The 47,764-nt window shown below is 70.2% G+C and carries 35 protein-coding genes and 1 pseudogene; 17 read left to right on the forward strand and 19 right to left on the reverse strand.

Going from position 1 to position 47,764, the window contains the following annotated elements; genetic code table 11:
- The 3 genes and pseudogenes from QH290_RS09650 to QH290_RS09660 form a co-directional block, all read right to left on the reverse strand.
- Positions 1-441 (reverse strand): annotated as a pseudogene (locus QH290_RS09650) (hypothetical protein); the annotation flags it as partial.
- Positions 442-809: 368 nt separating this feature from the next.
- Positions 810-1,040, reverse strand: a complete 231-nt coding sequence (locus tag QH290_RS09655) for a hypothetical protein (RefSeq protein WP_280267173.1) — start codon at positions 1,038-1,040, stop codon at positions 810-812.
- A gap of 130 nt (positions 1,041-1,170) precedes the next feature.
- Positions 1,171-1,731 (reverse strand): Rv1476 family membrane protein, encoded by a 561-nt coding sequence (locus tag QH290_RS09660; protein ID WP_280267174.1) that lies wholly within the window; start codon positions 1,729-1,731, stop codon positions 1,171-1,173.
- A gap of 300 nt (positions 1,732-2,031) precedes the next feature.
- On the opposite strand from QH290_RS09660, the gene QH290_RS09665 reads away from it, so the two are divergent.
- The 5 genes from QH290_RS09665 (at position 2,032) to QH290_RS09685 (ending at position 7,959) form a co-directional block, all read left to right on the forward strand.
- Positions 2,032-4,845, forward strand: coding sequence for an aconitate hydratase (locus QH290_RS09665; protein WP_280382598.1), 2,814 nt, complete (start codon positions 2,032-2,034; stop codon positions 4,843-4,845).
- A gap of 64 nt (positions 4,846-4,909) precedes the next feature.
- Positions 4,910-5,476: a TetR/AcrR family transcriptional regulator gene (locus QH290_RS09670; RefSeq protein ID WP_068031897.1), complete on the forward strand. Its 567-nt coding sequence runs from the start codon at positions 4,910-4,912 to the stop codon at positions 5,474-5,476.
- Between the two features lie 232 nt (positions 5,477-5,708).
- Positions 5,709-6,125 carry an acyl-CoA thioesterase gene (locus QH290_RS09675; protein WP_280267176.1) on the forward strand — a complete coding sequence of 139 codons (417 nt, stop codon included), beginning with the start codon at positions 5,709-5,711 and terminating at the stop codon, positions 6,123-6,125.
- 196 nt (positions 6,126-6,321) lie between these two features.
- Complete coding sequence (locus tag QH290_RS09680) at positions 6,322-6,984, forward strand: hypothetical protein (protein ID WP_280382599.1); 663 nt, start codon at positions 6,322-6,324, stop codon at positions 6,982-6,984.
- Positions 6,985-6,993: 9 nt separating this feature from the next.
- Positions 6,994-7,959: an MvdC/MvdD family ATP grasp protein gene (locus QH290_RS09685; RefSeq protein ID WP_280267178.1), complete on the forward strand. Its 966-nt coding sequence runs from the start codon at positions 6,994-6,996 to the stop codon at positions 7,957-7,959.
- On the opposite strand, the gene QH290_RS09690 is transcribed toward QH290_RS09685, so the two are convergent.
- Both QH290_RS09690 and QH290_RS09695 read right to left on the reverse strand, forming a co-directional pair.
- Positions 7,953-8,090: a hypothetical protein gene (locus QH290_RS09690; protein ID WP_280382600.1), complete on the reverse strand. Its 138-nt coding sequence runs from the start codon at positions 8,088-8,090 to the stop codon at positions 7,953-7,955. The genes QH290_RS09685 and QH290_RS09690 overlap by 7 nt on opposite strands.
- Before the next feature lie 48 nt (positions 8,091-8,138).
- Positions 8,139-8,378 carry a helix-turn-helix domain-containing protein gene (locus QH290_RS09695; protein ID WP_280267180.1) on the reverse strand — a complete coding sequence of 80 codons (240 nt, stop codon included), beginning with the start codon at positions 8,376-8,378 and terminating at the stop codon, positions 8,139-8,141.
- Between the two features lie 182 nt (positions 8,379-8,560).
- On the opposite strand from QH290_RS09695, the gene QH290_RS09700 reads away from it, so the two are divergent.
- The gene (locus QH290_RS09700) at positions 8,561-9,169 is read left to right on the forward strand and encodes a dihydrofolate reductase family protein (RefSeq protein ID WP_280382601.1); all 609 of its coding nucleotides are present in this window, start codon (positions 8,561-8,563) and stop codon (positions 9,167-9,169) included.
- A gap of 7 nt (positions 9,170-9,176) precedes the next feature.
- Here the strand turns inward: QH290_RS09700 and QH290_RS09705 are convergent, their stop codons facing one another.
- The 3 genes from QH290_RS09705 to merA form a co-directional block, all read right to left on the reverse strand.
- Entirely contained in the window at positions 9,177-10,808 is a 1,632-nt protein-coding gene (locus QH290_RS09705) for an ABC-F family ATP-binding cassette domain-containing protein (protein ID WP_280267182.1), read from the reverse strand.
- Positions 10,809-11,070: 262 nt separating this feature from the next.
- Complete coding sequence (gene merB / locus QH290_RS09710) at positions 11,071-12,216, reverse strand: organomercurial lyase MerB (RefSeq protein WP_280382602.1); 1,146 nt, start codon at positions 12,214-12,216, stop codon at positions 11,071-11,073.
- Between the two features lie 33 nt (positions 12,217-12,249).
- Complete coding sequence (merA, locus tag QH290_RS09715) at positions 12,250-13,689, reverse strand: mercury(II) reductase (protein WP_280382603.1); 1,440 nt, start codon at positions 13,687-13,689, stop codon at positions 12,250-12,252.
- A 121-nt stretch (positions 13,690-13,810) separates the two neighbouring features.
- Between merA and QH290_RS09720 the strand changes: the two genes are divergently transcribed.
- On the forward strand, positions 13,811-14,194 hold the full coding sequence (locus QH290_RS09720; RefSeq protein WP_280382604.1) for an ArsR/SmtB family transcription factor: 384 nt from the start codon (positions 13,811-13,813) through the stop codon (positions 14,192-14,194).
- Between the two features lie 56 nt (positions 14,195-14,250).
- Here the strand turns inward: QH290_RS09720 and QH290_RS09725 are convergent, their stop codons facing one another.
- The 8 genes from QH290_RS09725 to sigJ form a co-directional block, all read right to left on the reverse strand.
- Positions 14,251-15,267 (reverse strand): alpha/beta hydrolase, encoded by a 1,017-nt coding sequence (locus QH290_RS09725; protein WP_280382605.1) that lies wholly within the window; start codon positions 15,265-15,267, stop codon positions 14,251-14,253.
- 54 nt (positions 15,268-15,321) lie between these two features.
- Positions 15,322-15,927: a PadR family transcriptional regulator gene (locus tag QH290_RS09730; protein WP_280382606.1), complete on the reverse strand. Its 606-nt coding sequence runs from the start codon at positions 15,925-15,927 to the stop codon at positions 15,322-15,324.
- 21 nt (positions 15,928-15,948) lie between these two features.
- Positions 15,949-17,778 carry a PDR/VanB family oxidoreductase gene (locus tag QH290_RS09735; protein ID WP_280382607.1) on the reverse strand — a complete coding sequence of 610 codons (1,830 nt, stop codon included), beginning with the start codon at positions 17,776-17,778 and terminating at the stop codon, positions 15,949-15,951.
- A 118-nt stretch (positions 17,779-17,896) separates the two neighbouring features.
- Positions 17,897-18,553, reverse strand: a complete 657-nt coding sequence (locus QH290_RS09740; protein ID WP_280267205.1) for a response regulator — start codon at positions 18,551-18,553, stop codon at positions 17,897-17,899.
- On the reverse strand, positions 18,553-19,707 hold the full coding sequence (locus QH290_RS09745; RefSeq protein WP_280267189.1) for a sensor histidine kinase: 1,155 nt from the start codon (positions 19,705-19,707) through the stop codon (positions 18,553-18,555). Before QH290_RS09745 ends, QH290_RS09740 begins: the two co-directional genes overlap by 1 nt.
- Before the next feature lie 37 nt (positions 19,708-19,744).
- On the reverse strand, positions 19,745-20,524 hold the full coding sequence (locus tag QH290_RS09750; RefSeq protein WP_280267190.1) for a hypothetical protein: 780 nt from the start codon (positions 20,522-20,524) through the stop codon (positions 19,745-19,747).
- On the reverse strand, positions 20,521-21,426 hold the full coding sequence (locus tag QH290_RS09755) for an ABC transporter ATP-binding protein (protein WP_280382608.1): 906 nt from the start codon (positions 21,424-21,426) through the stop codon (positions 20,521-20,523). Before QH290_RS09755 ends, QH290_RS09750 begins: the two co-directional genes overlap by 4 nt.
- Before the next feature lie 129 nt (positions 21,427-21,555).
- Positions 21,556-22,488, reverse strand: coding sequence for an RNA polymerase sigma factor SigJ (sigJ, locus tag QH290_RS09760; RefSeq protein WP_280382609.1), 933 nt, complete (start codon positions 22,486-22,488; stop codon positions 21,556-21,558).
- A gap of 141 nt (positions 22,489-22,629) precedes the next feature.
- On the opposite strand from sigJ, the gene QH290_RS09765 reads away from it, so the two are divergent.
- From QH290_RS09765 to QH290_RS09800, 8 genes are all read left to right on the forward strand, one after another.
- The gene (locus QH290_RS09765) at positions 22,630-23,379 is read left to right on the forward strand and encodes an SDR family oxidoreductase (protein WP_280382610.1); all 750 of its coding nucleotides are present in this window, start codon (positions 22,630-22,632) and stop codon (positions 23,377-23,379) included.
- Positions 23,376-23,816: a hypothetical protein gene (locus QH290_RS09770; RefSeq protein WP_280382611.1), complete on the forward strand. Its 441-nt coding sequence runs from the start codon at positions 23,376-23,378 to the stop codon at positions 23,814-23,816. Before QH290_RS09765 ends, QH290_RS09770 begins: the two co-directional genes overlap by 4 nt.
- Before the next feature lie 86 nt (positions 23,817-23,902).
- Positions 23,903-24,505: a DoxX family protein gene (locus QH290_RS09775; protein ID WP_280382612.1), complete on the forward strand. Its 603-nt coding sequence runs from the start codon at positions 23,903-23,905 to the stop codon at positions 24,503-24,505.
- Between the two features lie 32 nt (positions 24,506-24,537).
- Positions 24,538-25,029 carry an allene oxide cyclase barrel-like domain-containing protein gene (locus tag QH290_RS09780; RefSeq protein ID WP_280382613.1) on the forward strand — a complete coding sequence of 164 codons (492 nt, stop codon included), beginning with the start codon at positions 24,538-24,540 and terminating at the stop codon, positions 25,027-25,029.
- Positions 25,030-25,091: 62 nt separating this feature from the next.
- Positions 25,092-25,964: an alpha/beta hydrolase gene (locus tag QH290_RS09785; protein ID WP_280267197.1), complete on the forward strand. Its 873-nt coding sequence runs from the start codon at positions 25,092-25,094 to the stop codon at positions 25,962-25,964.
- Positions 25,965-25,998: 34 nt separating this feature from the next.
- Positions 25,999-26,814 carry an NAD(P)H-binding protein gene (locus QH290_RS09790; RefSeq protein WP_280382614.1) on the forward strand — a complete coding sequence of 272 codons (816 nt, stop codon included), beginning with the start codon at positions 25,999-26,001 and terminating at the stop codon, positions 26,812-26,814.
- A gap of 81 nt (positions 26,815-26,895) precedes the next feature.
- The gene (locus QH290_RS09795; protein ID WP_280382615.1) at positions 26,896-27,660 is read left to right on the forward strand and encodes an SDR family oxidoreductase; all 765 of its coding nucleotides are present in this window, start codon (positions 26,896-26,898) and stop codon (positions 27,658-27,660) included.
- A 58-nt stretch (positions 27,661-27,718) separates the two neighbouring features.
- The gene (locus tag QH290_RS09800; protein ID WP_280382616.1) at positions 27,719-28,810 is read left to right on the forward strand and encodes a lycopene cyclase family protein; all 1,092 of its coding nucleotides are present in this window, start codon (positions 27,719-27,721) and stop codon (positions 28,808-28,810) included.
- Positions 28,811-29,031: 221 nt separating this feature from the next.
- Here QH290_RS09800 and QH290_RS09805 read toward each other — a convergent pair whose 3' ends face one another.
- Positions 29,032-29,769 (reverse strand): PP2C family protein-serine/threonine phosphatase, encoded by a 738-nt coding sequence (locus tag QH290_RS09805; protein ID WP_280267202.1) that lies wholly within the window; start codon positions 29,767-29,769, stop codon positions 29,032-29,034.
- Positions 29,770-30,167: 398 nt separating this feature from the next.
- On the opposite strand from QH290_RS09805, the gene sigK reads away from it, so the two are divergent.
- Positions 30,168-30,773 (forward strand): ECF RNA polymerase sigma factor SigK, encoded by a 606-nt coding sequence (gene sigK / locus QH290_RS09810; RefSeq protein ID WP_280267203.1) that lies wholly within the window; start codon positions 30,168-30,170, stop codon positions 30,771-30,773.
- Entirely contained in the window at positions 30,770-31,102 is a 333-nt protein-coding gene (locus QH290_RS09815) for a zf-HC2 domain-containing protein (protein WP_280382617.1), read from the forward strand. The genes sigK and QH290_RS09815 overlap by 4 nt, the downstream gene beginning before the upstream one ends.
- A gap of 100 nt (positions 31,103-31,202) precedes the next feature.
- Here QH290_RS09815 and QH290_RS09820 read toward each other — a convergent pair whose 3' ends face one another.
- Positions 31,203-31,424, reverse strand: coding sequence for a zf-HC2 domain-containing protein (locus tag QH290_RS09820; protein ID WP_280269302.1), 222 nt, complete (start codon positions 31,422-31,424; stop codon positions 31,203-31,205).
- A complete protein-coding gene (locus tag QH290_RS09825; RefSeq protein ID WP_280382618.1) occupies positions 31,421-47,683 on the reverse strand; it encodes a non-ribosomal peptide synthetase in 16,263 nt (5,420 codons plus the stop codon). Before QH290_RS09825 ends, QH290_RS09820 begins: the two co-directional genes overlap by 4 nt.
- Positions 47,684-47,764 lie beyond the last annotated feature (81 nt).

Consider the following 47,764-nt stretch of genomic DNA (forward strand, 5'->3'; position numbering starts at 1 on the left):
CCCCCCCCCGCGGGGGGCGGGGGGGGCTTCCCCCCCCCCCCATATCCCCCCTACTGGGGGGCCCCCCCCCCCCCCGGGGCCCCGGGGGGGGCCGGGCCCCGGGCGCCGCCCCCCCCCCCCCCCCGCGGCCGCATCGGCCTCCGCCCGCGCGGCCTGCAGGTCGACCAGGGCCTTGTTCACCGCCTCGCGCTTCTGCGCGACCTCGGTGTCGAGCTGCTGCAGCTGCTGCTCGGCCGCGGCGACCTCGTTGATCAGCCCGCTTACCTCGGTGACGCCCGCGTCCACCTGCCCGTTGGCATCGGCGATATCGCCGTCGCTGGGGTTCGGGGGCGGTGGGGGCGCCGCCGCGGCCGTGGGCACCGATACCGACAGCGCGAGCGCGCACAGCAGCAACCCCAGAGCGACCTTGATCGAGCGCCCCTGCCCGTTCGATCCAGCCACTCGCCCACCTCCCTGCCTGGCATCGCCTCACGAGCCCCAGCCAACCCCTGAATCCCACCGGCCGCTGCAAGCCCTTATGACACTTCTTCCCCACGCGTGTCATTCGAAACCGTACGGCACTTCTCTCACTGAGAAAACACAGGCAACGGAATGCCACCAGTGTAATTTACGAGTAGCTGAGCGATAGCCTAGCGCTTATCCGGTTTCCTCGACCAAAACAAACCAGCTCACTGGAAGCTGCCGGATCGGTGCGCGCACGCCCACGTACGGCTGAGTGCCGTACTTCGCACAGCTGCCACAGACGACCCCTCATGCCCAACAAGAAGCACCCGACAGCCGAAGCTGCCGGGTGCCGAAGCACGAAGGCGCTACTTGTAGGGATTCTCCGGTTGTTGCGGCGCATCGAAGAACCATTGCCCACCACCAGGAGGATCCTCGAAGCAGTCACCCGAGCCCTGATACCTCATCTTCTCCAGCTTGCAAAGTTTCTCGCTGTCTTCACCCGCAAAGGGACCATACCGCTCGGCCGAGGCCACACCCGTGCACCCGAGAGCGATCCCCCCGACCATCAGCGCAACCGCAAGAGTCTTCTTTCGCATGCTTCCTCCCATTCATGCGCCCCTTGTAAGCACAACATGCGCAATGCTACCGGATCTCGACGAAACATCTTGTTACACAGCGATGTTCGCCACGATCTCTCGCGGCTCGGGCGACAGAGAAAGGGCTGTCCTACGAGCTTTGCTTTCCGGTTACCGTCGGCGCTTCAACGGTGTCACGCCCACGCCTGGCCTTGATCCAATACAGTCCACCGATGAGCAACAGCACTCCCGCCACGAATACCGAGGTCGCCACCGTAGGCGACACCTGTTGCGGGGACTCGAGACGGTCGACAAAGATTTGCGCCGCCGTGTCGGAATGCCCGACCTTCTGCCCTTTGGCCGGATCCTCGGCCCACTCCAGCCGAGCCCGCGGGATGGAATCGCTGTAGGTCCCGACCATATCGTCACTGAACACCGCCACCGTGCCGTGCTCTGTCTTGCCCACGGCGGTAGCCAGGTCACGCATGTCCGACTCACGGCCATCGTTGCCCTGCACCACCACGATGCTCAGCTCGATCCCGTGCTCACGGGCATCATCGACGATCGCCGCCAACGCCCCCTCTTTCTGCTTCTGACCCTTCGGCGTCGCTACGTGGTTGTCGGACAAGTCCTCCAGTATCGCGTTCACATCGACATTAGACGGCAGAGCCGCCGCCTTGGGCGTGAGAACCGAGGTGTAAAAGACGGTCATCTTCCATCCGGTCTGTCGAGCCGCCCCGGGGGCGACGGGCATCCAACACTCTTCAGGCGATCAGCATGCTGACGACGGCACGCCGGAACCGACTACTCCGACGGGCCCGAGAGCACAGTACGCGACAGGAGGATGATGGTTGCTGGCACGGCGCCCATGACGTGCCCCCGTGTTTCACAGGACAAGCGTACTGTTAGGGTTGGAGTTACGAGGCGCGCGGACCGGATCGCGCCCTCGACCGGGCCGCCGGCACAGCCCCGCCGGTGGCCGAGAGACTCACCGACGAGTGGAGCTGAACGTATGACGAGCATCGATACATTCGGCGCCAAAGGCACCCTCGAGGTCGGAGATCGGTCCTATGAGATCTTCCGCCTCTCCGCCGTGCCCGGCACCGAGAAGCTGCCCTACGCCCTGAAGGTCCTGGCGGAGAACCTGCTCCGCACCGAGGACGGCGCCAACATCACCGCCGATCACATTCGCGCCATCGCCGATTGGGATCCGTCGGCGGACCCGAACACCGAAATCCAGTTCACCCCCGCGCGTGTCATCATGCAGGACTTCACCGGCGTGCCCTGCATCGTCGACCTGGCCACCATGCGCGAGGCCGTCGCCGCCCTGGGTGGCGATCCGGACAAGGTGAACCCGCTCGCGCCCGCCGAGATGGTCATCGACCACTCCGTCATCATCGACGTCTTCGGCCGCGCGGACGCCTTCGAGCGCAACGTCGACATCGAGTACCAGCGCAACGGTGAGCGCTACCAGTTCCTGCGTTGGGGCCAAACGGCTTTCGACGATTTCAAGGTCGTGCCGCCGAGCACCGGCATCGTGCACCAGGTCAACATCGAACACCTGGCGCGCGTGGTCATGGAGCGCAACGGGCAGGCATATCCGGACACCCTGGTCGGCACCGACTCGCACACCACCATGGTCAACGGCCTGGGCGTGCTGGGCTGGGGCGTCGGCGGCATCGAGGCCGAGGCGGCCATGCTGGGCCAGCCCGTCTCGATGCTGATCCCGCGCGTGGTCGGCTTCAAGCTGACCGGCGAGATCAAGCCGGGCGTCACCGCCACCGACGTCGTGCTGACGGTCACCGACATGCTGCGCAAGCACGGCGTGGTCGGCAAGTTCGTCGAGTTCTACGGCAAGGGTGTCGCCGAGGTGCCGCTGGCCAACCGCGCCACGCTGGGCAATATGAGCCCCGAATTCGGTTCCACCGCAGCGATTTTCCCGATCGACTCGGTGACCGTCGAGTACCTGAAGCTGACCGGCCGCTCCGACGAGCAGGTCGCCCTGGTCGAGGCGTACGCCAAGGAACAGGGCCTGTGGCACGACGCCGACCACGAGCCCGCGTACTCGGAGTACCTGGAGCTGGACCTGAGCACGGTGGTGCCCTCCATCGCCGGTCCGAAGCGCCCGCAGGACCGAATCCTGCTGTCGGAGAGCAAGACCGCGTTCCGCAAGGACATCCACAACTACACCAGCGACGCGGAGAGCGGCCCCGCCGCCACCACCCCGCACACGCACCTGGACGAGGCCATCGAGGAGTCGTTCCCGGCCAGCGACCCGGCCCAGCTGTCGTTCGCCGAGGACGATGCCGTGCTGCCGACCGCCGCCAACGGCGCGGTGGGCCGCCCGTCCAAGCCGGTCAAGGTCCAGACCGAGGAGTACGGCGACTTCATCCTCGACCACGGTGCCGTGGTGGTCGCCTCGATCACCTCCTGCACCAACACCTCCAACCCGTCGGTCATGATCGGCGCGGCGCTGCTGGCGCGTAACGCCGTGGAGAAGGGCCTGTCCCGCAAGCCGTGGGTCAAGACCTCGATGGCGCCGGGCTCGCAGGTCGTCAACGGGTACTACGAGAAGGCCGGGCTGTGGCCGTACCTGGACAAGCTGGGCTTCAACCTGGTCGCGTTCGGCTGCGCCACCTGCATCGGCAACACGGGCCCGCTGCCGGAGGAGATCTCCAAGGCCGTCAACGACAACGACCTGACCGTGACCGCGGTGCTGTCGGGCAACCGCAACTTCGAGGGCCGCATCTCCCCCGACGTGAAGATGAACTACCTGGCCTCGCCGCCGCTGGTCATCGCCTACGCGCTCGCGGGCACGATGGACTTCGACTTCGAGAACGAGGCGCTGGGGAAGGACACCGACGGCAACGAGGTGTTCCTGAAGGACATCTGGCCGTCGCCGCAGGAGATCCAGGACACCATCGACCGCGTCATCAGCCGCGACATGTTCATCGAGGACTACGCGGACGTGTTCAAGGGCGACGAGCGGTGGCGTTCGCTGCCCACCCCGGAAGGCAAGACCTTCGAGTGGGCCCAGGACTCCACCTACGTGCGCAAGCCTCCGTACTTCGAGGGCATGCCGCAGACCCCGGAACCCGTGCAGGACATCAAGGGCGCGCGAGTGCTCGCGCTGCTGGGCGATTCGGTCACCACCGACCACATCTCCCCGGCGGGCAACATCAAGGCGGGCACCCCGGCCGCGCAGTACCTCGAGGCCAACGGCGTCGAGCGCAAGGACTACAACTCCTACGGCTCGCGGCGCGGTAACCACGAGGTGATGATCCGCGGCACCTTCGCCAACATCCGGCTGCGCAACCAGCTGCTCGACGACGTCTCGGGCGGTTACACCCGCGACTTCACCCAGGACGGCGGCCCGCAGGCGTTCATCTACGACGCCTCGCAGAACTACCAGGCCGCGGGCATCCCGCTGGTCGTGCTGGGCGGCAAGGAGTACGGCTCGGGTTCCTCGCGCGACTGGGCGGCCAAGGGCACCAGCCTGCTGGGCGTCAAGGCGGTCATCACCGAGTCGTTCGAGCGCATCCACCGCTCCAACCTCATCGGCATGGGCGTGATCCCCCTGCAGTTCCCGCAGGGTGAGTCGGCGGCGTCGCTGAAGCTCGACGGCACGGAGACCTTCGATATCGAGGGCATCACCAAGCTGAACGAGGGTGTGACTCCGAAGACCCTGAAGGTGACCGCCACCAAGGAGAACGGCGAGAAGGTGTCGTTCGACGCGGTGGTGCGCATCGACACCCCCGGTGAGGCCGACTACTACCGCAACGGTGGCATCCTGCAGTTCGTGCTGCGCAACATGATCAGCAAGTGATTCGATAGGTTGTCACGCTCGGGCCCCGATCGGTTTCGGGGCCCGGGCCCGTTTGGAGGAGCCCATGCCCAAGGTCAGTGACGACCACCTCGCCGCCCGGCGCAGCCAGATCCTCGACGGGGCTCGGCAGTGCTTCGCCGAGTTCGGTTACGAGGGCGCCACGGTGCGCCGTCTGGAGGACGCCATCGGCCTGTCGCGGGGGGCGATCTTCCATCACTTCCGCGACAAGGACGCGCTGTTCCTGGCGCTGGCCCACGAGGACGCGGCCCGCATGGCCGAGGTCGCGGCGACCCAGGGCCTGGTGCAGGTGATGCGCGATATGCTCGCGCGCCCCGAGGATTTCGACTGGCTGGGAACGCGGCTCGAGATCGCGCGGCGGCTGCGCACCGATCCGGAGTTCCGGGCGAATTGGGAGCAGCGGTCCGAGGAGCTCACCGCGGCGACGATCGCGCGCCTGGAGCGGCGCAAGGCCGCCGGCGCGCTGCGCGACGACGTGCCGACCGACGTCCTGCTGGGCTACCTGGATCTCGTCCTGGACGGCCTCATCGCCCGGATCGCCTCCGGGCACGCCAACGACAACCTGTCCGCCGTACTGGACCTGGTGGAAGCCTCGGTGCGCCGCAAGCAGTGAGCCGACATCCGGGTTGGCACCCAAGGATTTTCGTTGATCGGCGGCCTCGGGCAGCACGGCCCGGGAAGCCTCGGAATGGCAGTCGATGCACGATGGCAGTGGGTGCCGTCGTGCACCGCACGCCGATCCGCGCGGGATGCGGAATCCGCGGCGCCCCAACGACATCCATCGTCGTGACGCAGGCCACGCGTCATCCGGAAATACCGGGCATATGCCTGAGGTTTGCCGAGGTATGACGTTTTCTGTGCCTGTCACCGTCCGCGGCTACGAACTCGATGTGAACGGCCACCTGAACCAGGCCGTCTACCACCAGTACGCCGAGCACGCGCGGTGGGAGGTACTGCGGGCGGCCGGGCTGGTCCCGGACAAGATGCGGCTGGCGGGCGTGGGGCCGGTGGTGCTGGAGTCCACGGTGAAGCATCTGCGGGAGCTGCACCTCGGCGACGAGGTCACCGTCACCAGTGAATTCGAATGGGGCGAGGGTAAGGCATTCCGGATGCGGCAACAGATCATCAAGCTCGACGGCACGGTGTCCGCCGAATTCGGCGTCGTCCTCGGGCTGATGGACCTCACCGCGCGCAAACTCGTGTCGAACCCGATCGAGCGGTTCCTGGAGTTGGCCGAGTCCCGCGAGGCGCTGGGTCTGTAAGGGCGGCGGGCGCCGCGCGGCGCGTTGATCGCTCAACTGAAAATCTTTCGGCGATAGCGCATTACACATCGGGACCAGCGATTCGTCCTTGCACCTGAAATCTTCCGATGTGAACCGATCGGCGGGGTCGCGGGGATATGATCCAGGTCACGCTCGGCTTCCGTGGCAAACCGCGAGCAGATCGGAGACCAGCCCCATGCCCGAAACCATGCGCCCGTCCGCCCCTGCCGTAGGCCCGATTCCGGACATTCGGGATCTCGTGCCGCCACTGCCCGGCTATCTGGTCGCGGAGTCGGACCACACGATCAGCGTGCGCGTGGGCGAGGGCACGTGGACCTTCGATCGGGCGGACGTACTGCGCTTGGACGACCACTCCGGCGGCGCCGACCACCCCGTGCGGGTCTGGGTCCGCCCCGGCGCCACGGCCGACTTCACCCAGCGCCGCCGCATCGACCTCACCGACCGCCCGATGACGCTCCCCCACCGGCCCCCGGCCTTCGCCTGCGGCACCAACGGGCTGGGGACAGAAGGCTCCGCTACCCACGGCAACGATGTGCTGGGAACAGAAGGCTCCGCTACCCACGGCAACGATGTGCTGGGGACAGAAGGCTCCGCTGCCCGCAGCAACCATGTGCTGGGAACAGGAGACTCTACTGCCCACGGCAACCATGTGCTGGGAACAGGAGATTCCGCTGCTCGTGGCCGTGGCGATGATGGGTTGCAGCGGCTGGCCGATGAGTGGGCGCGGGCGTTGCGGCTGCCCGCCCGGCCGGGCGTCGGCGGCGCCACGGCCACCTTCTGCCAGACCATGACCTGCGCGCGCAGCGACGACGGCACCGCCTGCGACAGTCTCGACTGAGGCGCTGCGATGGCCGCCGCCCGCCCGGCAGGTTCGGTGCTGATCGTCACCGAGGCCGACGACCTGCACGCCGACGCGATGACGGCCACGCTGCGAAAGCACCACCGGCTCACCCCGATTCGCCTCGATATGCGCGAGTTCCCCCGCGCGACCGGCAGTTTCCGCCTGGACCGCGCCGGTACCGCGCGGTCGCTGTCACAGGTGGTGGGGCTCGACGATGTCACCGCGGTCTGGTGGCGGCGGCCGCACCAGTGCGTCGTGCCCGGCGGCGTCCGGCACGCCGACGACGACTACCGGCAGGCCGAATGCGACGGCTTCCTACAGGGCCTGCTCTGGTCGATTCCGGCGGTCTGGGTCAACGACCCGGGCGCCGACCGCACCGCCACCCGCAAGATCGTGCAGCTGGAGACGGCACGCCGCAGCGGATTCCCGATCCCGGAGACCCTGATCACCAACGATCCGGACGAGGCACGCAGCTTCATCGGCTCCCGCCCCGGCCCGGTGATCTACAAGCGCACCGGCACCGGCCGCGCCGAATTCTCCGAGACCAGGATCATCGCCCCCGCCGATCTGGACCGCCTGGGCACCATCCGCTCCGCACCGACCACGTTTCAGGACTACATCGACGCCGAGTGCGATCTGCGCGTGGTGTGGATCGACGGCATCGAATGGACGGTGCGCATCGACTCGCAATCCGGTGCCGGACGGGTGGATTCGCGCCTGGACACCTCCGTGGAGTTCGGCCCCGCGCGGCTTCCGGCCTCGGTGAGCAAGTCGCTGGCGACGCTGATGGGCGCGCTGGGCCTGGCGTTCGGCGTGCTCGACCTGCGGCTCGGCACGGACGGCGAGTACTACTTCCTGGAGGTGAACCCGCAGGGGCAGTTCGCCTATCTGGAGATCAAGACCGGGCTCCCGATCTTCGAGAGTCTCGCCAACTATCTCGCCGTCGGCGACGCCGCGGTCGAGCGCTACTGACTGTCGCGCGCCGACAGCATCCGGGTATCGTTCCGCGTATGCGCGGCCACGACCTCGTCGGTCGTATACGCGGTGCGCCACCGCATCTCGTGACAACCGCGCGGATCTCGTTGCAGCCGTGTGGTGGTCACGCCGTCGGGCGTAGACCACAACGTGCGCAACGGGTTCCGGACCGCCTGTTACTTGCTGCTGGCTTTACGCCGGTTCGCCCCGCCCCGGCTGCGGAGTTGCACGTGCGACTCCACCAGCACGTTGTGGATGAACCCGTACGAGCGGCCGGTCTCCCGGGCCAGCGAGCGGATACTTGCCCCCGCCTCGTACTGCTTCTTGAGCTGGGATTGCAGGCGGTCTCGCGACTTTCCGGTGACGCGCGTGCCTTTACCCAACGTGGACTTCCCTTGTGCGGGCCTGTCACTCATGGCTTCCTCCGGTCGCCCTGCAGCCTTATTCCAGGCTAAACACTCGACCGTCGGTGATCAACGCCTCGCTGTGATTTAGCTCACCGATTTTCGGGATAGTCCGGACCGGGCGACGAATTCCCGCCCCGGGCCCCGTCCCCACTTCGACAGCGATACCGCGACGAACTCTCCGGGAGCACCCCATGCGCAAGATCACCGCAGGCCTGTTCATCGCCCTCGACGGCGTGGTCGAAGACCCCCAGGACTGGCATTTCCCCTATTACAACGAGGAGATGGGCGCGGCGGTCGACGCGCAGCTCGGCACCGCCGACACGCTGCTGCTGGGCCGCGTCACCTACGACAGCTTCGCCGGTGCCTGGCCCGCGCGCGAGGCCGAGGGCGGCGAGGACGCCTACTTCGCCAAGAAGCTCGGCGATGCGCGCAAGCTGGTCGCGACGCGCCAGGACCTCGCCTTCACGTGGCGCAACTCCGAAGTGCTGAAAGGCGATCTGCTGGAAGCGGTCACGGCGCTCAAACAGGAACCCGGCGGCGATATCGCCATGAGTGGCTCGGTGTCGGTCGTCCGTCAACTCCTGGCCGCCGGATTGATCGACGAACTGCATCTGTTGGTGCATCCGATCGCGGTCCGCAAGGGCCTGCGCCTGTTCGACGAGGCCGACACCACCCTGCCGCTGACCCTGCGCAGCGCGACGCCGTTCAGCACCGGTGTCGTGCACCTGGTCTACGGTCCGGGCGAGCACCGCACGGGCGGCTACGAGGACGCCAAACGGCATCTCGCACAGGACGACTGACGGCCGCTCAGGCCAGCTGGATGAGCTCCAGGTACTCCTGCGACCAGTGGTCCTCGGTGCCGTCGGGCAGCATGATGACCCGCTCCGGGTTCAGCGCCTCGGCGGCACCGGGATCGTGGGTCACCAGCACCACCGCACCGGCGTAGCTGCGCAGCGCGTCGAGCACCTGCTCGCGCGATATCGGGTCCAGGTTGTTGGTGGGCTCGTCGAGCAGCAGCACATTCGCCGCCGAGGACACCAGCCCGGCCAGCGCCAGGCGGGTCTTCTCGCCGCCGGACAGCGTCCCGGCGGGCTGCTCGAGCTGCGGGCCGGAGAACATGAACGCGCCCAGCAGGCCGCGCAGGTCCTGTTCGCCCGCGTCGGGGGCGGCGTGGCGGATGTTCTCCCACACCGACGCGGTGTCGTCGAGGGTGTCGTGCTCCTGCGCGAAGTACCCGATCTTCAGGCCGTGGCCGGGCACCAGACCGCCCGCGGACGGTTGCTCGACCCCGGCCAGCAGCCGCAGCAGGGTCGTCTTACCGGCGCCGTTGAGGCCCAGCACGACCACCCGGCTGCCGCGATCGATGGCGAGGTCGACGCCGGTGAAGATCTCCAGCGAGCCGTACATCTTGGTCAGGTTCTCCGCCATCAGCGGCGTCTTGCCGCAGGCGGCGGGCTCCGGGAACTTGATGCGCGCCACCTTGTCGGACACGCGGATCTCGTCGGCGTCGGCCAGCATGCGCTCGGCGCGCTTGACCATGTTCTGTGCCGCAACGGCTTTGGTGGCCTTGGCGCCCAGCTTGGCGGCCTGGGCCTTGAGCGCGGACGCCTTCTTCTCGGCGTTGGCGCGCTCGCGGCGGCGGCGCTGCTCGTCGGTGGCGCGGGCGTCGAGGTACTTCTTCCAGCCCATGTTGTAGATGTCGGCCTCGCCGCGCACCGCATCCAGGAACCACACCTTGTTGACCACGGCCTCGAGCAGTTCCACGTCGTGGCTGATCACGATCAGGCCGCCCTCGTGGTTCTGCAGGAAGCCGCGCAGCCAGGTGATGGAGTCGGCGTCGAGGTGGTTGGTCGGCTCGTCCAGCAGCAGGGTGCGGTCGGATTTGCCGCCGCTGCCGTCGGAGGCGGAGAACAGGATGCGCGCCAGCTCGATGCGGCGGCGCTGACCGCCCGACAGCGTGCGCAGCGACTGCCCCAGCACCCGATCGGGCAGGCCGAGGCTGTTGCAGATGCGCGCCGCCTCGCTCTCGGCGACATAGCCGCCCAGCGCCGAGAACCGCTCCTCGAGGCGGCCGTACTTGCGCACCGCCTTCTCGCGCTCGGCGTCGTCGGCGACCTCGGCCATCAGCGCCTGCTGCTTCTCCATCTCCCGGATCAGCGCGTCCAGGCCGCGGGCCGACAGCACCCGGTCGCGGGCCAGCACATCGAGGTTGCCCTCGCGCGGGTCCTGCGGAAGGTAACCGATCTCACCCGAGCGAACCACCTTGCCCGCGTACGGCTCGCCCTCCCCGGCGAGGATGCGCAGCGTCGTGGTCTTCCCGGCACCGTTGCGCCCGACCAGCCCGATCCGGTCGCCGGACTGCACCCGCAGCGCCGCGCCCGGCGCCGTCAGCAGGGTGCGGATTCCGGCCCGGACCTCCAGGTCGGTCGCGGTGATCACAGATATCTCCTCGGCATAGGCGGTTCGGGGCGACTGTTCGAGTGTGCATTCTCACGACACACAAGAACCACCGATTTTACCCAAGCGAACTATCGCCTGGCTCTCCCGGTGGCGGGTGCTTTCGGCCATACCGGCCGAGCTGCGGGCGCAACGTCGAATCCTTGCGTGGGCGGATGGTGAATTCACGGCGACGCGGATCAGTGGCGGAGGGTGACTTGGCGATGATCCGCGCCGTCTCGATCGCTGTGGATCGACCTGTCGTTCAGCAGCAGGGCGGTGTACCGGTTCCGGTGCGCACGCGGTCGCTGAGGGCGCGGAGTTGGTTGTAGGCGGCGGCGACCGGCAGCAGGACCCCGGTGGGGTGCTGCGCCTGCCAGTCGGCGCCGGCCTGTGCGGAGGCGAAGTAGCGGCCGGGGTTGCAGGTGGTGGCCCGCACCTGCGCCATGTCCAGTTCGTCGGGGCCCGGCAGTGACACTACTGCGGTGGCCGGGTCCAGGCCGTTGACTCCGACGGCCGGGTCGACGGTCAGCCGGATGGTGGTTCCGGTTGCGGGGCAGGGTGATTCGATGCGGGCGGGGCGGCCGAGGATGGCGGGGAACAGGAGGGTGTCGGCGGCGCACCAGGTGTAGAGCAGGTGATTGTCGACGGTGAAGCGGTGCGGGGTGGGGTTGAGGGTGAGGCCCCAGCCGCGGATGCGGTGCTTGTCGTCGTATTCGATGTCGGCTGCCGCGGGCGCGGATTCGATATCGGCGACCTCGACTCCGGCGGCGGTGGCGAGCTGGTCGACGGCGATCGGTTCCCCGTGGGCGAGCAGCCGCATCGCGGTGCCCATGAGCGTGGTGCGGGTGGTTCCGGCGGGGTCGAACAGTTTGCCGATGATGGTGTCGGTGAACTTGCTGGCGGTCATGCCGGTGGCTTCCTTTCGGTGCAGGTGCTTCCGGCACCCAGCCTCGGGTCTACCCCCGGTGGGAGAGTCAAGCGCAGTCGGTGGATTCCCGCGCGGGTTCCCGGCCCAGCACACGTCATCGGCGACCAGGTGCACCCGGTGGGCGGACTCGAACTCGTCGATGCGGCCCAGAATTTGCTGGTACTCGCTGATGCGTCGGCGCAGCCGGTGCCGGGACCGCTGCAACAGTTCGGCCAGGCGGGAGCCGACCGACTGCCCGGGGTCGTCGAAGGCGGCCACCAGGTGGCGGATCTCGGCGATGGTCAGGCCCAGGCCGCGCAGCTCGCCGATGAAGCCGACGCACCACAGGGCGTCGGTGGTGTAGAGCCGGTAGCCGGACGGGCTGCGGCCGAGGGTGTAGATCAGCCCCAGATCGGTGTATTCGCGCAGCGCCTTCACCGAAACACCACTGCGGCGCGACAATTCACCGATCGTCATGCGCCCGGCGGTCGTCGTAGCCATCGAACTCTCCTTCCGTGGTTCCTCTCCCCCGTCTCAGCTCGCGCAGCAGGACAATTCGGTGACGTCGGTGGTGAAGGTCTGGGCGGTGAGCTTCAGCGCCTCGGCCATGGTCAGGTACGGCGCCCAGGCGCGGGCGAGCTGCTCGACGGTCATGCCCGCGGTGATCGCGTATCCGGCGGCGGCGATCAGATCCCCGGCGCCCTCGGCGACCGCGTGCACACCCAGCACCCGCCCCGTGTCGGCGTCGGCGACCAGCTTCACCACGCCACGGGTGTCGCGGTCGACCAGCGCGCGGGGCACGCTCTCGCCGCCGAGCACGCGGAACTCGGTCCGCAGCCCGGCCTCGACTGCCTCGGCGACGGTCGACCCGACGGCGGCGAGTGCCGGGCTGGTGAACATCACCCGCGGCACTGCCGTGTAGTCCAGCACCCGGGCTCGACGTCCGAAGGCGTTGTCGGCGACCAGCGTGCCCTGCGCGGCCGCCACGTACACGAACTGCGGGCCACCGGCCACATCCCCGGCCGCCCAGATCCTCGTATTGCTGGTGCGCTGATGGTCGTCGGTGACCACCGCGCCGCGTCCATCGGTGGCCACTCCGACCGAATCCAGGCCCAGCGCGGCGGTATTCGGGCGGCGCCCGGTGGCGATCAGCAGCTGCTCGGCGCGCAGCTCGGCGGTGGAACCGTCGCGGGTGCGGACGGTAGCTACCTTCTCGCCGTCGACAGCGCGGACCTTGTCGAGCGTGGCGCCGGTCACCGCGGTGATCGCCTCGTCGGCGAACACGCCCTCGATCGCCGCGGAGAGTTCGGGTTCCTCGAACGGCGCCAGCCGATCCAGGGCCTCGACCACCGTCACGGTGGTACCGAGCCGGGCGAACAGCTGAGCCTGCTCGAGTCCGACCACGTTGCCGCCCACCACGATCAGCGATTCCGGCAGCGACTGCAGATCCATGGCCGTGGTCGAGGTCAGATACCCGGCCTCGGCCAGCCCGTCCACCGGCGGGATCCACGGCACGGCGCCGGTCGCGATCAGGTACTGATCGGCGTCGATCACCCGCGAGCCGCCGTCGCGCAGCGCGACCCGCAGCGTGGGCGCCTGGGCCGAGCCGTCGAAAACGGCTGCGCCGGAAACGATCTCCCACCCATAGCCCGCGGCGAGGTCGACGTACTTCTCGGCGCGCGACCGGGCAACAAGGGAACCCTTGCCCGCGATCAGACCGGCGAAATCCACCGCAACAGTGGCGGTCGCCAGCCCGGGGAACCGATCGGACACCGCCGCGGTGTGCCGGGCCTCGGCGGCGGCCAGCAACGCCTTCGACGGCACACAGCCGACGTTCACGCACGTGCCACCGACGGTGCCGCGCTCGACCATCACCACCCGCATGCCGAGCCTGGACGCCGCGATGGCGGCGGCGAACGCCGCCGAACCGGAGCCGACGATCGCCAAATCGGCACGGGAACCTGTCGGGGTCACGCGGGCCTCCTGACCTCCGGCAACCGGGAACCACGATTGCTATACGCATTGACGAATAGCTACTCGCCTCATACTATTCGCTTATCCGAATAGTTCAATCCCTGTTCGCGGAGGCGATCCGATGGCCCGGCCCACCACTGCCACCGTGTCCGATGCGGAAACCGCGTGCACGCATCCGGACACAACGGCGAAATTCTTTCGCGCCCTGTCGGATTCGACCCGGCTCGGGCTCCTGGAATTCATCCTCGATGGGGAGCGCACCTCCGCGGACTGCGTCGCGCATGCGGGGATCTCGCAGCCTCGGGTGTCGGTGCACCTGTCCTGCCTCACCGACTGCGGGTACGTGGTCGCGCGCCGCGACGGCAAGAAACTGCGCTACTCCGTCGGTGACCCGCGGGTGATCGACCTGGTGCGGCTGGCACGATCGCTCGCAGCCGACAACTCCGCCGCCCTGAACTGCTGCAACCACATCCCTTCCCCGACCGACCGACCGACGGTTCTCTGAACCGAGCACGCCGCAGACCCCTGCTCCTGAGCGCTTCCACCTGGCCAGCGCGCAGATCACAAGGCGTCGAGCAGCAGGGGCAGGGAGCGGTGGAGTTCGCGTTGCCAGTAGGGCGGGCTGTGGGTTCCGCTGGTCAGATGTGTGACCGGTTGTGCGCCGAGCCGTTGGAGGCGGTCGGCGACCGCGCGGGTGCTTTCGTGCATCACGGCCTCGGTGAGATCGACCGCGCCGGGGAATTCCGGTGCGCGCCGGTCGATTTCATCGAACAGCGATTCGCGCCGCAGGCCGGGCGGATCGAGCTCTCCGGGCGTGCCGTCACCACTGGACAGGAAAATCGGTACACCGGTGAGCTTTTCGGCGAGATAGTACGGATCGTGGGCCTCCCACGTGGTGCGGTCGCGGATCGGATCTCCCCAGATTCGGGTGCCGTCGTCGACACCGACGAGCCCGGCGGCGCCGAGAACGATATCGGCGCGCCGCAGTGGGTGCAGCCAGCCGCTGTAGCTGGCGGCGGCCCGGAACAGGCCGGGTCTGCGCGCCGTGTAGGCCAGGGCGCCGTAGCCGCCCTGGGAGACACCCGCGATGACGCGGCGATCGCCCGCGCCGTAGTCGCGTTCGAGTAGCGGCAGCATTTCGTCGAGGTGGAACGACTCGACGGCGGGTGTGCCGTCGTGCCAGTCGGTGTAGAACCCGAACATCGGCATCCCCGGCACGACGACGAGAACGTCGCGCAGCTGTGGAAGATTCACGACATCGGTGTCGGCGGTCCAGCCGGTGTGGTCGCCGTCGCCACCGGGCAGCAGGTACAGCACCGGCCATTTCCGGTCGGGTGCACGGTCTTTCCATCCCCGTGGCGTGATCAGACGAACGGCCGCGTCCGCACCCAGGCTGGGTGAGCGCAGCACCAGATCGACGACCCGGTCGTCGATGCGATGCTCGCCGTCGACGCGCACGCCCGCGCTCCCGGGCTCACCGCCGGGACGGACCGGTGAGCCGCAGGCCACGGCGGCGATGACGCACGCGGCGACCGTGATCGCGACACCGAGCCGACGCAAGCTTCCCGAATAGTGCATGGGTGCAAGCTATGCCGGGAGGGGTGCTGCCCACATCCGGGATCTGCCCTGGTTTTACCCCGAGGTTCCACGAGCGTGTAGTTGCTCCCAGAAGCGGCCGAGGGCCTCGGGGTCGTCTCGGATGAGGGTGCGGAAGCGGTCGACGAATCGTTGCTCGGCCTCGAGGAGTTCGAGGCGGTAGTGGTATTCGATCAGGAACACCGCGTCGACATCGGCGGCGGCCCGGACGACCGCGCGCTGCTGTTCGGCTTGCTCCGCGAGGGCACGGTGGCGCTGGTCGAGCAGGTCCGCGACGTCGGCGGGCGGCAGCGTCACGATCAGCGACAGCGCCGCCTCGAACTGGCGGTATTCCTTGGCGGGCACCGACACCAGCTCACGCATTCGCGCGCGGAGCCGCTCGGCGCCGGAGTCGGTGTTCCGGTAGACCGTGCGTTCCGGACGTTGCCCGGCGCGTTCGGAGGCGAGGGCTTCGATGTATCCGGCTCGCAGCAGCTGGTCGACGACCATGTACAGCGAGGAATGCTTGTAGTCGATGCTGCGGCCCGCGTTGCGTTCCTGGAGCAGCTTGCCGAGTTCGTACGGGTGCATGGGCCGCTCGACGAGATAGGCCAGCACGGCGAGGGCGAGCGAGTTGTGCAGCGGGTCCCGCCGAGCTGCCACGGAACCCTCCTCCGGATTCGGTCAGACGTCGAGCACGATGCGTTGGCCGCGGGCACGCGATACGCAGGGGTAGATGATATCGGTGCGGTCGCGTTCGCCCGGTTGCAGCACGTCGTCGCGGTGATCGGGGATCCCGGCGAGCACGCGGGTGGCGCAGCTGCCGCAGACGCCGTCCTCGCACGACAGGTCGACGGCCGGATCGACGTCCTGGATGGCCGACAGCAGTGTCCGGTCGGCGGGTATGTGCACGACGACGCCGGATCGGCGCAGTTCGGCATCGAACGGGGCGTTCTCGGTGTCGGTGGCGCGGCGGCTCGCGGCGAACCGCTCGATGTGCAAACTTGCGCCCGGGATTCGCGCCGAGGCCGTCTCCATCGCCGACAGCAATTCCTCGGGGCCACAGCAGTATGCGGCCACGTCGTCGGGAGCCGCCCGCAGTAGCGCCTCGAGATCCGGCCGAGGCCGGGCGTCGGCGGGCAGCAGTGTTACTCGATCCGGGTGGCGCTCGAGCAGTTCGGGACCGAATGTCATGCGGGACAGGGACCTTCCGCGATAGACCAGTCGCCATTCCGCACCCGAACGATGAATTCGATCGATCATGGGGAGGAACGGGGTGATACCGATCCCGCCCGCGACGAACAGGTAGGCGGGTGCGTCGACGAGTGGAAAGTTGTTGCGCGGGCCGCGAATTCCGACAGCGGCCCCGGGTCGCAGGTCGTGCGCCTCGATCGATCCGCCACGGCCGCGGGGTTCCTTCAGCACGGCGATCCGGTAGGTCCCGGCCTCGGCCGGATCGCCGCACAGCGAGTACTGGCGCACCAGCCCCGACGGCAGCACCAGGTCGATGTGCGCGCCGGGCGCCCACGCAGGCAACGCGGCTCCGTCATCGGCTCGCAGGTCCAGGACCACGGTGTCCTCGGCGATGATGCGGGTTTCGGCGACGGTCGCCCGGATCTCCTGCCGGGTTCGCCTCGACGGCAGCAGCCGCCTGCCGCGCGGAGTCTTACCGCCCGGCTTGTACAGCGACAACAGCAGCGCCGCCACCAAACTGAGCAGCGCCCCACCGAAGCCCCACAGCGCCACGTCGGCGGCCGCCGTGAGTTCACCGGGGGTTCCGCCGGTTTCGGCCAGGTGCGCGGCCTGTTCCGCGGCGCGTTCGAGAGCATCGTGCAGAAATCCGAACGCTACGAACAGAATTCCGACCGCGATCGCCAGTTTGATCGCCACCCAGTAGTAGCGGATCAACCCCCAACTCGTGGTGATACCGAGGGCGAGGCCGGTGAGGATGGTCGCGAAGTTCGTCCACGGCAGCAGGGTGATGTCGAAGACGGCCATCAGCTCGTAGGTCACGCGGCTGGTCTCGATATCGGCGGTGGTCATCGCGACCACCGCCATCGCGGTGACCACCAACGCGGTGCCGACCCAGCAGGACGCCGCCACGACATGCGCGGCGACCAGGGCCTTGCGCGGCCGCGGTGCCAGCCGCCCCGCCAGCAGTGCGAGCACCGGAACCACCAGCCAAGTGGCGAACATCGCGACCAGATCGCCCACGACAAACGCCTGCGACACAGTCGCCACGACCAGCAACCAGCCGACACCCAGCACCACCGGACGCGGCGTGGCCGGACGAACGGTCACCAGCAGCGCGAGACCGGCCGCCACCGCCGCAAGCAACCACCACATCGGAAGGCGCGCCGCGGCCACGGTCGCCGGGAACACCGGGGGCAGCAGGGCAGCGGCGATCGCCACAATCACGAAGCAGGACAGCTGGATTCGCACCGCCCGCGGTACGGCAGCAGGTCGAACCTGCTGCGCACCAAGGCGCGTGGCGGGCGTGGTCCGCGGTGCCATACGGGCCTCCATACTCAAATAGTCGATATCGACTAACTGAGTATCGGGTCGTGCGGGGCACGCCGACCATCGGGGAACTCCCTGATTCTCAGCCTGATTCCGCCCGAGCTGTGCTGGATCACGCGCCGGGGTTGATCAAGCGAGTCTCGTAGGCGTAGATGGCGGCCTGGGTCCGGTCACGCAGGTGGAGCTTGTCCAGGATGCGGCCGACGTGGGTCTTGACGGTCTGCTCGGAGATGACCAGCTCCGAGGCGATCTCAGCGTTGGACAGGCCGCGCGCGATACAGATCAGCACGTCGGTCTCGCGGGCGGTGAGCGCGTCCGGCTTCCGCGGGGTGACAGCCGGTGTTTCGTGCCGGGTGAAGTGTTCGAGCAGTCGGCGGGTGACCGTGGGGGCGAGCATGGCGTCACCGCGGGCGACGGCGCGGACGGCGTCGCCGAGGGCGTGGGCGGAGGCGTCTTTGAGCAGGAAGCCGCTGGCGCCCGCGTGTAGCGCGGCGTAGACGTACTCGTCGAGGTCGAACGTGGTCAGCACGACGATGCGCGTGAGGTGAGTTCCGGCGGTGATCCGGCGGGTTGCCTCGATACCGTCGACGACGGGCATACGGATATCCATCAGCACGATGTCGGGTCGCAGCCGGTCGACCGCGGACACCGCCTCTGCGCCGTCGGCGGCGTCGCCGACGACCTCGATGCCCGGCTGGGCGGTCAGCATCACCGACAGTCCTTCTCGCACGAGTTGCTGGTCATCGGCGATGAGCACTCGGATCGGCATCATGCGCCCCCGAACGGCAGCGTGGCGGCCACCCGGAAGCGCCCGTCACCGGTAGGACCGGCGGTGAGGTCGCCGCCGAGCGCCCGCGCCCGTTCTCGCATACCGATCAGCCCGTGTCCTCCGCCCGCACCCGCACCCGCACCCGCACCCGCACCCGACGATAACGGGTTGCCGACTTCGAGGCGGATCATGTTCTCCTCCAGTGCAACTCGCACCCGCACCGGTGACCCCGGGGCATGCCGGACAGCATTGCTGAGCGACTCCTGCACAATCCGATACGCCGACAACGCAACTCCGGCCGGGACGACCGCGAGATCGCCGATCGTGGTCAGGTCGACGCGAGTTCCCGTGCCCTGCACCGAGTCGACGAGCCGATCGATATCGTTCAGTGTGGGCTGCGGTGCCGAGCCGGTGTCCTCGGCACGCAGCACGCCGAGGATGCGCCGCATCTCGCCCAGCGCGGTCACCGCGCTGCCGCGGATCGACTCGAATGTCTCCGGCGCGGTGCCGGGTTCGCGGTACTGCGCAGCCTCGGCCTGGATCGCGATCACCGACATGTGGTGTGCCACAACATCGTGCAGTTCACGGGCGATCTGCGTCCGCTCCTCGAGCAGGGCCGTGCGTTCGCGTTGCCGCCGCGCCGCCTGCTGCTCGTCTCGCAACCGGCCGCGTGCGATGGCCAGCCCGCGCAATGCCGCCCCGGCCACCAGGACGAGCGCGGCGAGTACCACCTCCTCGAGCAGATTCGACACCCAGGCCGCGGGCCGCAACACGAGCACCAGCAGCGCCCCGGCTGCGAGGGTTCCGCCCCAATAGGCGGGTGCGTGGCGGGCCGGGATGGAGACCGCGATCATGCCGAGCACGATCAGGTAGCTGTTGGCCATCGCGTCGACCCACAGCCCGGTATCGACCCACACCGACGCCACCACCACCGCGGTGATCGAGCAGGCCCACGCCACCGGCGGTGTCCACGGCGCCAGCACCAGCGCGAGCGCCTGCACCAGCGCCAGCCCGATCGCCTGCCGGTCCGACACGCCGGTATCGGACATGAGTGTATGCAGCACGATCGCGAACATCACGGCCGCGAACACCACCGTGGCGACGAGAACCGGCCACGACCGGAGCCGGTCGCGGCTAGCGGTCCAGGCGGTCATCCACCCACTATCGACCACGACACGACCTTTTCGCTGTTCACACGTCGGCCCGGTGCCAGATCCGCCGGGCCGCGACGAGCGCACCGGCAACCCCGGCGAGCACCAGTCCCAGGCGTGGCCAGCCGCCCAGCGAGCCCATGATCTCCGGCGCGGCGTCCGAACTCTGCGACAGTTTCCCGACCACCGCGGACGGCGCCACGATCGTCACCCATCTGTGCAGATCGCCGACGGCCTGCGCGGCTGTCATCTGCGGCAGCACCAGATGGGCGCCGACGAGGGCGATCGCCCCGGCCGAGTTCCGCACCACCACGCCGACTGCCAACCCCAGCACCGCAACGGCCGGAAAGCACAACCCGATTCCCAGCAATCCCGGAAACAGTTGCCCGGGAGCGTGTTTCGTCGTATCGATGCTGAGGATACCGACGAGGTAGGCCAGCGGCGGAGAAGCCGCACCGATCAGCGTAGACACACCGGCGGCCACCGTAGCCTTTGCTGCGAGAACGGTCCCACGCCGAGGTGTCGCGGCCAGCACCGGACCGATCGTGCCGCTGCCGAACTCCGTGGTGACGAGGAGCGCACCCCACGCGGCGACCACCACCAGCGTCACCGACACGCCCGTCAGCGCGCCGCCCATGACCGTGTCGTCGGGCTCGAGGCTGCCGGTCGAGCCGACCACCAGCGCAACGATCGGGGCAAGGAGAACCGCCAGCAGCGGCAACAGCCGCAACGATCGCACCGACCGGACCTTGATCAATTCGGACCGCATCTGATCCGCCAGCCCGGGCAGCACGGTGTTCGGTTGCGTCCTGGTGGTCATGCGTGCTCCCGAACCCTGGTGTGCGACAGTCGATGTTCGCCGACCAAGCGGGTGAACACATCCTCTACCGATGCCTGCTCCGGGGTCAGCTCGTCCAGCACGATGCCGTGCGCCACAGCCAGTCGCCCGATCTCCCGCGACGCCACGCCCCGCACCGTGCCCGTGTCGCCACGCACCCGCATCGCCGCTCCCAGTACGGCCGCCAACGCGGCGATGTCGGCGCTGCGCACCCGCACTATCGGATCGCTGTGCCGGGCAACGAATTCCACGGTCGACTCGTCGGCGATCAACCGGCCCGCGTTGATCACCAGCAGATGATCGGCCACCAATTCCATCTCGCTCATCAGGTGACTCGACAACAACACGGTCCGTCCCTCCTGCGCCATCGACCGCAACAGCGTCCGCAGTGAGCGAATCCCCTCCGTGTCCAGTCCGTTCATCGGCTCGTCGAGGATCAGCACCCGTGGGTCCCCGAGCAGTGCCGCCGCGAGACCGAGCCGCTGCCGCATTCCCAGCGAAAAGCTCCGCACGCGCCGATCCGCCGCCGCGGCCAGCCCGGCCGTGTCGAGGACCTCGGTGACTCGCCGCCGCGCAATCCGATGTGTCGCCGCGAGCATCGCCAGATGCTCCCGTGCACTGCGGCCGCCGTGCACCTGACGTGCATCCAGCAGCGCACCCACGGTGTTCAGCGGCCGCACCAGCTCCCGATACGGCTTCCCGTCGATCAGCGCCCGCCCGCCGGTCGGACGGTCCAGGCCCAGGATCATGCGCAGCGTGGTCGACTTCCCCGCCCCGTTCGGCCCCAGAAAGCCGGTCACCACACCGGGTTTCGCGCGGAACGACACCTCATCCACCGCCACCGTACGGCCGTAGACCTTGGACAATCCCTGTGCTTCGATCACCCTGCCAACGCTAGAAACACCGGATACCGAGCACATCCCGCCCAAGAGTGGTCTCCCCCATCCCTCTCGAGTAGGACCCGGTGCGCCGCAGCGAGCATGCCGTTCGAGCAGACCCAGGAAGCGGGAACGTCACCGACCGTACCTGCGAGCACCGGGCGCAGGCGGAGGCGGCACTCCCGCTACCGTGGCAGCGGCGAAGGCCAGCTTCGCCTCGGCCACGATCATGCGTACGGCCACGATTCGGGTGTCCGTGAGCTCGACGGTGACGACGGCGGCGAGACGGTCGCCGTCGAAGGCGAGCACGGAGGGCTCGCCGTTGACCATTGCGGTGTCGAGGGTGATACGCGAGGACTCCGGGCGGCGGCCCACACCGAGTAGATAGCGCAGGACGCGCTCACGGCCCACGATCGGCCGGCGGGCCGCGGTCGCGCCGCCACCGTCGGTCCAGGCCACCACATCGTCGGCCAGTAGGCGGTGCAATCCCGCCGCATCGCCCGAGGTGGCGGCGCCCAGGAATGCGGTGACCATCCGGCGATGCCGGGACTCGTCGGTGGCGAAACGCTTTCGCCGCCCCGCCAGATGGGCGCGGGCGCGGTGATACAGCTGGCGTGAATGCGCGGCGTCGATATCGAGAATGTCGGCTATCTCGGTATGCGAGTGGCCGAATGCCTCACGCAGGACGAAAACGGCACGTTCGGTCGGGGTGAGCCGCTCCAGCAACAGCAGGAACGCCATCGACACGGACTCGCGCTGCACCACCGTCTCCAGCGGACCGAGCACACCGGTCTCGGTGAGCACCGGTTCGGGCAGCCACGGGCCCGGATAGGTGTCGCGGCGCGCCCGCGCGGAGGTGAGCTGGTTGAGGCACAAATTCGTGACCACCTTGGACAGCCACGCGCCGGGTCTGTCCACCCAGTCGGCGTCGTGCCAGCTCAGGTAGGCGCTCTGCACGGTGTCCTGGGCATCGGTCGCGGAGCCCAGCAGGCGATAGGCCAGACCGAACAGGCGCGGCCGATGCTCTTCGAAGACCGACGCGCGGTCGGCGGTTTCCGGCGAATTCATTGCTTGCGAGATTATTCGAAGCGGCCTGCCACACCCGGGGCGCTATGAGGTGCGTCACAGTCGCAACCACCTGTCACATTCCAGCGCTGTGCCCGGTTCTGAACCGATGAACGCATAACGTCCGCAGGAAGTGAGGTCAGGATGAGCACAGTGCTGGTCACCGGTGGCACCGGGAAACTGGGGCGGGCCGTGGTCGAACGATTGAAGGACCGGGAACGCGAGATCCGGGTGCTGAGCCGCAGGCCCGGAACAGGGCGTGCGGTCGGGGATCTGCGCACGGGAGCCGGGCTCGAGGAGGCCGTCGAGGGAGTGGATGTGGTCGTGCACTGCGCCACCACCTACGGCCGCGGTGACGCGGTGGCGGCCCGGCGGCTCGTCGATGCGATCGGCCGCGTCGGCGGCGCACCACATCTGGTGAATATCTCGATCGTCGGAGTGGACCGTATCCCGTTGCCCTACTACCGTGCCAAACTCGCTGCGGAACAGACGATCTCGGGTAGCGGGCTGCCGTGGACGAACCTCCGCGCCACCCAATTCCACGATCTGCTCGCCACCATATTCGATATGCAGCGGTGGCTGCCGGTCACCGTCGCTCCCGGCGGGTTCCGATTCCAGCCCATCGACATCGGGACAGTCGCCGACCACCTGGCGCAGCTGGCCGTCCACCCACCCGTCGGCCGCGCACCGGATCTCGGCGGACCCCGGATCCACAGCATGCGCGAGATGGCGGAGATCCACCGATCGGTCGTGCGGCGGCGACGGCCTATCCTCTCGCCACGTCTGCCGGGCAGCGTCGCGCGCGGCTACGCGACGGGATGCAATCTCGTACCCGACAATCCCCGGGGCACAGTCACATTCGAGGGATTCCTGCGAGAGCGGGTGTCGCGGTGACGAGCGCGCGGGGCCGGGTGGCGCGCGGGGGACTCCTGTTCTTCGCCATCGTCTCCGCCGTCTTGGGAGTCGTGATCCTGGCCCTCCCCGAATGGTTCTTCTCCCTCTCCTGGGTCAATCTCGGCATGCCGTACAACCCGCACCTCTTACTCGACTACGGAGCGATGAATCTGGCACTCGCCATTCCACTCGCGGCATCCGCCGCGAGTCCGCTGGCCGTGCGCGGCGGACTGGCCTCGTACACGGTGTGGTCGGTCGCGCATCTCGTGATTCACCTGCACTACCGTGCGCACCTCGCGGCGCACACCTCCACGGCGGACGCGAATCTGCTGCTCGTGGCTCTTGCTGCCGGAGTGGTGATCTCGCTGACGCTGTTCCTGCTCTCGCTCGGCGCCCCGGGGCAGCAGACGCCGTCCACCGCCCGTCGTCCGTCATGAGCGCACATCGCCGGGCTCGCGACGATGTGTGTCACATCACATCGGGTGGTGTCACGTTCGGGCGGGTCTGCGGTGTCTTGGGAGGCATGTCTCCGACCGACACACGCCGACCCACGACCGATGCGAAGCCCGCCGCCGTCGTACCGACCGGCGGTAACCGGATCCGACTCGTCGCCTATTGGGTCACCACCGTCGTCATCCTCTCCGAACTGCTTGCCGGAGCGGCCTGGGACCTTTTCACGATCGACTGGATGGAAGACCAGTTGGCCCATCTCGGATACCCGGACTACTTCGCCTACATCCTCGGCGTATGCCACGTCGCCGCCGCCGTCACGATCGCGGTCCCCGGCTTCGGGCTGATCAAGGAGTGGGCATACGCGGGCATCTGTTTCATGTGGTCGGGCGCAGCGGTGTCGTACCTGGCACTCGGCGACGGCCCCGTGTCGTGGGCGCCGCCGCTGATGTTCCTGGCGTTCGCCCTCGCGTCGTGGGCGTTGCGACCGGGCGACCGGCGAGCCCGCGGCCATGCCACGGCGGATCAACCGCGAGCCAACCCTCGCGAATGGGCCGCCTCGATCGGGCTCCTCGTCGCTCTTTCCGCCGTCTCGCTGCTCACGCTGCCCGTCACGGCCGACATAACGAGCGATTGGGCGGTCGAGCGCGGCTGGGTCGACGAGCAGCGGCCATGAAGAACCTTGTCACTCGATCACGGGAAGCCCGAATGCACCTCAACGAAAAACCCACCGCATCAGTCCTTCTGCGCCTCGGTGCCGTGACGCTCATCGCCGCCGTTGCCTGCGGCTGCGGCACGGACGATACGGAGAATCCGGCGAAGGAACAGGTCGAAGTCATCGAACTCCAAGTACAGAACACCCAGTACGAGGCCCTCGATCTCGGCCCGGCGGGGTTGAGCCTCGGTGACACGGATGTGTACTCCGGCAACGCGATACGAGACGGACGCAAAGTCGGACAGGGCGGCGGCTCGTGCCAAACCCTGCACATCGACGGCGACCATGTCCTGATGCAGTGCGCGATCACCATGGAACTCGAACGCGGATCCGTGACCATGCAGTCCACCTGGACCAGAGGCGCGAGCCCGCTCGACATGGCCATCACCGGTGGCACCGGCGAGTACCGCAATGCCCGAGGCACCGTGCGCTTCTGGGACATCGCCACCCCGAACGAGCGAGTACGCGCCGAGGTCATTCGATGAGGCCGCGAGCTCCGGAAGCCGGATGGAGCGACGGCGATTGCTCGGAGAAGGGAGTTACGTTGATGAAGGTCCGGTTCGACAGTGGCGGTGTGGAACTCGTCGGAAACCTCTTTCTGCCCCCACACGACGGGAGAGCACCGGGGGTGGTGGTGGCCGGGACATGGACCAGCGTCAAGGAGTTGATGGCCGACCGCTACGCCCAGCGACTGGCCGAGCGCGGTTTCGCGGCGCTGTCGTTCGACTTCACCGGCTTCGGTGAATCGGCGGGCGAGCCACGCGATGTCGAGAACCCGGCACGGAAGGTGCGCGACATCCGCAACGCGGTCGGCTTCCTGGCCGGTCATCCGGCGGTGGACGGGAACCGGCTCGGTGCGCTCGGCATCTGCGCCGCCGCGATGTACATGTCCGACAACGCCGCCCACGACCCCGCGGTGAAATCCCTGGCGCTGGTCGCGCCGTGGCTGCACGACGCCACGGTCTGCGAGCAGGTCTACGGCGGCAGCGAGGCGGTCGCCGGAAAGCTCGCGCTCGCCCGCGAAGCCCGCTCACGCTATGACGAGACCGGTCAGGTCGACTACGTGCCCGTGGTCAGCGCCACCGACGATCGTGCCGCCATGCCCTATGACATCGACTTCTACCTCAACCCTGCGCGCGGCGGAATTCCCGCCTGGCCCAACCGCTTTGCGGTCATGTCCTGGGCCGACTGGCTCACCTACGACTCCATCGCCTCGGCCCCGCATATCGCCCAGCCGACGATCCTCGTGCACAGCGAGGACGCCGCGATCCCCGACGGCGCGCGTCGTTTCCACGCCGGACTGGCCGGACCCGGCGACATCATCTGGGCCGAGGGCACCCAGTTCGACTTCTATGACCAGGAGCCGCAGGTCACCATTGCTGTCGACGCCGTCGTCACCCACTTCCAGCGAACACTGTGAACCCACCAGCAGAAGGCGATAAGGAACAGAGCTGATGATTCTCGTGACAGGGGCGACCGGCAATGTCGGCGCCGAAGTCGTTCAGGCGCTGGCGGTCGCCGCGGAACCCGTGCGAGCACCGGTGCGCGATCCCTCGAGAACCGACATGCCCCGAGGGATCGAGGTCGTGGCGGGCGAACTCACCTCGCCCGAGACACTGAGCTTCGACGGGGTACGCGCGGTGTTCCTGCTGCCGGGCTATCCCGGTGTGGCGACGGCGGCCGCACGGGCCGGTGTCGAACACATCGTGCAACTGTCCGGTGTTTCCGCGGCCACAGGCGACACCTCCAACGCGATCACCCGCTACATGATGGCCGCCGAGCAGGAAGCCACCGAATGCGGTGCGGCGTGGACCATTCTGCGGCCCTGCGCCTTCGCATCCAATGCTCTGCGCTGGCTACCTCAGCTGCGCGGCGGGGATGTGATTCGCGCGCCGTTCCCGACGGTGCGCACGGCCGCTCTGGACCCACGGGACCTCGGCACGGTGGCCGCCACCGTATTGCAAGCGAATTCCCATCACGGCGAGATCCTCTGGCCCACCGGACCGCAACCACTCACACCCGCCGAGCAGGTGGCGATCCTGGCCGAGGCCACGGGACGTGACCTCACCTGCGTCGGTCTCACCGACGCTGAAGCGCGCGCCCAGATGCTCGAGACCACCCCCGTCGAGTACGTGGACGCCTTCTTCGACTTCTACGCCGACGGAGCCATCGACGAATCCATCGTTCGCCCGACCGTGCAACAGCTCCTCGGCCGGATGCCGCGCACATTCCGGCAATGGGCCGAAGTCCACGCCGACGCCTTCCGCTGACCGGGAAGTCCCTGGAACCCGGTGGCGGGTGGTTTCGGCCATACCGGCCGGGCATCGGGTACTGCGGTAACGTGCCCAGCTATGAGCGAGGAGCTGAAGGGCAAGGGTGCCCTGGTCACAGGGGCCAGCCGGGGTATCGGGAAGGCGGTGGCGGCCGAGCTGCTGGCGCGCGGGGCGAATGTGCTGATCACCGCGCGCAAGGCCGGGCCGCTCGAGGAGGCGGCGGCGGAGCTCGCGACCCTCGGCCACCCCGGGAAGGTGGTGGCGATGCCCGGCAACTCCGGCGACCCGGCGGCCCGGAACCAGGCCGTGACCACCGCGGTCGCCGAGTTCGGCGCGCTCGACATCCTGATCAACAACACCGGCATCAACCCGGTGTACGGGTCGCTGATGGACGCCGACCTGGACGCCGTGCGCAAGATCTTCGACGTCAATGTCGTTGCGGCGCTGGGATATGTGCAGGAGGCGCATCGGGCGTGGATGGGCGAGCACGGCGGCGCGGTCGTCAATGTCGCCAGTGTCGCGGGACTGCGCTCGACCGGCGTGATCGCCGCCTACGGCGCCTCCAAGGCGGCGCTGATCCGGCTCACCGAGGAACTGGCCTGGCAACTCGGCCCCGGTATCCGGGTGAATGCCGTGGCCCCGGGCGTGGTGAAGACCAAGTTCGCCGATGCGCTCTATTCGGCCGGTGAGCAGGCCGCGGCCGCGCCGTATCCGATGAAGCGGCTGGGCACGCCGGAGGACGTCGCCGCGCTGATCGGGTTCCTGGTCTCCGATCAGGCGGCGTGGATCACCGGCGAGGTCGTGCGCGTGGACGGCGGACTGCTGGCGACCGGCGGGCTGTAGTCCGTGACCGGCGCAGCCCGCGCGGACCGGCTGCCGACCGGTCTGATGCAATCGTCCGGTGACCACCGACCTTCTCGTCTGCGGGCTGGGACCCGCCGGGCGTGCGCTCGCGCATCGTGCGCTGTGCCACGGGCTGTCGGTGACGGCGGTCGATCCGAATCCCGGGCGGCGATGGACGGCCACGTATGCCGCCTGGGAGGACGAGCTGCCCGGCTGGATCGCCACGGCCGCGGTGGCCGCGACGGTGCCCCGGCCGGTCTGCTGGGGCACGAAGCGGTTCGAGCTGGATCGCCGATACGTGGTGTTCGATGGTGCGGCACTGCAGGATTCGCTGGCTCTGGCGGGGGCCCGGCTGGTCGCGGATCGTGCCGTGGAGATCGTCGCGCCGCGCCCCGGCACGACAGGCCCGGAGTCGGTGCGTCTTTCGTCCGGTGACGTGCTCAGCGCGCGGCGGGTGATCGATGCGCGCGGGACTCCCCGCTCCCCCGGTCGGGCCGAGCAGACCGCCTACGGCGTTGTGGTACACCGAGATCGGTGGGACGGGCCGCTGTTCATGGACTGGCGAGCGGACAACGGGGCCGCGCCCGGCGAGCCGCCCTCGTTCCTCTACGCGATTCCCCTCGGCGCCGACCGATACCTGCTGGAGGAGACCTGCCTGGCGGGGCGCCCCGCGCTCACCGGAGCGCAGCTGCGCGGGCGCCTGCGTACCAGAATGCGTTCCCGCGGAATCGAACTCGACGGGAACGAGCCGGTCGAGCACGTGCGATTCCCGGTGCAGGGCGGGCGTCCCGGCGCCCGCCGCTTCGGCGCCGCGGGCGGCCTGCTCCATCCCGCCACCGGGTACAGCGTCGCCGCATCCCTGGCCGCCGCCGACGCCCTCGCCACGGGCTCCTCGATCTGGCCGGTCTCCGCTCGTGCGGTCCACCACCTGCGCCGCGCGGGCCTGCGCGCCCTGCTCGCACTCCCCCCGGCCGACATCCCACCGTTCTTCGACGCCTTCTTCGCCCTCTCCCCAGCCCACCAGCGCGCCTACCTGTCCGCCCGTGACGACCTCCCCGGAACAGCAGGCGCCATGGGTTCCCTGTACCGAGCCCTTCCCTGGCGCCTGCGCCGCACCCTCACCACCGCCACCCTCGGCCTACCGAATTAGCCGGGCCCCAACCCTCGATTCACCACCACATCCCCGGCGCGCTCACCACCACATTCCCAGCGCGCTCACCACCACATTCCCAGCGCGCTTACCACCACATTCCCGGTGCGCTCACCACCACATTCCCGGCGTGCTTTTGGCCGGGATCCGCACTCGCCGCGGTGGATTTCGGCCAAAAGCGTGCCGGAAATGCGCGGGCGGGTGTGGAGGGGTCGCGGAGGTCAGCGGCTGTCGACGACCAGGGCGGTGGTGTTGTCGGTGCCGCCGGTTTGTAAGGCGTTGTCCACCAAGGCTTCCGCGGCCAGGTCCGGGGTCGGTTGGGTCTGCAGGACGGCCTTGATCTCGGCGATGGTGAGGCGCTTGTGGACGCCGTCGGTGCTCAGCAGGAGGCGGCCGGAGCTGGTACCCGTGGCGGCGTAGCCGATGTCGGCGGCCCGGACCGTGCGCGCGGTCGTGTACACCATGTGGCTCATGCGGGGGGCCGGGTCGAGGCCGCGGGCGCGCAGGTATTCGGAGACGGTGTGGTCGGTGGTGATCTGGTGCAGCACCCGGCCGTTCCACCGGTAGGCGCGGCAGTCGCCGACCCAGGCGATCTCACAGCTGCCGCCGGTGCGCTCGTCGGGCAGCACCGCGACGACGAGCACGGCATCGGCGCTCGGCTCCGGGAACTCGCGCAGCAGTTCCCGCTGGGCCGCCAGGATGCCCGACTGCGGCCCGCGCCGGGCCGCCTCGGCGGCCGCGGTCACCGCGGCGGTGCGCGCGGCCCGCGCCGCCAGCAGGTGGTCGCCGATTCCGTCGGCGACGACGAAGGCGGTGCACCCGGTCTCCACATCCGTCTGACCGGCCACCGCGTCCGCGTTGATCGACCGCGCACCACGCCTGCTCACCGACTGTCCCGTGATGCCGGTGAGCCGGATCAGCTCGCGGCGGGTGATGGCGGTGGTGGGTGCGGTGTCCACAACCTGGCCTCCTCGAGTGGCCTGCGCGTGCTGCCGATCAGCACAATTCGAGTAAACGCCGGCAATCCAAGAGTCAACCGTGCGCTCCCTGTGAAAGGGGCCACGAGATGATCACGATTCGATAGCAGGTGGAACGGCCCGGAAACCCGCGACCAATCCGCCCGCGCGGCCGCTTCGACTTCCCTGTGTCCACCAACCGCGAAAGGATCGGGCTCATACGTCGATACCCTTGACCGGCGAATCCGCCCCCGGCAACCGCGCCCGGAACCTCCGCGTCCCGGGCGGGACCGTGCGGGGCGTAGAAGATTTTTCTGTTCGGAACCAATCCGGGGCCGCGTTGGCGACGACTCGCTTCTGTGAGGTCGAACGCATTGGACGCCGGTTTGGAAGGACACTGAATGGTCATCCGCGCCCGAGGATCGTCGGGTGGCGTCCCTGCCGGCGACATCATCGACACGGATGCGACGCTGCATTCGCTGATCGAGCGTGTCGCCGCGGGTGACGAGCAGGCTTTCGCCGATCTGTACGACATCGTCGCGGGGCCCGTGCTGGGGATCGTCGCAAGGATTCTGCGCGATCGCCCGAGATCCGAAGAGGTCACCCAGGAGGTGCTCTTGGAGATCTGGCTGAAGGCTCCGAAGTTCTGTGAGCAGCCGGGCAATGTGATGGCGTGGGCCGTCACGATGGCCCACCGCCGGGCGATCGACCGGGTCCGGCACGAGCAGGCCTGCTCCGACCGCGAGGGCCGGATCGAGCAGCTGGACGTCCGGCGCCCGGTCGACGAGGTCGTCGAGGCGACGCTCGCGCGGCTGGAGACCCGGGAGGTGCAGCAGGCGCTCGACAAGCTCACCGAGCTCCAACGCCAATCCATCGTGCTCGCCTACTATGGCGGCTATACATACCGCGAGGTCTCTCAGGTTCTCGACACTCCGGTCGGAACGGTCAAGACCCGAATGCGCGACGGTCTGATTCGTCTGCGCGAATATTTGGGAGCTCATCAGTGACTTGCTCGGCCCCGATCCGCGATCTCACCGCACCATACGTACTGGATTCCCTGCCCGACGACGAACACGAGGCCTTCGAACGCCACCTCGGCGACTGCCCCTCCTGCAGCCGGGATGTGGCGGAGCTGCGTGCGGCCGTCGTCCAGATCGCGGTCGCCTGCGCGCAGACGCCGACGCCGACCATGCGCGAGCGGGTCCTCGACAGCATCCGTGCCACGCCGCAACACCCGCCCGACGAACCGAAGCCGCCCCCCGCGGCGCCACGCCCGGCGCGCCGCTGGCCGGTCCGCATCGACACCGGCATCGTCGTCCCGAGCACGGCCCCGTAACCGCCGGACACGCCCCCGGCGGCCGACCGGCCGCCAGGGCAACCGCACCGGCCACACCCGTAATCGAGTTCGGGCGCTGCCGCCCACCATCGCTGCCCGATCACTCGGCGAGGTCCTCGAGGATCCGTGCCCGCAGGCCCGGATCGGGCTGGCACGCCAGGCATTCCGCCAGGCGCACCACCACCTCCCGCAGCTCCCCGACCTCCTGCGCGCAGCGCGGGCACCAGGTCAGGTGACGTTCGAAGACCTCCCGCTCGGCATCGGTGAGCGCATCCAGTACGTACGCTCCGCTCAGACCGTGCCAATCCGCACCCGCCGTCACGAGCCGACATCCGTGCGCGCACCGGCCAGGTGTGCCCGCAGCACCGGACCGATGTCGGCCAGTGCCTCCGGGCCGGTCATCGCGCCGTGGGTGCACTCGACGCGATGCTCGCGCAGTTCGCCGCCGACCAACGGACTCCACTGTGCCGCACCGGGATTCGGCCCGGAGTCCGCCGCCGCGGTGAAGTACAGCAGCTCGCCCGCGTAGCGGGGCGGCCGATACCGCGAGCCCATCCGGCTGCCCGCCAGGTAGGCGGCGTAGAGCCGCTCGACGTGCCCGGCGGTCAGCCCGGCGAACGGGCCCGGCCGCTCGCGCAGCAGGCGCGCGGCCTGCTCGGCGGTGACCTCCGCCTGCCGCAGTTCGTCGTCGTCGAGCAGGGCGCCGAGCAGTTCGCCGGTGCTCGGCTCGGCGGCCTGCGGCTCGTCGGCCAGCACCCGGCTGTCCAGCAGCGCCAGCAGCGCGACCCGGTCGCCCGCCGCGGTGAGCTGCACCGCCATCTCGTAGGCGATGAGGCCGCCGAGCGACCACCCGAGCAGGTGGTACGGACCTTCCGGCTGCACCCGCCGCAGCTCCTCGACGTAACGAGCGGCCAGTTCCGGCACGGTATCCGGTCCTGTCCCGTCGGTGAGGTGGGGCATCTGCAGCCCGTACACCGGGCGGTCGGGTTCCAGATGGGTGACCAGACCGGCGTAGCTCCACGAGACCCCGCTCACGGAGTGCACGCAGAACAGCGGAGCCCGGTCGCCGCCCGATCGGATCGGCAGCATCGTCCGGAAGGCCGTATCGGCCATCGCGGCGGCGTCCGGGCCGGACGCGCCGATCCGCGCGGCGATGCCCGCCGGGGTCGGTGCCAGGAAGACCGCCTGCACGGGCACCTCGAGGTCGTGCCGTTCCCGCAGCACCGCGGCCATCCGGGTCGCCAGCAGGGAGGTGCCGCCCAGATCGAAGAAGCTGTCGTCGGCGCCGACCGAGGTGACGCCGAGGACCTCCTCGAACGCCGCGCACAGCGCCGATTCGACCGCGTCGGCCGGTGCCCGATACGGTGTGCCCGCCGTGAACTCCGGTTCCGGCAGCGCCGCCCGGTCCACCTTGCCCGACACCGTCACCGGCAGCGCGTCCAGCACCGTGATCGCCTGTGGCACCAGGTAGTTCGGCACCAGCTCCAGGAGATGGGCACGCAGATCCGCGGCGGCGCACCGGGCATCGGGCAGCAGCTGGACGTAGGCGGCCAGGGCCTGCGCCCCGGTGGGCAGCGCGCGCGGCACGGTGATCGCGTGCTCGACGTCGGGGTGCCGCACGAGGGCCGCGTCGACCTCGCCGAGTTCGATGCGGAAGCCGCGGATCTTCACCTGGTCGTCGGTGCGCCCGAGGTAGTCGAGCTCGAGCTCACCGTCGTGCGCGACCCACCGCACCAGATCTCCGGTGCGGTACATCCGTTCACCTTGCGCGCCATACGGATTCGCGATGAACCGCGCTCCGGTCAGTCCCGGCTTGCCGTGGTATCCGCGGGCCAGGCCCGGGCCCGCCAGATACAGCTCGCCGGGCACCCCGGCCGGAACCGGCCGCAGTCTGCCGTCGAGCACCAGCAGGCCGAATCCGCGGATCGGTCCGCCGAGCGTGACCGGTGTGTGCGGCCGCAGCGGGTTGCTGAGGGTCGCGGCCACGGTGGCCTCGGAGGGGCCGTAGGCGTTGTACATGCGGCGCGGCGCCGCCTCCGGACCGCGCGGCACCACCCACCGGTCCACGAGCTCGGGGCCCGTCCGATCGCCGCCGACCATGACGACCTCGAGGTCGTCCAGGCCGCCCGGATCCACGGTCGCCAGGGCGGCGGGCGTGACGAAGGCGTGCGTGATTCGTTGCGCGGCAAGCAGATCCCGCAGTTCGGCGCCGCCGTAGATGCCCGCGGGCGCGATCACCAGCGTCGCCGCGCCGCCCAGCGACAGCAGCAGCTCCAGGACGGCGGCGTCGAATCCGGGCGAGGCGAAGTGCAGCACCCGCGCACCGGGCCGCACCGTGGCCCGACCGGCCAGCTCTCCGGTGAAATCCGCCAGGCCCGCGTGAGTCACGGTGACGCCCTTGGGGATTCCGGTGGAGCCGGAGGTGTAGATCAGGTAGGCCGGGTGGTCGATCCGCGGTGCGCCGCCCCGCTCGCCCGCCGTGATCGGTGACTGCGGCAGCGCCGTGTGGTCGGCCTCGTCGAGCACCAGCCACTCCGGCCCGTCGGGCAGCTCGGACCGGCAGGCCGACACGGTGACGCCGAGGCGCGCGCCCGAGTCGGCGAGCATGTAGTCCTTGCGCTCGCGCGGATAGGCCGGATCGACCGACAGGAAGGCCGCACCGGTCTTCGCCACCGCGAGCACCGTCGTCACCCACTCCATCGACCGCGGGAGCGCGACGGCCACGGCACGCTCCGGGCCCGCACCCGCCGCGAGCAGCGCGCGGGCCAGCCGGTTGGTCACACGGTCGAGCTGGGCGTAGGTCATCTCGCGGGTGCCGCACCGCACCGCCACCGCACTCGGCTCGCGGGCGGCGGCCGCGGCGAACAGATCCGGGAGACTCGTTGTGCCACCGGACTTCTGCCCGCGCACCGGGGTCAGCTCGCGCTGCTCCGCCGGAGCGAGCACCTCGAGATCACCGACGGCGCGCCCGGGCTCGGCGAGCGCGGCCGTCAGCAGCCGCACGAACCGCTCGGCGAGCAGGTGCGCGGTCCGCGCCTCGAACAGATCGGTCGCGTAGGTGACGCTGAGCTCGATCCCGTCCGGCTCGTCCGCACCGGCGAACGACTCCACGAACGTGAATTGCAGATCGAACTTCGCGGTGTCGACCTGCACCTGCTCGGCCTCGACCGCGACACCGGGCAGCCGCAGCGCCACCGGTGCCGCGCTGTGCACCGACAGCATCACCTGGAACAGCGGATGATGCGCGGTCGAGCGCACCGGGTCGAGCGCCTCGACGAGACGCTCGAACGGGATGTCGGCGTTGGCGAACGCGTTCAGGTCGGTCTCGCGCGCGGTGGCGAGCAGCTCGTCGAATCCGCGCGCCCGATCGATTCCGGTGCGCAGCACCAGCGTTCCCACGAACATGCCGATCAGGCGGTCGAGCTGCACGTCGTCGCGCCCGGCCAGCGGTGTGCCGATCGCGATGTCGCCGCTGTCGCTCAGCCGCGACAGCAGCGCGGCCAGCGCCGCGTGCAGCACCATGAACGCCGAGGCGTCGTGCCTGCGGGCCAGCTCGTGCAGCGCCCGGTGTGCCGCGGCGTCGATCGTCGTGGTCACCGTGGCGCCCCGGTGGCTGGGCAGCGGGGGCCGGGGCCGGTCGGTCGGCAACGGCAGGCACTGCGGCAGACCGGCGAGGGTGTGACGCCAGTGCTCCAGCTGCGCGGCCGCCGCGCTGTCCGGATCGTCGTCGCTGCCGAGCAGGTCGCGCTGCCACAGCGTGAAATCGGCGTACTGCACCGGCAGCGGGGCCCACGGCGGCGGCGTCCCGCGCAGCCGGGCCTCGTAGGCCGTGGCGAGATCGGTGGCCAGCGGCAGCACCGAGCCGCCGTCGGCCGCGATGTGGTGCAGGACGACGACGAGCACCCGTTCCGTGGCGCTCACGCGCAGCAGCGTCATCCGCACCGGGAGTTCGACGGTCAGGTCGAATCCCCGTGCGGCCGAACGCCGTACGTACTCGGCGACCTCGTCCGCGCCGAGCTCGGCGGTCTCCAGCGGCACCTCGGCGGCCGTGATCACCTGGCCGGGGCCGTGCACCGAATCCGGGAACAGGGTGCGCAGCGTTTCGTGCCGCTGCACGACGTCGCCGAGCGCCCGCGCCAGCGCCTCGGTGTCGAGTTCGCCGCGCAGGCGCAGCACCACCGGGATGTTGTAGGCGCCCGAGCCGGTGTCGGCCCGGTTCAGGAACCACAGGCGCTGCTGTGCCGCCGACAGCGGAATGCGCTCCGGCCGTTCGTACCTCCGCAGGACCGGGCGGTCCCCGGCGGGTGCGGTGTCCAGCAGCGCCGCAAGCCCGGCGGGTGTCGGGTGGTCGAATACCGCGCGCACACCCAGCCGCGGCGCGCCCGCGGCCGCGATCCGGGCCACCAGCTGCGTGGCCGACAGCGAATTGCCGCCCAGTTCGAAGAAGTTCTGATCGGCACCGACCTCGCCGCGGCCGACCGTCTCCGCCATCGCCGCCGCCACCAGCCGCTCGCCGTCGGTCTCCGGCGCGCGCCCGGTGCCGATCGCGTCGAAGACCGGTTCCGGCAGGGCCTTTCGGTCGATCTTGCCGGTCGGCGTCATCGGCACCGACGGCAGCGTGACGACGGCCTCCGGCACCATGTGCGGCGGCAGCCGCCGGGCGGCGAACTCCCGCACCGCCCGCACGTCGCGCTCCTCGCACACCACATAGGTGGCGATGCGGGACCGGCCCGCCGCGTCGGCCCGAATCTCGGTGTGCGCGAACCGCACTCCCGGGCACGCGGAGACGACCGCGGTGATCTCGCCCAGTTCGATCCGGAATCCGCGCACCTTGACCTGATCGTCCGCGCGCCCGGCGAAGACCAGCTCGCCGGTCCGGGTCCACCGCACCAGATCGCCGGTCCGGTACATCCGTTCCCCGTTGTCCCCGAACGGATTCGCGACGAAGCGCGCGGCGGTCAGGTCCGGCCGCCGGTGATACCCGCGGCCGAGACCGATGCCTCCGACGTACAGCTCGCCGACGGCGCCGGGGGCCACCGGCCGCAGCTGCGCGTCCAGCACCACGGCGGTCACGCCGCGCATCGGACGGCCGAGGACGATGGGCTGCCCGGGCCGCAGCGGCCGGGACAGCGTGCTCGCGATGGTCGATTCGGACGGGCCGTACCCGTTGATCACCTCGCGGCCCGCCAGCCAGGGCGCGACGAGATCCGCCTCGAATCCCTCGCCGCCGACGACCAGCCGCCGCAGTCGCGGCAGCGGCCAGCGGCCGGGATCGACGGTGGCCAGCACCGCCGGGGTGACCACGGCGTGGGTCACCTCGGCGCGGTCGAGCAGTGCGCCCAGTTCGTCGCCGCCGAAGACGTCGGCGGGCGCGATCACCATCGTCGCTCCCGCGCTCCAGGCCATGAGCACTTCCAGCATCGCCACATCGAAGCTGGGCGACGCCAGATGCAGGGTGCGCGAGCCGGATTCGATCCCGAACCGGTCGCGCGCCACGGCGGCGCAGTTGTGCAGGCCGCGCTGGGTGATCGCGACGCCCTTGGGTCGTCCCGTCGATCCGGAGGTGTAGATGAGGTAGGCGAGATCGTCGTCGCGCACCCGCCGCTCGCGCACCGTCGCGAGGGCCGCGGCGGACGGCGTATCGATGTCTTCCGGTGTCAGCCAGGAGATGTCGTCCGGAAGCGAGGCGCGGTCCGGGGTCCGGGTGAGGCCGATCCGGACGCCGGAATCGGCCAGCATGTACCGGATCCGGTCGGCCGGATACCGCACGTCGACTGGCAGGAACGCGGCCCCGGCCTTGGCGACCGCGAGCGACCCGACCACCGAATCCACCGAACGGGCCATGCCCAGGGCGATCACGTCGCCGGGACCGACACCGCGCTCGATCAGCGCACCGGCGAGCCGGGTCGCCCGGTGCTCGAGTTCACCGTACGTCAGCTGCGTCGAATCACACTGCAGCGCAACCCGGTTCGGATCCACCGCGGCCGCCTCGAACAGCGCCGCCAGGGACAGGGGGCGCGCGGCGGCACCGCCGCGAGCGGGCACCAGATCGGCCCGCTCCCCCGCACCGAGGAGATCGATGGCGCCGACCTGCCTGTCCGGTTGCGCCACCACGGCGGCGAGCACCCGCGCGTACCGTTGCGACAGCGCCCGCGCGGTCTCGGCGTCGAACAGATCGGTGGCGTAGGTCAGGCACACCTCGAATCCGCCCGGCCGGTCGTCCACCCACGACGGCGTCACCGTGAACTGCAGATCCAGCTTCGCGATACCCGGATCGATATCCTCGCTGACCACCTCGAGACCGGGCAGCCGCAGCCGCGCCTGCGCGAGATTGTGCAGCGAGAGCCCGACCTGGAACAGCGGATGATGCGCGGTCGAGCGGCGCGGCTCGAGCACCTCCACCAGCCGCTCGAACGGAATGTCCGCGTGCGCGAACGCATCCAGATCGCTCTCGCGCACCGCGTCCAGCAGCTCGCCGAACGGCCTGCCGCCGTCCACGGCCGTCCGCAGCACCAGCGTTCCGACGAACATGCCGATCAGCGGATCGAGCTGCGGCTCGGTGCGGCCCGCGACCACGGTGCCGATGGCGATATCGCGGCTGTCGCCGAGGCGCGCCAGCAGGACCGCGAGCGCCGCGTGCAGCACCATGAAGATGCTGGCGTCGTGCGCCCGCGCCAGCTCCTCCAGCGCGCCGTGCAGTTCCGCGTCCAACCGCGACACCACCGAGGCGCCGCGATGCGACGACACCGCCGGGCGCGGCCGATCGCTCGGCAGCTCCAGGCATTCGGGCAGTCCGGCCAGCCGCTCGGTCCAGTACCGCACCTGCCGCGCCCGCACGCTGCCCGGATCGGCCTCGTCGCCGAGCGCCGCGCGCTGCCACAGGCTGAAGTCCGCGTACTGCACGGCCAGCGGCTCCCACGCCGGTGCCGTGCCCGCGCGGCGCGCCTCGTAGGCGGCGGCCACGTCGGCGGCCAGCGGCGCCAGCGACCAGCCGTCGGCGGCGATGTGGTGCAGCACCAGCACCAGCAGGTGTTCGTCGGGCCGCAGCCGGAACAGCCGCGCCCGCACCGGCGGATCCACCGCGAGATCGAAACCGGCGGTGGCGAATTCGCCGATCGCGGCCGTCACATCGTCGGCCGCGCAGTCGGTGACCGGCAGCGGCGTCGGCCGCGCGGGCAGGATGATCTGCACCGGGCCGTCGACGTCGGACGGATAGATCGTGCGCAGCACCTCGTGCCGGTCGATCACGTCCGCGATCGCCGTCTCCAGCAGACCCGCGTCGAGGTCGCCGCGCAACCGCAGGACGAGCGGAATGTTGTAGGCGCCCGAGCCGGGGTCGAAGCGGTGCAGGAACCACAGGCGCTGCTGCGCCGGGGACAGCGGGATCCGTTCCGGTCGTTCGCCCGCGGCAAGGACCGGCCGCGATCCCGCGCGGTCCGGGTCGGCGGCGTCGAGGAACTCCGCGAGCCCGGCGGGCGTCGGATGTTCGAAGATCGAACGCACCGTGAGCGTGTGGCCGGTCGCGGCGGCGATCCGCGCCACCACCCGGGTGGCCGACAGCGAGTTGCCGCCGAGGTCGAAGAAGCTGTGGTCGGCGCAGATCGTCTCCCGGCCGACCACCTCGGCCATCGCCGCGGCCACGAGCATCTCGGTGGGTGTCGCGGGCGCGCGCCCCGCCGGGTCGACGGCGTCGAACACCGGTGCGGGCAACGCCTTCCGGTCCAGCTTGCCCGTCGGGGTCAGCGGCACCGCGGTCAGAACCACGATCGCCGACGGAACCATATGCACCGGAAGGTGTTCCGCGGCGCCGCTGCGCAGCGACCGCGGGTCGAGGTCGGCCGATTCGGTGGGGACCACGTAGGTGACGATGCGATCCTCGCCGGACTCGTCGGCACGGATCACGGTGTGCGCCAGCTGAACTCCCGCGATTGCGGCCACGACCGCGCTGATCTCACCGAGTTCGATCCGCATCCCGCGCAGCTTCACCTGATCGTCGGAACGGCCGACGAACACCAGCTCCCCGCCGGACCACCGCATGACATCGCCGGTCCGGTACATGCGCGCGCCCGGGTCGCCGAACGGGCAGGCGACGAACCGGCCCGACGTCAGCCCCGCGCGGCCCACATACCCGCGTGCCAGGCCACCGCCCATGATGTACAGCTCGCCCGCCACGCCCTCGGGCACCGGGCGCAGGCGCCCGTCCAGAAGCACCACGCCCACACCGCGAATCGGCCCGCCCAGCCCGAGCCGGTCGCCGGGCGACAGCGGCCGCGACAGCAGCATGATGATCGTGGTCTCGGTCGGGCCGTAGGCGTTGAGGAACCGTCGGCCCGGCGCCCAACGCTCCACCAGCTCCGAGCCGTACGCCTCGCCGCCCACGACCAGGGTCCGCAGGTCGGGCAACGACCGGCGGTCCGGGTCGATGCTCGCCAGCGCCGCCGGGGTGATGAACGCGTGCGACACCCGCTCCCGCTCCAGCACTCGCGCCAGCTCGTCGCCGCCGTAGACCCCGGGCGGCGCGATCACCATCGTCGCGCCCGCGCACCACGCCAGCAGCGCCTCCAGGACCGCGGCGTCGAAGATGGGCTGCGCGAAATGCAAAGTCCGGGAACCGTGTTCGACTCCGTACCGGTCGCGCTGGACGGCGGCGAAGTTGGCCAGGCCGCGGTGGGTCACCGCGACGCCCTTGGGCACGCCCGTGGAACCCGAGGTGTAGATCACGTAGGCCACCTCGTCGACCGACAGCGGCCGCACCCGGTCCGCGTCGCCGATCGGCGAGGCGTCGCCGCCGTCCAGCTCCGAGATCGCCAGCCACACCACGTATCCCGGCGGTGTGGCCGCGTCGACGGCGGCGGTCAGGCCGATCCGGACCGCCGAGTCCGACAGCATGTGCCGGATCCGCTCGGCGGGATATCCGGTGTCGATCGGCAGGAACGCGGCGCCCGCCTTCGTCACCGCGAGGGCGGCGAGCACCGACTCCGCCGAGCGCGGCGCCGCCACCGCCACCACGTCACCGGGGCCCACACCGCGGCCGATCAGGGCCCGCGCGAGGCGGTTCGACCGCTCGTCCAGCTCGCGGTAGGTCAGCTCGACCGAATCACACCGCAGCGCGGCATGATCGGGGTACCGGGCCGCCGCGGTGGCGAAGCATTCCGCCAGCGACGCCGGAGGGACCGCCGCGCCGCCGTGCGCGGGCACCAGTGCCTCGCGTTCCCGGTCGTCGAGGATGTCGATGTCTCCCACCGCGATTCGCGGTCCCGCCACCACCGCGGCGAGAATCCGGACGAACCGCTCCGCCATCGACTCGGCGGTCGCGGCGTCGAACAGGTCGGTGGCGTAGGTCAGGCATAGGTCGAGTCCGGCCGGTGTCCGGTCCTCGGCCCACGTCTGGGTCACCGTGAACTGGGCATCGAATTTCGCGGTGCCGCAGTCGATCTCCTCGGTGGCAACCTCGAGTCCCGGCAGGCGCAGCGCCCGCGGTGCGTCGTCGTGGACCGACAGCATCACCTGGAACAGCGGGTGCCGCGCGGCCGAGCGCGCCGGATTCAGCACCTCCACCAGCCGTTCGAACGGCACATCCGTATGCGCGAACGCGTCCAGGTCACCGTCGCGCACCGCGGCCAGCAGCTCGGCGAACGACTCGTCCGCGTCCACCCGCGCCCGCAGCACCACGGTCGCCACGAACATGCCGATCAGGCGGTCCAGCCCGGCCTCGGAGCGGCCCGCCACCGCGGTGCCCACCGCGACGTCGTCGGTGCTGGCGAGCCTGCCGAGCAGCACCGCCAGCGCGGCGTGCAGCACCATGAACACGCTCGCGTCGTGGCGGCGCGCCAATTCCACCAGCGCACCGTGCACCCGCGCGTCCACGCGCGAGACCACCGTCGCGCCGCGATGCGACGCCACCGCGGGACGCGGCCGATCGGTCGGCAGTTCCAGGCATTCGGGCAGGCCGTCGAGCACACCCCGCCAGTACTGGAGCTGCCGCGCCGCGAGGCTGTCCGGATCCGCTTCGTCGCCGAGCAGTTCGTCCTGCCACAGGCTGAAATCCGCGTACTGCACGGCCAGTGGCTCCCAGCCCGGCGCCGCCCCGGTCCGGCGCGCGCGGTAGGCGGTCATCACATCGTCGGCGAGCGGGCCCAGCGACCAGCCGTCCGCGGCGAGGTGATGCAGGACCAGCACCAGCAGGTGCTCGTCGGCGCCGCGCCGGAACAGCCGCACCCGCAGCGGCGGCTCCGCCGTCAAATCGAAACCGGCGGTGGCGAATTCGATGATCGGCTCGGCGCCCTCCCGCGCGTCGACCGGAACCGGGTCCACGTCGACCGCGGACGCCTCCCGCACGATCTGGCACGGCCCGTCGCCCGCGTCCGGGAACACGGTGCGCAGCACCTCGTGCCGGTCGACGACATCGGCGAGCGCCGCGGCCAATCCCCGGATGTCGAGGTCGCCCCGCAGCCGCAGCGCGACCGGAATGTTGTAGATGCCGGACTCGGTGTCGAAGCGATCCAGGAACCACAGCCGCCGCTGGGCCGCCGACAGCGGTATGCGCTGCGGCCGGGACCGATGCGTCAATGCGGGCCGTGTGGTGTCGCCACCGAACTCGCCCGCGTCCAATGCCGCGGCCAGCGCGGCCGGTGTCGGGTATTCGAACACCGCCCGCACCGTCGGCCGCTGACCGGTCTGCTCGGCGATCCGCGCCACCAGTCGCGTCGCCAGCAGCGAGCTGCCGCCGACATCGAAGAAGCTGTGCTCGGCGCCGACCGCGTCGAGACCGATCACGTGTGCCATGGCCGCGGCCACCAGCACCTCGTTCGGTGTCCGCGGCGCGCGGCCGCCGCTGCCGAATGTGGGTTCGGGCAGCGCGGTGCGATCCAGCTTGCCCGACGGGCCGAGCGGAATCTCCGCCAGCACCACCACCGCCGCGGGCACCATGTGCGCGGGCAGTCGGCCCGCCGCGTGGCGGCGCACGGACTCCGGATCCACCTCCGCCGCGTCGGCGGGCACCACGTAGGACACGATCCGGCGCTCGCCCCGGGCGTCCGTGCGCACCTCGGTATGGGCGAATCCGACAGCGGGGCAGTCGGATACGACGGCGCTGATCTCGCCGGGCTCGATCCGGAAGCCGCGCACCTGCACCTGATCGTCCGAGCGTCCGACGAAGACCAGCGCGCCGTCCGACCACCGCACCAGGTCGCCGGTGCGATACATGCGCTCGCCCGCGGCGCCGAACGGGCAGGCCGTGAACCGCGATGCCGTCAGGCCGGTGCGGCCCACATATCCCTGCGCCACACCGGATCCCAGCACATACAGCTCCCCCACGACGCCGACCGGCACCGGGCGCAGCCGCGTGTCCAGCACCACCACGCCCGCTCCGCGAATCGGGCTGCCCAGCTCGACCCTGGCCTCCGGTCGCAGCGCCTGCGAAAGTACCGGTGCGACAGTGGCTTCCGAGGGGCCGTACGCATTGAACATCGCGCGGCCCGGGGCCCAGCGCTGCACGAGTTCCGCGGCGACGGCCTCACCGCCCACCACGAGGGAGCGCAGCCGCGGCAGCCGCCACCGCGGGTCCACGCTCGCCAGCGCGGCCGGGGTGAGGAAGGCGTGCGACACCCGCTCCCGCTCCAGCAGTTCCGCCAGCTCGTCGCCGCCGTACACGTCGGCAGGCGCGATCACCATCGTCGCGCCCGCGCACCACGCGAGCAGCATCTCGAGCACGGACGCGTCGAAGCTCGGCGAGGCGAAATGCAATGTCCGCGACTCGGCTTCGACACCGAACCGGTCCCGCTGCGCCGCGGCGAAGTTGGCCAGGCCGCGATGGGTCACCGCCACACCCTTCGGCACGCCGGTGGATCCGGACGTGTAGATCACGTAGGCCACATCGTCGGCCGACAGCGGCCGCCTCCGGTCCGCGTCGGTGACCGGGCGCCCGTCCGCGCCCTCGGATATCGGCAGCCACTCGACCCCGTCCGGCAGCCGCGCGGGATCGGTGGCGGTGACGCCGATCCCGGCGCCGGAGTCGGCGAGCATGTGCCGGATCCGCTCGGCGGGATAGCGCACGTCCACCGGAAGGTACGCCGCGCCCGCCTTGGTCACCGCGAGCACGGCGACGACGGACTCCACCGATCGGGCCAGGGCGAGCGCCACGATATCGCCCGGGCCGACGCCGCGACCGATCAGCGTGCGCGCCAGGTGGTTCGACCGCTCGTCCAGCTCGCGGTAGCTCAGCTCCGCCCCCGCGCACCGCAGCGCGGTGCGGTCCGGTGCGGCGGCGGCCGCCGCGAACAGTTCGGGCAGGGTCGCCGCGGGCAGCGGGTCGCCGCCACGGGCCGGGACCAGCCTCCGCTCGTCCGCCTCGAGCACGTCGATATCGCCGACGGCGGCACCCGGATCGCTCGCCACGGCCGCGAGGATCGCGGCATACCCGGCGGCGAACCGCTCGGCCGTGGCGGCCTCGAACAGGTCCGTGGCGTAATCCAGGCGCAGTTCCACGCCGTCCGGACGTCCGTCGGGCGTCTGCGATTCGGTCAGCGTGAACTGCAGATCGAATCCCGCCGCACCCGGGTCGATGCGTTCGCCGCGAATCTCGAGCTCCGGCAGGGTGATCCGCACCGGCTGCGAGTTCTGCACCGACAGCATCACCTGGAACAGCGGGTGAAATGCCGTGGACCGCACCGGATTCAGCAGCTCCACCACCCGTTCGAAGGGCAGGTCGGCGTGCGCGAACGCGTCCAGATCGGTCGCGCGCACCGCGTGCAGAACCTCGTCGAACGACCGTCCGCCGTCGATGTCGGTGCGCAGCACCAGGGTTCCGACGAACATCCCGACGAGGCGATCCAGCTGCTCCTCGGTACGTCCCGCGATCGGCGTGCCGATCGCGATGTCCCGCGTGCCGGACAGGCGGGCGAGCAGTATCGCGAGCGCCGCGTGCAGCACCATGAACAGGCTCACGTCACGACCGCGCGCCAGGTCCGCCAGGCGGCGGTGCAGGTCGGCGCCCAGTCGCGTGGTCACCGCGGCGCTGCGCTGCGAGGCCACCGGGGGCCGCGGGCGATCGACGGGCAGTTCGAGGAAGTCGGGCAGCCCCGTCAGCCGCTCGGTCCAGTAGTTCGCCTGTCGCGACAGCACACTGCCGGGATCGTGCTCCTCGCCCAGCACCGCGCGCTGCCACACACTGAAGTCCGCGTACTGCACGGCGAGCGGCTCCCACACCGGGGCCGTGCCGGACCGGCGGGCGCTGTAGGCGGTCGTGACATCGGCGGCCAGGGGTTCGAGCGACCACCCGTCCGCGGCGATGTGATGTACGACCAGCACCAGCAGGTGTTCGCGGTCGGCCGTGCGGATCAGCTCGGCGCGCAGCGGGATCTCGGTGGTGAGATCGAAACCGCGGGCGGCCAGCTCCCGCGCCCGCGCGAGGGCGTGGTCCGGCGTGCCCTCGACGACCGGAATCCGCAGGGCGGCTTCCTGTTCCGCGACGATCACCTGCACCGGGCCCGCGTCGGTATCGGGGAACACCGTGCGCAGGCTCTCGTGCCGCGTCACCACATCGCGCAGGGCGAGCGTCAGCGCCTCCGCATCCAGATCGCCGCGCAGCCACAGGCCGATGGCGATGTTGTATGTGCCCGAGGCGATGTCGAAGCGGTTGAGCAGCCACAGCCGCTGCTGCGCGGTCGACAGCGGGATGCGTCGCGGCCGTTCCGCGCGCGTCAGCGCGGGCCGGGCGCGGCGCCCGTCGCGTTCGGCGGCGTCCAGCAGCGCGGCCAGCCCCGCGGCGGTCGGATGTTCGAACACGCTGCGCACGCCCAGCCGATGTCCCGACCGGGTGGCGATCCGCGCGACCAGGCGCGTCGCCGACAGCGAGTTGCCGCCCAGTTCGAAGAACGTGTGGTCGGCGCACACCCGCTCCGCCCCGACCACCTCGGCCATCGCGGCGGCGACCAGTATTTCGTTGGCGGTCACGGGATTCCGGCCCGGCCGCGCCGCCGCCCCGAGGTCGGGTGCGGGCAGCGCCCGGCGGTCCAGCTTTCCGGCCGCCGTCAGCGGAATCGACGCGAGCGGCACGATCGCGGCCGGAATCATATGCGCCGGAAGCCGTTCGGTCATCAGCTCCCGGATCGCGTCCGGATCCGTCTCGTCCGCTCCGACCACATAGGTCACGATGTGCGGTTCGCCGACGCGGTCGCGCAGCACCTCCGTGTGGGCGAAACGCACCCGCGGGCAGGCCGCCACCGCGGCGGTGATCTCGCCGGGCTCGATCCGGAAGCCGCGCAGCTGCACCTGGTCGTCGGCGCGACCGACCAGTGCGAGCGTCCCGGCGGCGGTCCAGCGCACCAGATCGCCGGTGCGATACATCCGCTCGCCCGCCGCGCCGAACGGATTCGCGACGAACCGCCCCGCCGTCGGTGCGGCCCGGCGATGGTAGCCGCGCGCCAGCCCGGGTCCGGCGAGGTAGAGCTCGCCCACCACGCCGGTCGGCACGGGCCGCAGCCTGGTGTCCAGGACCACCGCCCGCACGCCGCGGATCGGACGGCCCAGCTCGATCGGGGCGTCGGGGTGTAGCGGCGAGACCGTCACGGCCACAGTCGATTCCGTGGGACCGTAGGCATTGAACATCGCGCGGCCCGGCGCCCACCGCCGCACCAGTTCGGCGTCGCAGGCGTCGCCGCCGACGATCACGCAGCGCAGCCGCGGCAGCGGGTGCTCGGCGGCCTCGACGGTGGCCAGCGCGGCGGGGGTGACGAACGCGTGCGTGATCCGCTCCCGCTCGAGCAGGGCGGCCAGTTCGTCGCCGCCGTAGATCTCCGGCGACGCGAGCACCAGCGCCGCCCCGGCCTCGAAGGCCAGCAGCAGTTCCAATATCGAGGCGTCGAAGCTGGGTGAGGCGAAATGCAGGACCCGAGAAGAGGATTCGACGCCATAGCGCTCGCGCTGCTCGGCGGCGAGGCTGGGCAGCCCGCGGTGTGTCACCGCGACACCCTTCGGCATGCCGGTGGATCCGGAGGTGTAGATCACGTAGGCGACGTCGTCGACGTGCGGCGGGCGCATGCGCTCGGCCTCGGTGATCGGGTCCCCGGCGGCCTCTGAGTGCCCGGGCGTCAGCCAGCGCACCTCGTCCGGCAGGCGCGCCGCATCGGCCGCCGCCGCGAGCCCGATCCCCACCTGCGCGTCGGAGAGCACATAGCGAATGCGGTCGATCGGATGCCGCTGATCGATCGGCAGGAACGCCGCACCGGTCTTGGCGATCGCGAGCACCCCGACGACCGACTCCACCGACCTCGGGAATCCCATCGCGACCACGTCACCGGGACCGATCCCCTGCCCGATCAGCATGCGCGCCAGCCGGTTCGAGCGCTCGTCGAGTTCTCGATAGGTCAGCGACCGCGTCCCCGCCCGCACGGCCTCTCGATCCGCGTGGGCGCCGCAGATCCGGCCGAACCAGTCGCCGAGGGTGGCCGCCGCGGCGGCGGCACCGCCCCGGGCGGGCACCAGCGCCGCCCGCTCACGCTCGTCGAGCAGGTCGACATCGCCGATCGCCATCGACGGATCCGCACCGACGGCGGCCAGCAGTCCGGCGAAGCGGCGCGCGATCCGCTCCGCCGAGGCGTCGTCGAACAGGTCCGTGGCGTAGGTCAGGCGCAGTTCGATGCCGTCCGGTGTGCGGTCACCGCGGTAGCGCTCGACGAGGGTGAACTGCAGATCCCATGTGGCGACGGCGGATTCGATCTCCTCGGCCGCCACCGCGAGCCCCGGCAGCCGCACCGGCTCCGGCGCCGAGTCGTGGACGGAGAGCATGACCTGGAACAGCGGGTGGTGCGACGTCGAGCGCACCGGATTCAGGACCTCCACCAGCCGCTCGAACGGAATATCGGCGTGCGCGAAGGCGTCCAGGTCGGACTCGCGGACCGCCGCCAGCAGATCGGTGAACCGATCGGCGCCGTCCACGTGCGTGCGCAGCGCCAGCGTTCCGGCGAACATGCCCACCAGCCCGTCCAGCCGGCCGTCGGTGCGTCCCGCGATCGGTGTGCCGATGCACACGTCACCCGTGGTCCCCAGGCGCGACAGCAGCGCCGCCAGCGCGGCGTGCACCACCATGAACACGCTGGCCCCGCCGCGGCGCGCCAGCCCGGTCAGTGCGGCGTGCGCCACCGCGTCCACCCGCACCGAGACCGAGGCGCCGCGCTGCGACGCCACCGCGGGCCGCGGCCGATCCGTCGGCAGCTCCAGGCATTCGGGCAGTTCGGCCAGCCGGTTCATCCAGTAGCCCAGCTGCAGCGCGGCGACGCTGGCCGGATCGTCCTCCTCGCCCAGCACCGCGCGCTGCCACAGGCTGTAGTCGGCGTACTGCACCGGCAGCGGCTCCCACCGCGGCGCCTCCCCCGCGCACCGCGCGGTGTAGGCCACGGCCAGATCGCGGGCCAGCGGCGGCAACGACGCGCCGTCGGCGGCGATGTGGTGGACGACCAGGCCCAGCACGTAGTCGTGAGATCCCGTGCGCAGCAGGTGCGCTCGCAGCGGCGGCTCGATCGTCACATCGAATCCACGAGCGGCCAGCTCACGCAGCCGGGCCTCGGCCGCCGACACCGACACCGGCTCCTCCGGGTGTTGGGGGGGCGCGTGGGGGGCCGCCCCGAGGTGCTGTTCCTCGACGAACCCACCGTGGGATTCGAT

The organism is Nocardia wallacei (assembly GCF_029869545.1).
Classification (GTDB): Bacteria; Actinomycetota; Actinomycetes; order Mycobacteriales; family Mycobacteriaceae; genus Nocardia; species Nocardia wallacei_A.

Bases quoted from the DNA above. Each gene is read 5' to 3' on its own strand.
- QH290_RS09655 (WP_280267173.1), bottom strand. From the start codon at position 1,040: ATGCGAAAGAAGACTCTTGCGGTTGCGCTGATGGTCGGGGGGATCGCT.
- QH290_RS09660 (WP_280267174.1), bottom strand. From the start codon at position 1,731: ATGACCGTCTTTTACACCTCGGTTCTCACGCCCAAGGCGGCGGCTCTG.
- QH290_RS09665 (WP_280382598.1), top strand. From the start codon at position 2,032: ATGACGAGCATCGATACATTCGGCGCCAAAGGCACCCTCGAGGTCGGA.
- QH290_RS09670 (WP_068031897.1), top strand. From the start codon at position 4,910: ATGCCCAAGGTCAGTGACGACCACCTCGCCGCCCGGCGCAGCCAGATC.
- QH290_RS09675 (WP_280267176.1), top strand. From the start codon at position 5,709: ATGACGTTTTCTGTGCCTGTCACCGTCCGCGGCTACGAACTCGATGTG.
- QH290_RS09680 (WP_280382599.1), top strand. From the start codon at position 6,322: ATGCCCGAAACCATGCGCCCGTCCGCCCCTGCCGTAGGCCCGATTCCG.
- QH290_RS09685 (WP_280267178.1), top strand. From the start codon at position 6,994: ATGGCCGCCGCCCGCCCGGCAGGTTCGGTGCTGATCGTCACCGAGGCC.
- QH290_RS09695 (WP_280267180.1), bottom strand. From the start codon at position 8,378: ATGAGTGACAGGCCCGCACAAGGGAAGTCCACGTTGGGTAAAGGCACG.
- QH290_RS09700 (WP_280382601.1), top strand. From the start codon at position 8,561: ATGCGCAAGATCACCGCAGGCCTGTTCATCGCCCTCGACGGCGTGGTC.
- merB (WP_280382602.1), bottom strand. From the start codon at position 12,216: ATGGCTACGACGACCGCCGGGCGCATGACGATCGGTGAATTGTCGCGC.
- QH290_RS09720 (WP_280382604.1), top strand. From the start codon at position 13,811: ATGGCCCGGCCCACCACTGCCACCGTGTCCGATGCGGAAACCGCGTGC.
- QH290_RS09725 (WP_280382605.1), bottom strand. From the start codon at position 15,267: ATGCACTATTCGGGAAGCTTGCGTCGGCTCGGTGTCGCGATCACGGTC.
- QH290_RS09735 (WP_280382607.1), bottom strand. From the start codon at position 17,778: ATGGCACCGCGGACCACGCCCGCCACGCGCCTTGGTGCGCAGCAGGTT.
- QH290_RS09740 (WP_280267205.1), bottom strand. From the start codon at position 18,553: ATGCCGATCCGAGTGCTCATCGCCGATGACCAGCAACTCGTGCGAGAA.
- QH290_RS09745 (WP_280267189.1), bottom strand. From the start codon at position 19,707: ATGACCGCCTGGACCGCTAGCCGCGACCGGCTCCGGTCGTGGCCGGTT.
- QH290_RS09750 (WP_280267190.1), bottom strand. From the start codon at position 20,524: ATGACCACCAGGACGCAACCGAACACCGTGCTGCCCGGGCTGGCGGAT.
- sigJ (WP_280382609.1), bottom strand. From the start codon at position 22,488: ATGAATTCGCCGGAAACCGCCGACCGCGCGTCGGTCTTCGAAGAGCAT.
- QH290_RS09765 (WP_280382610.1), top strand. From the start codon at position 22,630: ATGAGCACAGTGCTGGTCACCGGTGGCACCGGGAAACTGGGGCGGGCC.
- QH290_RS09775 (WP_280382612.1), top strand. From the start codon at position 23,903: ATGTCTCCGACCGACACACGCCGACCCACGACCGATGCGAAGCCCGCC.
- QH290_RS09780 (WP_280382613.1), top strand. From the start codon at position 24,538: ATGCACCTCAACGAAAAACCCACCGCATCAGTCCTTCTGCGCCTCGGT.
- QH290_RS09785 (WP_280267197.1), top strand. From the start codon at position 25,092: ATGAAGGTCCGGTTCGACAGTGGCGGTGTGGAACTCGTCGGAAACCTC.
- QH290_RS09790 (WP_280382614.1), top strand. From the start codon at position 25,999: ATGATTCTCGTGACAGGGGCGACCGGCAATGTCGGCGCCGAAGTCGTT.
- QH290_RS09795 (WP_280382615.1), top strand. From the start codon at position 26,896: ATGAGCGAGGAGCTGAAGGGCAAGGGTGCCCTGGTCACAGGGGCCAGC.
- sigK (WP_280267203.1), top strand. From the start codon at position 30,168: ATGGTCATCCGCGCCCGAGGATCGTCGGGTGGCGTCCCTGCCGGCGAC.